This window comes from Devosia sp. Root105 (assembly GCF_001424865.1).
Lineage (GTDB): Bacteria > Pseudomonadota > Alphaproteobacteria > Rhizobiales > Devosiaceae > Devosia_A.
In genome coordinates this window covers 451,650-507,241 of sequence record NZ_LMCR01000015.1, presented here as the reverse complement: position 1 = coordinate 507,241, position 55,592 = coordinate 451,650, and the positions used below count along the sequence as shown (strand labels likewise).

Below are 55,592 nucleotides of genomic sequence, written 5' to 3'. Positions count from 1 at the left end.
CAACACCCCGCTCACCAGCTACGGCACGCAGAAGGCGATCTGCGAACTCCTGCTCAACGACTATTCGCGCAAGGGCTTTGTCGATGGCGTCGGCATTCGGCTGCCCACCATCACCATCCGGCCGGGCAAGCCCAATGCGGCGGCCTCGGGCTTCTTCTCCAATATCCTGCGCGAGCCGCTGGTCGGGCAGGAAGCGGTGCTGCCGGTGTCGAAGGATGTGCGCCACTGGTTCGCCTCCCCACGCGCCGCGATCGGCTTCCTGACCCATGCCGCCGAGCTCGATACGACGAAGCTCGGCTGGCGCCGGACCCTTTCGGTGCCGGGGCTCTCGACCACGGTGGGCGAGGAGATCGAGGCGCTGCGCCGGGTAGCTGGCGACAAGGCGGTGAACCTGATCAAGGATGTGCCGGACCCTAAGATCATCTCGATGGTGGCGGGCTGGCCGCGCAATTTCGACGCCAAGCGCGCCATTTCGCTGGGGTTCAAGGCCGAGCAGAGCTTTGACGAGATCATCCGGATTCACATCGAGGATGAGCTGGGCGGCAAGATCGGGGGGTAGGGCTGCTGGGCCTACCCCCACCCAGCTTCGCTACGGGCCGTTGGCCCTAGCTACGCTACCCTCCCCACAAGGGGGAGGGAGGGGCTCTGTGTCCGCTGAACTCTCAGTCGGCAGCCACTTGCCTCAGCCGGGTACCTTGAGCGGTTTCGGGGTCAGGCCGCGATAGCGGGCGGTGCGCAGCTCATTGATGTAGTACTCGAGGTCGGGCATGCCCGAGATCTCGGCCTGCCGGATGGAAGCCTCGATATCGTAGGGCAGGCGAGCGAGGCTGACCGTCCAAGGCGCCGGCTCGGCGCCGTCGAAGCGACCCTCGAGAATGGCGTAGCAGGCAAGAGGGACGTCGAGCGGGTTGCCGACGCTGCCGGCGTTGAACAGGCATTTATGCGCGAAGGTCTTCACGTAGGCCGTGTGGACGTCGCCATAGCCGACGATATCGGGCAGGGGGCCGTGGCCGGTGAAGTCGGTGTTGTCGAACATCTGGAGGTGGTCGTCGCGGCTGTCATACTGGCGCACCCGATGGTTGATGCCGCGCGCCGAGGCGTGGAACAGCCGCACACTTCGGCCGCTGAGGCGAAAATCGAGCGTTTCCGGCAGGTCGCGGAGGTAAGCGAGCCGCTCGGGGCCCAATTGCCGGCGATGCCAGATGGAGATGGCATCTGCGTCACCATCGGCCAGCCCGGCATCCCAGTTGCCCTTGACGGTCGTGACGCAGACCCGGCGCGAAATGTCGATCACTTCGGCGCCGCTGGGCCCCTTGCCGGCGAGGTCGCCGAGGCCATAGATCCGCGTGATGCCGCGCGCCTCGATGTCGGCCAGCACCGCCTCGAGCGCCGGCAGGTTGCCGTGGATATCGGAGATGATGGCGATGCGGTCGAGCGGGGTGGTCATGATGGTCTATTGGGCCTCGGGCTTCACCTTGCCGGCGGCGAGATAGGCGGCTTCCACCAAAGCGAAGGTCTTGAGGTTGTCCTCGGCGCTGGTAGCGGCTGGGCGGCCGGCGCGCAGGGCTTCGAGCATATGGCGGTTAGTGGCGAGGACGCTTTCCTGCGCCACGTGCCAGGGTCGCTCGGCCCAGGGCAGCACTTCGGGGTCCTCGTCGAACACTTCCATCCGGCCATTGATCGTCACTTCGACCTTGTTGCCGATACGCGAGACGATGGCGCCTTTGTCGCCCTCCACCTCGATCAGCGTTTCGGGGAAGCTGTCAGGCAGGCGGCGCGAGCCATAGGTGCACTCGACCACCGAGACGGCGCCTGAGGTGTGGCGCAGCAGCATGGTGGCGGTGTCCTCGCCCTTGGCGTTGGGGTTGCGCCGCTGCAGCTCGGCGGTCGAATGCTCGACCTCGCCGAGCACCACCCGCGCCACGTCGAGCACGTGGACACCCAGGTCGATCAGTACGAAACGCTGCTGTTCGGCGAGATAGGGCTGGCCGGCATAGATGTCGTAGCCGGTACGAAAGCTGACACGCGCCCAGGTCGGCGTGCCGATGGCGCCGGAGTGGACGATTTCGGCGATGCGGCGCAGCGGCTTCTGGAAGCGGAAGTTCTCGTGCACGGCGAGGAAGATGTTGGCGGCCTTCGCAGCCGCCACCATCTCACGCACCTCGGCAATATCCTGGCCGAAAGGCTTCTGGATGATGGTCGGGACCTTGTTGCTCAGCGCTAGTTTGACCAGCGGCAGGTGGCTCTGCATCTGCGTTGCGATATCGACCAGCCCGAGCTGCTCGGCGCGGAACATCACCGCAGCATCGGTGTACCAGCGGGGCACCCCGAACTTTTCAGCGGCGGCACGGGCGCGCTCCGGGTCCACGTCGCAGACGGCGACGATGTCGACGCCCTCCGGCTTCAGGTCCTGCCAGGCATGGAGATGGTTCTGCGCGAAGAAGCCGCAGCCGATCATGCCCAGTGCGATGCGCTCAGCCATTGCCGCCTCCAGCGGTTACTTGGTCGGCAGCCACTGCTTGGGGATCTTGCACACCATGGTGTAGGCGGGGTCGTAGACGTTGCCGACCTCGTAGCGCACCACCTGGCCCATCAGGTGGCTGGCGGCGGTCTTACTCAGCCCGTACTCGGTGCAGAGCCAGTTGAACATGTCGTTGGTGGCGTGCTGCAGCGCCTGGTCGAGCGGCCGGGCATTGCCGACCGAGAAGATCTCGGTGGCGCTCTCGCCGCGCGGCCACACCAGCTTCCGGCCTTTTTCGACGGTCAGCCGCACCTCGACTTCGTAGCTGGTCTCGATGCCGGTGCCGACGATCTCGCCATCGCCCTGCACGGCGTGGCAATCGCCGAGAAAGAACAGCGCGCCGTCGACCGCCACCGGGAACCACACCGTCGCGCCCGGGCCGAAGCCGCGATAATCCATGTTGCCGCCATTCTCGGCGCTGGTGGCGGTGGAAAAGGCCTGGCCGAGGCTCGGCGCCACGCCGAAGCAGCCGATCATCGGCTCGAGCGGCAACACGAAATGTTCGAGCCCCTTGACCGGCGGCTGCAGCTGGGCGGTGCCGGCCTGCCGGTCGATCGACCAGCTGGCGGTTTCGCGCGAGGGCAGGTCGCGCACCGATTCCGGATCGACGACGTTCCCCGCCAGCGACGAGCGGGTCCAACCGGTGGCGCGGTTCGGCGTCATTCGGAGGATTTCGACCTTCAGCGCGTCACCCGGCGCAGCGCCCTCGATGAAGATCGGCCCATTCATCGGGTTCGGCCCGGGCTGGCGCTGCACCCCATCCTTATCAAAGCCCCAGGCATCGAGCGTCTCGGTGATCACCGTATCGCCCGAGGCGACGGTGAAGGCAGGGGGGCGCGTGCCCAGCACATTGTGCCACTCGGTGGCAACAAAGCGATGCGTGTTCATTGGGGTGGTTCCTCCTCGGCGCATAGGGGTAGCGGGAGCGGGGAGGGTTGTCACTTACCCATCAGCAGGATCGGGCCTGACCCACCGGCTGTCATCCCGGCGAACGCCGGGACCCACCGCTCGGAGGGTGGGGGCGAGCACAGACCGCTCCGGTCTTTCACGGCAAGGTCGGAGGGATCGCGCGCCTTGAGAAGCCGGAGCACTGGGTCCCGGCATTCGCCGGGATGACGGCCGGGGGAGGAGGAGCGTCTGAGCATCACCCTTTGAATTTCTCGCCCCGCAAGGGGCGCGATGTGGAGGCCTGTGGCTGTGGCGCTCAAAGCGAGGCCAGCCACTCCGCATATTCCGCCTCGTGCGACCCATCAAAATTCGCCATCCCCGGCTTGGTCAGCACGCCGCGACGGGGTGGGATGAAGGAGTGGATGCGGCGCTTGGGGTGTTCGCGCCAGTTGACGTTGACCGCGGCGTATTTGGGGAAGAACTCGAGCTCGTCATAGGGCAGGTGGTCGTGGATCCACCAGCCGAGCGCCTCCCAGCGGCCGGTGGCCTCGTAGTATGGGATCAGCGCGTGGACGATGATGCAGGCGGTGGCGCCGATGCCGCCCAGGGCGTCGCGGCGGTCCCAGATATGGCCACCGAAATTGCTCTCGTTGCGCCCGCAATTGAGGTCATGCTCGTTGCCGAACTGGTTGACCGCGGGCGAGCGGTAGGCCGAGCGGATCGAGATGCGGCCGAAGCGCGCCAGCAGCGGTTCGAGGCATTCCTCGCAGAGGCGTTTGCCGGCTGCGATGGCGAGGTCGGGATCATCGGGAATATTGGGGATGCCATAGAAGCTGGCGATCTCCGAATAGAGGAAGTCGCGCATGAAGAAGTTCTGGCTGAGCCGCACCCGGCCCAGTTCCTCGAGGCCCTTCATGCTCTGGGGTTTTCGCATCCTCAATATCCTGCGGTCTGTTCGACTGATGATACTGTGCGCTATCAATGGTTTGGCGGACCACCCGTTTCCAACAGGAGTTACGAGAATGCTGAAGCTAGTCGCCGCTGCCCTGTTCGCCGGCTTGCTCGGGGCGCTGCCCGCCATGGCCCAGACCGGGGCCGAAGTCGATGACGCCATCACCACCGACCTCGGCGACGCGGCGCCCTATCACACCGCGTTCGACGCCATTCACCAGGCGGTCGCCGATGACAATGCCGCCGGGGTGGCCGAGTGGGTGTCCTACCCGATTACCGTCAGCGTCGGCGGCAAGGCGCTGACCATCAACGATGCCGCCCAGTTCGAGACCGAGTACGAGACGATCATCACCGGCGACATCAAGGACGCGATCCTCACGCAGCAGTGGGAAGCGCTGTTCGTCAATGCTGACGGCGTCATGTACGGCAATGGGCAAGTCTGGCTGAACGGCATCTGCAGGGATGACGCCTGCGCCGAATTCGACGTGAAGATCATCACCATCCAGTCAACCGCCGACATCACTCCGAAGGCCAACTAGCCCGCGGGGCGATTCGTCTGCTCTAGTGTCCTCCGTGGGAAGCCCTTCAGGGCAACCGCGGGGGACGTCATGCTGCTGCAGATCATCTTTTATGTCGCGATCACCGCTGAAGCGATGACCGCCGCGCTGGCGGCGGGGCGCCGCAAGATGGATTGGTTCGGCGTCTGCGTGCTGGCCTGCGTCACGGCGCTGGGCGGCGGCACGGCGCGCGACCTGGTGCTGGGACATTACCCGCTGATCTGGGTCGAGAACCCGTATCTGCTCATCATCTGCTGCGCCGCGGCGTTCATCACCATTGCGCTGGCCCGTTACATGGCGGCGCTGCGCTGGCCGTTCCTGCTGCTCGATGCGCTGGGGCTCGCCGCCTTCACCATCATCGGCTGCAATGTGGCGCTGGAAATGGGGCAGCAGCCGATCATCGTGGTGGTGGCGGGGATGATCACCGGCATTGCCGGCGGCATCATGCGCGATATCCTCTGCAACGAGGTGCCGCTGGTGTTCTCGTCCGAGCTCTACGCCACCGTCGCCATCATTTCGGGTACGCTCTACTATCTGGGCCGCGCCATGGAGGTGCCGCACGATATGCTGGTGCTGGGCACCATCGCGATCGGCTTTGCGGTGCGCGTCGCGGCGATCGTGTGGAAGCTCGAAATGCCGAAATTCGTCTACGACAAGGAGCTTCGCTGATGGCTCGCCCACAACGCCTGCAGCTGTCGCGCCACGCCGGCTTTAACCTGCAGGCGACTTCGCAGGCGCTCAACGGCTTGCCGGCGAAGCTCATCACCCGGCCGGGGCGCTGGGGCAACCCTTTCACCATCGACGACACGGCCAGGCGCTATGGGCTCGACCGTGCCGCGGCGCAGATCAAGGCCGTGGAGCTTTGCGGGCAGTGGCTCACCGGTACGCTCGATCCGGCTTTGTCGCCGCGGGCGCCGCCGGAGCGGGCTGTCATCCGGGCTGAACTCAGGGGATATAACCTTGCCTGCTGGTGCAAGGCCGGGACGCCCTGTCACGCAGACACATTGATCGAACTGGCGAACGGATAGGCTGATGGCACGGATAAACTACCTCACGAGCATCGAGTTCGGCGCGGGCGCCCTCTCAACCCTTGCCGAAACGGTGGAGGAGTTCCGGCTCAACCGGCCGCTGCTGGTCGCCGATCGCGGCATCCTCGCGGCGGGGCTGGTGGCCGAGGCGCTGGCGCATCTGCCGGCCGAGACACCGGTGTTCCTCGATACCCCACCCAACCCCACCGAGGGGGCGGTGATCGCGGCGCTCGAACAATATCGCGGCGAAGGCTGCGACGGGATCGTCGCCATCGGCGGCGGCTCGCCGATCGACCTGGCCAAGGGGGTGGCACTGCTCGCCACCCACCCCGGGCCGCTCGAACAATATGCGATGATCTATGGCGGGCTCGAACGGATCGGCGCCAAGGTGGCGCCGCTGATCGCGGTGCCGACCACGGCGGGCACTGGTGCCGAAGTCGGGCGGGCGGCGCTGCTGACGCTCGACGATGGGCGAAAGCTCGGTTTCATCTCGCCGTACTTGATCCCGAAGCGGGCGATCTGCGACCCGGCGCTGACCTATGGCCTGCCGGCGGGCCTGACCGCCGCCACCGGGCTCGATGCGCTCAGCCATTGCATCGAGACGCTCTGCTCGCCGCGGGTCAACCCGCCGGCCGAGGCGATCGCGCTGGATGGGGCAGGGCGGATCTGGCGGCATCTCGAAACCGCCTGTCGCGATGGCCGCAACGCCACGGCGCGTTCGGAAATGATGATGGGCGCGCTGATGGGCGGGCTCGCCTTCCAGAAGGGGCTGGGCGCGGTGCATGCGCTGAGCCACGCGCTGGGCGGCCTCAAGGATGTTTCCCTGCACCACGGCACGCTCAACGCCATCCTGATGCCGCCGGTGCTGCGCTTCAACGGCCCGGAGATCGGCGAGAAGCTGGGGCGGCTGAAGGCCGCGATGGGCTTCCCGCCGGCCGCCGACCTGGCGCGCGAACTCGATACGCTCAACCGCCGTCTCGGCATCCCCGAGGGGCTGCGCGGGCTCGGGGTGCGCGAGGATCACTTCGACTGGGTGATCGAGCGGGCGCTGGCCGACCACAGCCACGCGACCAACCCGCGCCTGGCGACGGCCGAGGATTATCGGCAGTTGCTGGAAGCGGCGATGGATTGAGGGGGAGGGGAGCGAGAGCAGCGGTCTGGGTGATCAGCGAACGCTCCACCAACTCGGTGTCATCCCAGCGAAAGCTGGGAACCATCTATCAGCTGGTGCGGGCGGTGAGTTGGGTCCCAGCTTTCGCTGGGATGACACCGGATGAGGGGGCACGTTAGTGCCCTCCACGGTCCTCTAACACACCGTCCAAGCCCTCACTCGTCCGCAAACAGATCCGCGTGTTCTTCCGCCAGCTTGGGCAGCGATGGCGCCAGTTCGTTGAGATGCAGGCGCATCATGCTCACGGCGCCGTCTACGTCGTTGCGCTCGAGCGCGTCGACCACGGCGGTGTGCTGGGCGATCACCTGCGGGCGCGGGGTGGCCTGGGGGAAGCCGAGGAAGCGGACGCGGTCGAGCTGCGCTTTGAGGCTGACGATGTGGCGCCAGGCGTGCTCGACCCCGCCATGCGCGGCGATGGCGCAGTGGAAATCGTCGTCGAGCCGCATGAAATCGATCAGCTTGCCGGCGAGCGCCACCCGCTGCTCGGCCACCAGCTCGCGCAGTTCGGCGATGCCCGACGGCTTGATCCGTTCGGCGGCCTTGCGGATTACCGCCAGCTCGATAGCTTCGCGGATGAAGCGGGAGTTCTGCACCTCGCGGATCGAGATCAGCTTAACGAAAGTGCCGCGCTGCGGCCGCACCTCGACGAGGCCGGCTTCCGCCAGCTTGATGAAGGCCTCACGCACCGGTTGGCGCGACACGCCCATATAGCGGGCGAGCTCGGCCTCCGAGAGCAGGTGCCCGGGCCTGAGCTGCAGCTGCACGATGGCATTTCGGACCGTATCGTAGACCCGCTGGCTCATCGAAAGCTGCCGCGTTCCGGCGATGACGGGCTGGTTTACCAGCTCCAGTTCAATGGTCATGTTGACTCCCCCAACGCTGCCATACTAGCACCGGTTGGCGCGGTTGGAAGCGCTAGAGCATTTCGCCGTTTCATTGAACGGCGAAATGTTCGAAGCCGGTAAGTAATCGCGCTTTCGAGGCGGAAAAGTCGCAGAACTTTCCCCCTCCTGGCGCTGTTGGAGAAGCCAAATGAGGCAGACGTGGCGCTGGTTCGGTCCGGCGGACCTGGCAAGCATCGACGACATCGTGCAGGCCGGCGCTGAGGGGGTGGTGACGGCGCTGCACCACGTGCCCAACGGGGTGGTGTGGAGCGCCGAGGAAATCGGCAAGCGCCAGCAGCAGATCAGGCAGCGCAAGGACGGCACGCCCTCCGGCATCGCCTGGGACGTGATCGAAAGCCTGCCGGTGTCCGAGGACATCAAGAAGCAGAAGGGCGCCTGGCGCGAGCATATCGCCAACTACCAGCAGAGCCTCCGCCACGTCGCGGCGGCGGGCCTCAGGACCGTCTGCTACAATTTCATGCCGGTGCTCGACTGGACCCGCACGGACCTGCGCTACCAGGTGGCGCATGGCGGCACCTGCATGCGCTTCGACATCAACGATTTCGCGGTGTTCGAAATCCACATCCTCAAGCGAGCCGGGGCGACCGAGAGCTTTCTGCCCGAGGTGGTCGCCGAGGCAGCGCGCCGGTTTGCCGGGATGGATGACGCGGCGCAGCAGCAGCTGTCGCGCAACGTGACGATGGGCCTGCCCGGTTCGACCGAAAGCATGACGCTCGATGATGTCAGGGCGCACCTGGCCGAATATCAGGGGATCTCGCCCGATCAGCTCCGCCGGCACTTCGTCGATTTCCTTTCGGAAGTCGTGCCGGTGGCCGAGGAGGTCGGGGTGCGGCTCTGCTGCCACCCGGACGATCCGCCGTTCCCGCTGCTCGGCCTGCCGCGCATCATGTCGACGGCCGCCGACTACCGGCACATTCTCGATGCGGTCGACAGCCCGGCCAATGGCATGACCTTCTGCTCGGGGTCGCTCGGGGCGCGCCCCGACAACGACCTGCCGGCGATGATGCAGGAGTTCGGGCCGAAGGTGCATTTCCTGCATCTCAGGAACGTGCGCCGCGAGAGCGACGCCATTTCGGGGTCGTTCTACGAGGACGAGCACCTGGCCGGGAGTACCGACATGGTGCCGCTGATCGCCGCGATCCTCACCGAGGAAGCACGGCGCAAGCGCGAGGGCCGCGAGGACGCGCAGATTCCGATGCGCCCCGACCACGGGCAGGACATTCTCGATGATCTCGGCCGCCGGGCCCAGCCGGGCTACCCGACCATCGGCCGGCTGAAGGGCCTCGCGGAGCTGCGCGGCGTGATGACGGCGCTGGCACATCGCGAGTTCGGGCTCGGCCTCTGATGGCGCCGATCCGCTTCGGTCTCGTCGGCGGCGGCTGGCGCGCCGAATTCTTCACGCGCATCGCCCGCGAACTGCCGGAGCGGTTCCAACTGGTCGGCGTGGTGCAGCGCGACCCCGCCAAGGCGGCGGCATTCGGGGCGCAATGGGGCGCGCCGGCCTTCGCGAGCTATGCGGAGCTGGCGGCGGCGGGCCCGGACTTCGTGGTGCTGTCAGTCAAGGCGGAGGCGCATCTCGCCATCCTCACCGAGCTGCACCGGCTTGGCCTCGCGGTGCTGTGCGAAACGCCGGCGGCGCTCGACCTCGAGACCATGATCGCGATCTGGCGGCTGGTGGAGCAGGGCTTTCGGCTGCATATCGCCGAGCAATACCTGTTCCAGCCGCTGCACGCGGCGCGGCTGCAGGTGATCGCCAATGGCGGGCTCGGCCGGGTCAGCCTCGCCCGCGTTTCGGCGGCGCATGGCTATCATGGCGTCAGCCTGATGCGGCAGTTCCTCGGCATCGGTTTCGAGGAGGCGGTTATCCGGGGCAAGCTGTTCGAGGCGCGGGCGCTCGAAGGGCCGAACCGCTTCAGCTGGCCCGACAGCGAACGCTTCGTCACCACGAAGCAGACGTTGGGCGAGTTCGATTTTGGCGACAGGCTGGGGCTGTTCGATTTCACCGACGTGCAGTACCGCTCGCCCGTGCATTCGCATCGCGTCGTCATCCGCGGCGACCGTGGCGAGATCGCCGACCTCGAGGCGCGGGTGATGCCGGTCTATGGCCAGCCGCTGACCAAAATCTTCACCCGCAGTGAATCCGGCCGCTACGGGAACCTGTTCGGTTACGCGCTCGAAGCGATGCTGTGCGGCGACGAGGTGGTGTGGACCATGCCGTACCCCAATGCCCGGCTGATGGACGACGAGATCGCCATCGCCGTGGCGATGGAACGGATGGGGGCGTTGGCGCGCGGACGGGGTGAGGGGCCGTACCCCTATGCCGAGGGCGCGCAGGACCAGTATCTGTCGCTGCTGATGCATGAGGCAGCGAGGAGCGGCGAAACGGTGCGGAGCAGCCGGCAGCCCTGGGCGGGGTAGGGTACGGCCCGTGCAGAGTGCGTCCCCTCTCCCCCCTGGGGAGAGGGTCAGGGTGAGGGGCGCCAAGCACACCGAAAGAGCCACCGCTGGGTGACGGACCATGCTTGGTCTTGTGCGCTTGGCGCCCCTCACCCCAGCCCTCTCCCCAGAGGGGCGAGGGGGCGCAGACTGCGGGCCGCGGGGCTTACCCCTCAGGCAATCCCGTCTCGTCGCGAATGAACGCCGCCACCTTGCGGAGGTCCTGGCCTTCGCCACCCTCGGAGTATTGCCGCGATTTCAGCGCCAGCTGAATCTTCCGCCCATCTGTCAGCGTCAACGACAGCACGTCGTGACGCGGCCGCTCGGCGTGGTCTTCGGCCACCTTGAGCGCCGCGACCTCCTCGAAGCCCAGCTCGAGCACGACATCCTTGCCGCGGTCGTGTTTCTGCTCGGAGCGGATGCGGCGGGTCTTGGGGTCGAAGGCGGTGACGATGCTGGTGGTGTGGGGCCTGAGGTACAGCACCGCTGCGGCAATGACGGGGGCGGCGATGCAGATGGCGGCCGAGACCAGGCGAAAGGTCGGATCGGGGATCTGCTGCTCGAGCATGAAATAGAGCAGCGCTGACACCACAACGGACCCCGCGAGCCACATGGCCCGCGGCGGTTGCTGGTGGGTGGCATAAAGGGTCAGCGCGCCGTTATTACGCCTCAGGTCGATCATTTAGTCCTCGAGCAGGTAGGCGCCCTTGCGGCCGCTGAGCGGTGTCTTGCCGACGATCTTCATGATGCCGGCGCCGCGCGGCGCATATTTGGCCATGGCGCGTGACAGCACCAGGCCATCGGTCGTGGCGAGGATCGGGGTGCGGGCCATGAAGGCTTCCGGCCCGTCGAGCGCGATCAGGTCGGCTACCGGCTGGCCCTTCGTGACCCGTTCGCCGAGCTCGACGCGATAGGCTACGAGGCCGGGGCGGTCGGCCCTGACGATCTCGGTAGCATCGAAGGGCGTCGCTTCCGAAAGCGGGGCAGGGCGCGCGCCCGGATCGGCGTCGATCAGGTTGCGCTCGCACAGAAAACCCCACAGCCGACGCGCGTCGTCGGCGCCGAAGTGATCTGATACGTCGGCCTGGCCGCGATATTCGAGCGTCGCGGTGGCGCTCGCCATCGGCACGGGCTTGCCCGGATTGGCCAAAGCCACCTTGCGGTAGAGCTGCGGCAGCACCTCGTCGAACGAGCCGCCGCCGCTGTCGGCGGCGGTCAGCGTCGCCGCGGCGCCAATCCAGTCGGCAAGATCCTGCAGTTCGGGCATCAGCTCGGGCGAGGTGAAGATGTGGACCAGCGAGTCGTCGTCGCAGTGGAGATCGAAGACGAACTCGGCATCGTGGGCCTCCTTCAACACCAGCAGGCGCAACTGCTCGTTGGCGCTGCGCGGCTGCTGCGCGTCGATCCAGTTGGCGACGGCCTTGCGGATCAGGTTGACGTTGAAGCGCTCGTCGTCGGACAGCCGGCCGTTCAGCTGCGAACGGATCGCGGCGAACAGGTCGGGCCAGCGGCGGTTGAAGTTGATGCCGGTATTGGCGTCGTAGCGGCCGATATGGCGGCGCAGCGAGAAACTCGCCATGCCGAGCGGGTTGACCAGCGGCATCACGGTGAAGCGGGCGCGCAGCAGCCCCTGGTCGTCGGCCTGGCGCAGCATCGGCAACAGGTGATGCAGCACCATGGTGCCGGGGTGTTCGTCGGCGTGCAAAGCCGCCTGCAGGTGGACCTTCTCGGGCGCATCCCTGGGGCCGATGACGTAATAGGTGAACTCGGTCACCGCGCCGGGCGTATCGCCCCTGAGCGGTACGACCTTTCTCTCGAATGCCATGACTACCCCCGGATCCAGCGCGGCGAGAATCGGATCGCCGGCGCTTGCGGCAGGTGTCGCATGAGATGGCGATAGACGCGCCCGAAAACGAAGAAAATGATCATCGAGACGCCGAGGAAATAGAGCCCCGCCACCGGGAAGTGGAGGAAGGCGTTGTAGTCCTTTTCGAACAGCTCGCCGGCCTTGTTCATCAGGTCCTTCTGGTCGTTGATCACCGGCAGGGTGAAGTAGACCAGGGCGGTGGTGTGGAATAGCACCACCACTTCGTTGGTGTAGGCCGGCCAGGCGATGCGGATGACATTGGGCCAGGTGACGGCGCGGAACAGCTGCAGGCGGTTCATGCCGAAGGCGCGGGCCGCTTCGATCTCGCCCTTGGGCACGTTCTGCATGGCGCCGTGGAGGATGTTGGCGGTGTAGGCGGTGGTGTTGAGCACCAGCACGGCCGGCCCGAGGATCAGCGGGTTGAGCACGATCCAGTCGATGCCGAGCGGCTTCCACAGGCTGAGGTTGAAGGCCAGCGCCAGCGAGTAGAACATGAACAGCTGGATGAAGAAGGGCGAGCCGCGGAAGGCGTAGATGAAACCGCGGCTGAGGCTCGAGACCAGCCCGCTGGACGAGCCCTTGCCGAGCGCTACGAAGATCGCCAGCACGAAGCCGATGGGGATCGAGGCCGCGGCGAAATAGATGTTGAACAGCGCCGGCTTGGCGAGGATCACCAGATCGTTGGCGATAGCGGTGATGAGCTCCATCAGCTTGCCCCCGCCGTGGCCATGCCGCGTCCGGCCCAGCGCTGCAGCGCGGTGAACAGCTTTTCCGAGAGAAAGGTCAGGAGGATGTAGAAGATCAGCAGCACGAGGTAATAGCCCCAGCGCCAGTCGGGGTGGACGAGCCCGGCCGAGCGGGTGAAGTTCGGCGATCCCAACCGATCGGCCCACAGCACGATGTCGGAGATCTGCAGCAGCGACAGCAGCGAGGTCGCCTTGATCAGCAGCATCCAGATGTTGGAGAGGCCGGGCAGGGCATAGGCCCACATCTGCCGGATATGGACCCGCAGCAGCACCTGCAGCGGGCTCATGCCATAGGCGCGAGCCGCCTCGAGCTGGCCACGTGGCACCGAGTTCATGGCGCCCGAGATGACGTTGCCGGCAAAGGCGCCATAAACGATGCCGAGCGAGACGCCGGCGAGGATCAGGTACTCGAAGCTGCCGAAGATCAGGTTGGCGTCCGGGCAGAGCGGCCAGCGGCCCAGCGCCAGCTCAGCCGGCGTGCACACCGCCTGGGCGCGGATCCATTCCACCGCCTGCTCGAAAGCCAGCGGGAAGAACAGGAAGAACAGCACGTCCGGGATGCCGGGCAGCGAGTTGGTATAGGCCTTGCCGAGCAGGCGGAAGCCGGCGAAGCGCGAGTTGCGGCCGGCGGCCGAGAGCACGCCGAGCCCCAGCGCCACGGCCGCGCCGATGGCGCCGGCGGCCAGCGTATACTGCACGCTCGCATACCAGCTCAGATGCTTGCCGTTGGTGAAGTAGCCCAGCCAGAACAGCACGTCCTGGCCGAGGACGTCCCGGAGCCATTGCGGCAGAAGATCGACCATAGGGGTCCTGTAAAGCAACAGGGGCGGGAAAACCCGCCCCCGCCGTTATGTGAGGGTTCAGCCGCCGGCGAAGATCGGGCCCGGCGCCTTGTCCGGGAACCACTTGATGATCAGCGCGTCGAGCGAGCCGTCCTGCTTCATTGCATCGATGACGCCGGTGACCTTGTCGCGCAGCTCGGTATCGGCTTTGCGCACGCCGGCGCCGACGCCGCCACCCAGCATCACTTCGGGACCCACCACCTCGATGGCGCCACCCGAACCGGCGACGATCTCGGAGATATAGGAGCTGTCGGCGAGCACCACGTCGACATTGCCGGCATTGAGGTCGGCCAGCGCCTGGTCGGCGGTCTCGAACGACTTGATGGTGTTGGTGCTGCCAAAGGTGGTCTCGGCGTAGCCGGCCTGGATGGTGCCGCCCTGCACGCCGATATTCTTGCCGCTGAGCGCGTCGAAATCGAGCTTGGTGCCGGTGCGCACCATGTAGTGCGACGGATCGGGCGGGAAGTAGTTGGCGGTGAAGTCGATAGACTGCTTGCGCTCATCGGTGATCGACATGCCGGCCATGATCAGGTCGTAGTTGCCGGCGACGAGGTTGGGGATGATCGAATCCCACTCGTTGACCTGGAAGGCGCATTCGAGCGCGGCGCGCTTGCAGATCTCGTTACCGAGATCGATTTCGAAGCCGGCGGGCTTGCCGGCTTCGTCGAGGAAGTTCCACGGCGCATAGGCGCCTTCGGTGGCAATGCGGATGGCCTGTGCATTGGCGCCGGTCGCGAACATGGCGAGGGCTGCCGCCGCTGCCGCCAGAACGAGCTTGTTCATAGTCTCTCCTGTCACACCGCCGGTCTTGGCCGGCGTTCTGGCCGGTCCCACCACCGGCTGATTGGGTTGTGCCGCCCGACGGGCGGCACATGAAGCGCAACGCTAGCGCTTTTTACCGTTCGGTCAATCGTTTGCGAATTGTTGCAATCGGGGGTGCGCGCCGCACTCTCAGTGATCCTCCCCCGCCGCGCGGAGGAGGATCATGGAGAGGCCGGCGAAAAGTCTCAGTCACCCGTGGCCGGCGGCGCTGAGGAACTGCTTGAGGCGGGGCGAGCGGGTGTTGCCGAACACCTCGGCCGCGGTGCCTTCTTCCTCGATCTTGCCTTGGTGCAGGAAGACGACGCGGTCGGCGATGGTCTTGGCGAACTGCATGTCGTGGGTGACGAGGATCATGGTGCGGCCTTCGTCGGCCAGCACCTTGATCACCCGCAGCACTTCCACTTCGAGCTCGGGGTCGAGCGCCGAGGTCGGCTCGTCGAACAGCATGACCTTGGGGTTGATGCACAGCGCCCGGGCGATGGCGGCGCGCTGCTGCTGGCCGCCGGAGAGCTGGCTGGGGTAGCTGCCGGCTTTCTCGCGGATACCGACCTTGGCCAGCATTTCCAGCGCCTCGGCCTGGACTTCGGCCCTGTCGCGCTTCTGCACCTTGAGCGGCGCCTCCATGACATTGCCCAGAATGGTCATGTGGCTCCACAGGTTGAACGACTGGAACACCATGCCGAGCTCGGAGCGGATGCGGCGGATCTGCTGCTCGTCGGCGGGTTTCCGATGCGGCGGCGTGCCGGTGAGCGCGATCTCCTCACCGCCGACCTTCACCGTACCGCTCTCGGGCACTTCGAGCATGTTGATGCAGCGGAGCAGGGTGGATTTGCCCGAGCCGGACGAGCCGATCAGCGCCACCACCTCGCCCTGGCGGGCGGTGAGCGAAACACCCTTCAGCACCTCGAGCGGACCGTAGGACTTATGGAGATCGGAGATTTCGACGACGGGCGGAGAGAGGGGGTTCTGCATCCGCCGCAACAAACCCAATGCCGCGCCTCGTGGCAAGAGTTTTGCGGAACCCCTCGTCGAGGTTCCCCGAACCTCGGTGAAACTTGACCGGCTGGCGGAACCCACGCGGGTAGGAGGCGTTAGTCCTGTAGCAGCCACCGGTTACGGCGGCTCGTTTTCCTCAGCAGACGAGAAGGAGATTGCAAATGAATTGGAACCAGATGGAAGGCAACTGGGAGCAGTTCAAGGGCAAGGTCCAGACCCAGTGGGGCAAGCTGACCGACAATGACCTCGACATCATCAAGGGCAACCGCAAACAGCTCAGCGGCAAGATCCAGGAACGCTATGGCAAGGCCCAGGAAGAGGCCGAGCGCGAAGTCGACGACTGGTTCGACCGCCTGCACTAAGCGGTTCGGACAGCTATGAAAACTGAGCCCCGCTTCGGCGGGGCTTTTTGATTGAGGGGAGGGAAGGAGGGAGGGGGTGGTGCGGTCAGCACCGAGCGTCCCTCACCACCCCCACCCCCAACCCCTCTCCTCCTAGCGGACGCGTAGCGCCGCGGGGGGAGGGGAGCTAGCGCCCCTTATCCCTCTCCTCAAGCGTGCCGAATGCCCGCACCTCGACCGGCGCCCGGCACGCAACCGCTGCCCGCTTGCCCCAATCCAGCGCGGCGTCCATGTCGGGCAGCTCCAGCACCCAGAAGCCGCCGATGTGTTCCTTGGTCTCGACATAGGGACCGTCGGTGACCAGCAGGCCGCCATCCGGCTTGCGGCGCACGGCCTTGGCATCCCTGGTGCGACCGAGACCGCCGACGAACCTCACGATGCCGGCCGCCTGCATGTCGACGTTGAGGTCGGCGATGTCGCGACGCGTTTCGTCGCTCTCGGAGTTCGGTTCGAAATCATCGGAATGGTGGATGGCGACGAGGTACTGGGTCATGGCTCTCTCCTCAGGCGGCGCGGACGTTCACCTCTAATCGAACCAGGCGGGCGGGATTCGACAGAGCATGGGAAAATTGTCTGGGAAATTGTCTGACGGTGCGCGCAAAAGCTAGCGGCCCCGCCCACTCGGACGGAGCCGCTGCCACCTCAGACCGCGGACCCGGCTAGGGACGGTCCGAGTTGCTCGCGCGGAGCGTAGGGCCGCTACGACGCGCGCCGGAACAGGCCGATGATCAGGGAGATCACCAGGAAGGCGAGGAACAGGAAGAACAGGATCTGCGCGATGCCCGATGCGGCGCCGGCAATACCGCCGAAGCCAAGGACGCCGGCGACCAGCGCGATGACCAGGAAGAGCAGTGCGTATTGCAACATTCTTGTTACTCCATTGATCTCTCGGAGGAGTAACGACCGGGCGTGGGATGGGTTCCCGGGTGTCCGGGAACAACGCATACTTTGCTGCAAGCCCACGGAAGGCACCACATACTGGGTGTCATCCCAGCGAAAGCTGGGACCCAAGCATCCATTTGTGTAGAGGCGAGTTGGGTCCCAGCTTTCGCTGGGATGACACCGGGGTGGTGGGACCACCCTGCGCAACGCCTGCTCTTGGCGGACAAAAGGAGCTTTTTGCGAACAAAAAAGAGCCGGGCAGAGCCCGGCCCAAATCCGGAGGGGCGTCCGGAGTTCCGTCAGGCCGCGGCGCGCGACCCTTCGTCGAAGAACAGCGCCTGGCTGATCAGCGCCCGCACCATATCGGGATTGAACGGCTTGGTGACGAGGAAGGTCGGTTCCGGCCGCTCGCCGGTCAGCAGCCGCTCCGGGAACGCAGTGATGAAGATCACCGGGATCGGATGGGCGTGCAGGATATCGTTGACCGCATCGATACCCGAGGAGCCGTCGGCGAGCTGAATATCGGCGAGGATCATGCGCGGCTGGGTCTTGTGATAGAGCGCCACTGCTTCCTTGTGGGTGCGGGCGATGCCGACCACGCGGTGGCCGAGGCCTTCGACCATCTGCTCGATGTCCATGGCGATCAGGGGTTCATCTTCGATGATCATGATATCAGTCGCCACCTGGCGCGAGATATCGGCCGAGGCCTGCGCGAGGAGATCTGCGAACTCGGCTGAGGAGACATCGAGGATTTCGGCGGCCTCATCGTGGCTGAAGCCCTCGACGGCTACCAGAAGGAAGGCCTGCCGCGGACGGGGAGCAAGGTTCGCGAGGTTGGCCGCGGCCCGCGTTTCCCAGGGGAAACTCGAGCTCGGCTCCGGCACGCGAATGGCCGAGCTGGAGAACAGCGCCGAATAGAGCCGGTAGAGCGCAATCCGGTCGTTGGTGGATTCGGGGAAGATGCTGAGATCGGCGATCAAAGCCTCGAGGGTTGCGGCGACATAGGCATCGCCAGAAGTCTGCGAGCCGGTGACGGCGCGCGAGAACCGGCGCAAATACGGTAGATGCGGTGCGATCCGCGTGGAAAGGGACATCGATAATCTACTCCCGTGACGCTATTAGAGCTTACCATGCTGAAGAACGGGGATGCGGAAAACTTGGTTCCAGCATGTTCGGAACTTTTTTTGCCACCGCGCATTTAGTTTGCCGCGGCTGGAGTATGGGGCGTCAGATCCTGCTGTGGGGCGAAGGGTTTATGCGAGACAAAACAACAATGAATGATTTGAGCATGCTACGGCGGCGCCGCGACGATGGACTGGGGCCAAATTCCGACATCGGTAACAAGCTTCGAGCGCTCTATGGAGCGGTACAGGGCGAAGAAATCCCATCCAAGCTGATCGACCTGCTCGAGCAGCTCGACGCGGTGGAAAAGCAGTCCAAGCCCGCGAAGGGTAAATAGCGCCATGGAAGCCGAGAAGCCGAGCTTCAAGCGAGAGCTGCTGTCTACACTCCCCAGTTTGCGCGCCTTTGCGGTGTCGCTCTCCGGGCGGCACGACAAGGCCGATGACCTGGTGCAGGACACGGTGATGAAGGCCTGGGCGAAGCAGGACAGCTTCGAAATGGGCACCAATATGAAGGCGTGGCTGTTCACCATCCTTCGCAACGAGTTCTACAGCCAGATGCGCAAGCGTGGCCGCGAGGTGCAGGACAGCGACGGCGCCTTCACCGAGCGCATGGCGGTGCATCCCTCGCAATATGGCATCATGGACCTGGGCGATTTCCGCCGGGCGCTCGACCAGCTGCCCGACGACCAGCGTGAGGCGATCATCCTGATCGGTGCGTCCGGCTTCTCTTACGAAGAGGCGGCCGAGATCTGCAAATGCGCCATCGGCACGATGAAGAGCCGGGTCAGCCGGGCCCGCACCAAGCTGCAGGAACTGCTCCAGGTGACTGGCGAAGGCGATTACGGGCCGGACGCGGTGTCGGCGCAGGTCACCACCATTCCCCGGTTCACCTAGAGCGCGTGGCGCTGCCTGGCGGCCGCGCAGGCCGCCAGCAAGGCGGCGGTGTCGAACGGTTTGGCGAGCGGGGTCGCGCCGGTGAACATTGCCTGGACAGCCTGGTCAGCTGAGGTCACCACCACCGGAACGCGCGCGGCGCGCAGTGCGGCGCAGAGCGCCACGGCGTCGGCGTGGCCGAACCGCGCCTCGATTACCGCCAGGGTAAAGCCGGAGAGGTCGAGAGCGCGCGCGGCGTCTGCGTCGCTCGTGATGGTGACGTGGGCGGCGCCGGCGGCGTGCAGCGTCTGTTCGATATCGGCGGCGACGAGATACTCCTCCTCAACGACGAGGGCATGCAATCCGTGCATTGGTGGTTCCATGACGCAGTGGTGGCCGACATCGATCATGGCCGGCTCGCCGCGGTCATTTAACAAAGACATGCGCCGGGGAAGTTTGGCCGGTTTCGGCAGTTGCGTTCCCACGGCGTTGCGGCATGCTGCCGGAACCATTCAGCCGTGAGCACCGCCCTGGCCACAGTTGCCCATGCCCGCCGTATCCCCTGTGAAGCATGCCCCCTTCGGGAGAACGAGCACTTTCGCGACTTCACGCCGGAGGAGCTGAAGTTCGTTTCGAGCTTCAAGCGCGGCGAACTGGTGAGCGAACCCGCTTCCGCCATCCTGTCCGAGGGCGCGCATAGCGCGCAGCTGTTCACGCTGCTGTCGGGCTGGGCCTTCCGTTTCAAGACGCTGGAGGACGGGCGCCGGCAGATCCTCAACTACCTGTTGCCCGGCGACCTTGTCGGGCTGCAGGGCTCGGTGATTGGCGAGATGGAGCACTCGGTCGAGTCACTATCGCCGGTGGTGCTGTGCGTGTTCCAGCGCGATACCCTGCCGACGCTGTTCGAGAACCATCCCGGCCTCGCCTTCGACATCACCTGGCTCGCCTCGCGCGAGGAGCGGATGCTCGATGAGAACCTGTTGAGCGTCGGGCGTCGCAGCGCCATGGAGCGGGCCGCCTACCTGATCGCCTTCCTCTACCAGCGTTCTGAGCAGGTAGGGCAGGGCAAGGCCTCGAAACACTTGATCCCGATCACCCAGCAGCACGTGGCCGACACGTTGGGGCTGTCGATCGTCCACACCAACAAGACGCTGCGCAAACTCGCCGAGCGCCAGCTGATCCGCTGGCATGACCGGGCTTGCGAGGTGCTCGACCCCGAGGCCTTGGCCGATATCGCCGGCTGGGGCGGCCTCACCGACCGGAAGCGGCCGCTGATATGACGGGGCCCAATTGTTGCCACCGCCCGGGGCTAGGCGTGCGACATCTCATCTGGTCCGGGGGGCAAAGCCGGACTGTCCAGCACCATCCCCGGATGAGGGCGGCGTCTTGATGCTTGATGTCAGCAGCCAGTCCGTCGACACCGCCCCGCCGCGGCGCGGCCTCGTGCGGCGGGTCGCCATCATGGCGTCGCTGACGCTGGTGCTGGTGGCGGTGGCAGCGTCGCTCTACATGGTGCGCACGGTCGATAGCCAGCTTGCCGATATCGCCAAGACCTACGAGATCCGGCGGCAGGCGCGCGAACTGATGCTGTCGGTGGTCGATGCCGAAACCGGGCAGCGCGGCTACCTGATCACCCGGGACGAGGCCTATCTCAACCCCTACAATACCGCCGTCGGCAACCTGAGCCAGACCTACCAGAACTTGTTGGCGCTGATCGGCGACAACCCGACACAGCTCCAGCGCATCGAAGCCCTGGTGCCCGATCTCGATGCCAAGCGCGCCGAGATGGCCCGCACCATCGAACTGATGTCGTCGGGCCAGAGTGCCGAGGCGCTGGCATTGCTCCGCTCCGATACCGGGCTCGAGCTGATGGAGCGGATCCGCAGCGTGGTGCGGCAGGTGATCGGCGAGGAAGACGACAAGCTGATCGAGCGCAACGGCCGGATGGAACTTTACCGGCAGTTGCTGATTGCCACCATTCTCGCCGCCCTCGCGGCCGCGGCCATCCTCACCTATTCACTGCTGTCGCGCACGCAGCGCAAGGTCGCGGCGCTGGCGCAGCAGCAGAACCGGCTGAGGACCGCGAACGAGGAGCTCGAGGCGCATGTGCGGGAGCGGACGGCCGAGGTCGAGGAGGCGCGCGGCCATGCTGAGCGCGAACGGGCCCGGCTCGAGACGCTGCTGCAGGATACCAACCACCGGATCGGCAACTCGTTGGCGACGGTATCGTCGCTGCTCGGCCTGCAACTGGCACGGACCTCGTCGGACGAGGTGCGCAATGCGCTGGAGGCGGCGCAGCTCAGGGTACAGGCGATCGCCTCGGGACACCGGCGACTGCGGCTCGGGCCCGACCTCGAGACCACCGATGCGGCTGAGTTCCTCGCCGATGTGATCGACGACCTCGCAGCTGCCATGCCGCCGGACAAGGCCGTAACGTTCGAAAAGCACCTTGAAGCAATGATCATCCCGGCGCGCGATGCGACGACGCTGGGCATCGTGGTCAGCGAGCTGGTCACCAATGCGCTGAAGCATGCCTTCGCCGAGGGCCAGGCGGGCACGGTGCATATTCGCTTCGAACGCGGCCAGGATGGGGTCACCGCGCTCACCGTCGAAGATGACGGGCGCGGCATCGGCGCCAATAGCGGGCAGGACGGGCTGGGCGCGCTGATCGTCAAGCAGCTGGCGCGGCAGTTCGGCGGGACAGAGCCAGAATACCGGGCGCGCGAGGGTGGCGGCACGGCGATCACGGTGAAGCTGCCGCGGCTGGACAGGTCGGCGGGGTAGGGTACTGGCGGTGCGAGGATCCTCCCCCGCCACGCTGGGGAGATCACGGAGAGTACGGTGCACCAGCGGCGGAACCCGCTGCCCCGTCGCGCCGTTCCGCTCGTCACGGGTTAATCCCAGGGGGGCTGCATGCATTTCGTCGGGGTGTTCAACAAAGACGGCGGCACCTTCCGCACCATGGACATGGTGGCGTTCGCCGCCACTGCGGAGCGGATCTTTGCCGAGCACAGCCAATCGATCGAATGCCGGGTGGTCGATGGCGACCAGCTGAGCGCGGAACTCGAGCGCGCCGCGGCCGACCCCACCTCCGAGGTGGTGCTGGCGGGCGGCGGCGACGGCACCATTTCGGCGGCCGCGGGCATCTGTTTTGCCCACGAGATGGCGCTGGCGGTGCTGCCGGCAGGCACGATGAACCTGTTTGCCCGCTCGCTCGGCGTGCCGCTGCAGCTCGAAGCGGCGCTCGGGGCCATCGCTCGGGGGCAGGTTGCGGCGGTCGATATCGCCACCGCCAATGGCCGGCCGTTCGTCCACCAGTTCTCGGTCGGGCTCCACTCGCGGCTGGTCCGGATCCGCAACGAGCTCACCTATCACAGCCGCTGGGGCAAGATGCTGGCGAGCCTTCGCGCGATCGGGCTGGCGCTGTCGCGCCCACTGGTGTTCGAGGCCGAGATCAGCACCCGGCAGGGCACGGACCGGCGTAAGGCGACGGCGATCGCCGTCTCCAACAATGTGCTGGGGGAGGGCCATGTGCCCTATGCCGAGGCGGTCGATCGCGGCGTGCTCGGGGTCTATGTGGTCAAGCCCATGCCGCCGGCCGAGCTGGCGCGGCTGGCTTTGTCGCTGGCCTTCGGCAACTGGAAGGCGCATCCGCTGGTCTCGGAGCGCGAGGTGGCGCAGGTGAGCCTCCGCTTCCCCCACCGCAAGGCCTCGGCGCTGGCGGTGATCGATGGCGAGCTGATCCCGCTCGAACGGCAGGTGGATTTGCGGATCCATGCCGGCGGGCTGAAGGTGGTGCTGCCGGTGGTGGAGGTAGCGGGGGAGCGGGAGGATCCGCAGATCGAGGCGGTTTAGCTCACCGGCGGTGCCACATCGCCCCCTCGCCCCTCCTGGGGGCGCGAGAGGCGCCCCCGGGGGGAGAGGGCGGCAGTGAGGCCGACGGCCTCGTTGCGGGGTGAGGGGTGCCAGGCGCCCTGAAACAAGCCTCCACATCGCAGCCGCTCACCCGGTGTGCTTGGCTACCCCTCACCCTGACCCTCTCCCCAGAGGGGAGAGGGGACGCGCGCTGCACCCACAGTGTCAAAACGCAATCACCCCGCCGCGGAAACCCGGGCGGGGTGAGCAATCTACTCAAACTGTTGCAGTCAGAGGCTAGCCGCCCCTGCTTCCACCGGTTCCTGGCCGAGCTTGCGCAGGGCGTTCTCGATGGTTTTCAGGTCTTCGCCGTCGTCGCCGTCGACCGGGGTCATGCCCTCTGTGGCGCTGCGCTCCTTGGAGAGCGAGTCCGCTTCGAGCTGACGCAGGATGGTGATCTTCTCAGCATCCGCGATGTGGTCGTCGGTCAGAATGGTCACGATCTTCCGTTTGATGTGGGTCATAGCTCACACTCCTGGAAATCTTCTTTGGCCCACCTGCAGAAACTACAGGTGCATCAGATAACGCGGCCCGTCAGACGGGGTTCCCGACAAATGTGGCGATGTGATCAGTCCGGATCATGGCCATTACTATGGCCGTGCGAACTGCCGGACTTGCTCAGCAGATAGGCCGCGGCGAGTGCGCCGCCGATGGGGATGCCGACCTTCTTCATCAGGTCGGATTTCAGCACCAGCGGCAGGGCGGTGAGCGCCGCGGTGGTGACCAGAGCGGTCTTTTCGGCAGCATTGCGCCGTTGCGCGGCGTGCTTTTTGGCGACGCTGTCGGTGATGACGATGGCCGCATAGAGCCCGAGCGCGATAACCGATGCGCCGGCGGCGATCAGCAGCGGCGCGACGATGGGGCCCCACATCAGGGTGAACCAGGCATTGAGCGCCACCAGCCCGAAGACCAGCGCGATCAAGGCAAAGAGCGCCACGGCCGACCAGGCCATGGCGTTGTTCTTGAAATGCTCGAGCAACTCGTCGACCTCGATCCCGAGGACCGACGCCGCCAAAGCGAGGAGGTGCATAGGGGCTACCTCGAAACGACGGCGAGAACGAAGCCCAGCGCAATTGCGCCGGCGACAGCGGTCAGCGGCTTTTCGCGGATGGTGTCCTTGATCTGCTTTTCGAGCTGGCCGAACTCGTCCTGCACGTCCTCGATAGCGCTCTGGCCAGAGTTGGCCAGGTTTTTCACCTCGCGCTTGGCAAGTTTCTGCGCGTCGTGAACCTTGTCCTCGGCGAGGCTGGCCAGCGTTGCGGCAATCGACTTGAGGTCGGATTGCAACTGCTGCACCTGGGCCGAGAGATCGTCCTCGCGGCTCTGGCTCTGGCGCGCCGCAGCGCGGCGCGGGCCATTGGCGGCGCGGCGCGCCGGTGCCTTGGCGGCTGCGGCGGTACGATTGGGGGCCATGTCGGTGGTGGATGCCATGATGGTCGCTCCTCATGTGATGGGGGTTCAACGCGCGGTTGGCGCTTGAGTTCCGAACCCCTTGATTTCTGGGGCTATCGGGCGATTGGTGCCCACAAAAGAGTGCACCCCAGTCCGGGGGCGAACTGGGGTGCGATGGCGAGCCGCAAGGGGGGCGACCTTGGCTCGCGAAGCTCGTCAGAATACGCGCATCAACACGAGGATGATGACGATGACGAGCACGACGCCAAGAATACCGGAGGGGTAAGCTCCCCAGGAGCGGGAGTAGGGCCAGGCCGGTATGGCGCCGATCAACAGCAGGATCAGCAGAATGATGATGATCGTGCTCAAGGTCATAGGCTGGGTCTCCTAGAGGACTGACAGGAGGAGGGTGGCGGCTACGGCGAGAATACCTGCAGCAGGGACGATCGCTGCGAGGACTGCTCCGTAGTGCGTACGCCCATCATATCCTTCGGGGATCCAAACGACGGCCGTGCGGGCGGCATGTTCGAGGTTGGCGATCTCAAGTCGGGTCATCGCTCTCGTTCCTTTTTCATGGTGCTACCGGAGGGAGGGCCGGTAGACACGCCGCCTCGTTGGCGCGTCAGCCAAATAACGAGGGCCCCCAGAATTGGTTCCGGGGCGGGGTGAAAAGTGTGATTGGGGGCTAGTCGTGCGCTTGATCCTGGACCCAGCCACCGGATGTCATCCCAGCGAAAGCTGGGACCCATTCCGCCGCTTATGCGGACTGTGAGTTGGGTCCCAGCTTTCGCTGGGATGACATCGCGTTTGTGAAACGCTCTGGCGCAAGGCTTTGAATTTCAGCGCTTTCGAGGCTGCCTAAAGCGCTACTCCACCCGCACCACGTCCACGGATTGCTTGGCCGTATGGCCGCCGCTGGTGCGCAGCACGCCGACGATCGGGGAGATGTCGGAATAGTCGCGGCCGTGGCCGATGGTGATGTGGTCGGGGCCGGCCAGCATGGCGTTGGTGGGGTCGAACTCGAGCCAGCCCGAATGCTGGCCGCACCAGACGCGTACCCAGGCATGCATGGCGTCGGCGCCCTCGAGACGCGGCTTGCCCTTGGGCGGAATGGTGCGCAGGAACCCCGAGACATAGCCGGCGGGGATGCCGAGGCCACGCAGCCCCGCGATCATCACATGGGCGAAATCCTGGCAGACGCCGCGCTTCAGCGCAAACGCCTCGACCGGGCCGGTATCGACCTTGGTGGCGTCCTTGTCGTAGCTGAAGTCACGATGGATGCGCAGGCAAAGATCCATGGCCGTGGCGTAGACCGATTGGTCGCCGGCAGCCGAACTTCGGGCATAATCGGTGATCTCAAGGGCGAGCGGGATACGCGGCGAGGCGGAAAGAAAATGCTGCGGCGAATCCGGCGCCACCGACCAGAGCGTCGCCAGTTCCTGCTTCAATCCGCCGAGGGTAGGGGAGAGATCGACCGGGCGCGCCAGATCCTCGACCTGCACCCTGGCGCTCAGCCGCACATCGAGATGATCGTGCCGGCCGGCATAGGCGATGGTGGTGACGAGGTTGCCGAAATAGTCGGCGAAGGTGGTTTCCTGCTCGGGCCTGGGTTCGAACGACAGCGATGAGGCGATGACCCGCTGCGCATTGGGTATGGAGATCGGGGCGACGCGGACCAGGTGGCGGTCGCCATGCACCGAGGCCTTGTAGTCGTAGTGCAGTTCGAGCCGGACGTCGTAGAGCACGGCCCGCCTCCTCAGACGAAATAGGCGTCGGCAATGAGCCCGGCGAGATTGCCGATCTCGATGCCCAGCCGGTTGATTTTCGACGTCGTCATGTCCTCGGGCTCGGTGACGCGGAGCTCGGTATCGAGCGTCAATGCTGCCTTCGCCGCCATCGACAAATGCCCATCCTCGAGGCCGCCGGGCAGTTGCTCGAGCTGCTGGTAGAGTTCGGCGATCTGGAAGCGCACCGAGCGCGGGTTGAGCGGATCGAGCACCAGGAGATCGACATAGGAGTTGACCCCGGCGCTCACCGCATAGCGGCGGCGATGCGTCATGACACTGTCGCCGACTTCGAGCAGCAAGTCGAGCGCCCCCTCGGGCGCGCCCTTGCGCGTACACCAGGCGACGCTGTGGGCGATCTGGATGCCGCGCTCGAGCCGGCGGCCGATCTCGAGGAAGCGCCAGCCGGCAAAGCGGTACATGTTTTCATGCACGAGGCCGGAAAAGCCGGCGAGCTTGCGCAGCAGCACCGTCATGGCGCGGGTCGCATCGTCGCCGGGCAGCACGCGCTGCGAGAAGCTTCTGGCGGTCTTGCGTAAATCGGTCAGAGCCAGCCAACCATCGGGCGAGAAGCGGTCGCGGATCTGGCTGGCGCTGTGCACGGCGCTGTCGATGGCGGCGAGCAGGCCCGGTGGCAGCGGCACCTCGGCATCGACGCCGATGCCATCGAGATAGGCCCGGGTATCTTTGAGGATCGCCTGGTCGGTGTTGGAGATCTCGGCCAGCCGTGCGTTGTAGGCGCGAAGTATCCGCACCATGGCCTCGCAGCGTTCGGCATAGCGGCCGAGCCAGATCAGGTTGTCGGCAGCCCGGCTCGGCAGGCTCCCCGAGGACATGCGGACCAGCTTTTCGCCTTCGGTCGGCAGCAGCGTGACGCGCTCGACGGGTTGCTTGCTGACCACCCAGACGTCGGCCGCCTGGCCGCCGCGCTGCATGGCGATGGCGGTTGAATCCTGGGTCGAGCCGACCCGGGCGAAGCCGCCGGGCATCACCGTCCAGCCATCGCGGGTGCGGGCAGCATAGACGCGCAGCGTCATCGGCCGCGGCTCAAGCTTGCCGCCGACATAGACCGGGGCAGTGGAGAGCTGCACCTGCTCCTGGCCGACAAAGCGGCCGCCTTCGGCCTCGAGCCGGGCGCGCAGCGCCTGCCGCTCGGCCTCGGGCAACGCGCCGCCGACCACGGTGCCGCGCTGATCCTCGATGGCGAGGCCGGTGGCAAAGGCCGAGCCGACCATCATGGTGTCGAAATTGTCGATGACGTGCTGCCGTTCGGCCGCACCGCCGCACCACCAGGTGGCGATCGAGGGCAGCTCGAGCTCGCGCCCGGTCAGCGCCCGGCAGAGGTTGGGCATGAAGGCCGAAAAGGCGCGGGTCTCGAGGATGCCGGTGCCCAGCGCGTTGACCATCGAGATGGTGCCCTGGCGCAGCGCTTCAGTGAGGCCGGGCGTGCCGATATGGCTGTCGTAGCGCAACTCCAGCGGATCGACGAAGCTCGCATCCATGCGCCGCCACAGGACGCTGATCGGCTGCAGGCCGGAGACGGTGCGCACCATCACCTGGCCGTTGTCGACCACCAGGTCCTCGCCCTCGAGCAGGGTGAAGCCGAGATAGCGGGCGATATAGGCGTGCTCGAAATAGGTCTCGTTGTGCTGGCCCGGCGTCAGGATGCCGACCCTGCCATCGGTGGCGATGCCGGTCAGCGCATCGCGGAAGCCGCGAAAGAACCCGGCGAGCCGATGCACATGCATCTCGCCATAGATATCGGAGAGGGCGCGGGTGGTGGCGACGCGGTTCTCGACGGCAAAGCCGGCGCCTGACGGCGCCTGGGTGCGATCGCCCAGCACCCACCAGCCGCCATCCGGGCCGCGGCCGAGCTCAAAGGCGCAGAAATGCAGGAAATGGCCGCTGGCCGGCCGCACCCCGACCATCGGCCGCAAGAACTCGTCGTTGCGAGCGATCAGTTCGGGCGGCAGCAGGCCACGTTGCACCAACGTGTTGGTGCCGTAGATGTCGGCAACGATGGTTTCGAGCAGCTCGGCGCGCTGCGTCAGGCCGTGCGTGATGGTGAGCCACTCGCTCTCATCGAGGATCAGCGGCACATGCGCCAGCGGCCAGGCGCGCTCCTTGCCCTCGGCGCCATCATATTTGCGATAGTAGACGCCGGCATCGCGCAGATACTGGTCGGCGCGCTCGAAGCGCCCGCCGAGTTCCTCATGCCCGAGCTCTTCGAGCGCCGAAATCAGCGGCGCCCAGCTCGGGCGGATCTGCCCCGCGGCGTCGATCATTTCGTCCGGAACACCCGGCAACAGCTTGTAGTCGGCAACAAGGCTCGGCGCCCCGCGCTTCCTGACCTGCCGTTGATTCCGCTTATCCATGGGGAAATAGCGCTAGCGGATGCGGGTGGAATGGCAAGGGGGAATTGGCGGGAATGGGTAAGATTGGGGGAGAGTGTGCTGACTGAAGCAGACGGCCCCCTCCCGGCCTCCCCCATGAAGGGGGAGGTGAAGAGTCGAGGCTGTCGCTCGATCGTGCCATGTGAACCGGCGAGGCACCTCCCCCTTCATGGGGGAGGATGGGAGGGGGCCGTCTCTCTCAGTCAGCGCCTACACCGGCACCCGCAAATCCAGCGTCAGCGGGAATTCCGCCGAGCGTTCCTCGGTCGGCGGCACGAACGCCCCCGGTGTATGGCCGCTCGGTACGAACCGAGCGAGGCGCCGTGCCTCCGCTTCGTTGCCGTTGACCGGGAACGTCTCGTAATTGCGGCCGCCCGGGTGGGCCGTATGGTAGGTGCAGCCGCCGATCGAGCGGGCTGACCAGGTGTCGTAGATATCGAAATGCAGCGGCGCGTTGACCGGCAGCACCGGGTGCATGCCCGAGGCGGGGTGCCAGGCCTTGTAGCGGACGCCGGCCACGGCGACGCCGGCATCGCCGGTTGGGGTCAGCGGCACGGCGCGGCCATTAGCCGTGACCTGATAGCGGCCGGGGTTGAGGCCTTCGAGCTTTACTTGAAGGCGTTCAACCGATGAATCAACGAAGCGTACGGTGCCGCCGATGGCGCCTTGCTCGCCCATCACATGCCAGGGCTCGAGCGCCTGGTTGAGGGTGAGCTTCATGCCCTCAACCTCCACCTCGCCGCAGAACGGGAAGCGGAATTCGAGCTGCGCCGCGAACCATTCGGGGTCGAGGTCGAAGCCGTTGTCCCTGAGGTCGCCGAGCACATCGAGGAAATCGGCCCAGACGAAGTGCGGCAGCATGAAGCGATCATGCAGCGTCGTGCCCCAGCGGGTGAACTTACCCTGCTTGGGCGCCTTCCAGAAGCGGGCGATCAGGGCGCGGACCAGCAATTGCTGCGCGAGGTTCATCCTGGCATTGGGCGGCATCTCGAAGCCGCGGAACTCGACCAGCCCGAGCCGGCCGGTCGGGCCATCGGGCGAATAGAGCTTGTCGATGCAGATTTCCGAGCGGTGCGTGTTGCCGGTGACATCGACGAGCAGGTTGCGGAACAGCCGGTCGACCAGCCAGGGGCGCGGCGCCGGGCCGTCGTCCGGCGCCGGTACCTGCTTCATGGCGATTTCGAGCTCATAGAGGCTGTCGTGCCGGGCCTCGTCGAGGCGCGGCGCCTGCGAGGTGGGGCCGATGAACAGCCCGGAGAACAGGTAGCTCAGCGCCGGATGCTGCTGCCAGTGGAGGATCAGGCTCTTGAGGAGATCGGGGCGGCGGAGGAACGGCGAATCCCCCGGGGTCGAACCGCCGACCACCACGTGGTTGCCGCCGCCGGTGCCGGTATGCTTGCCGTCGATCATGAACTTGTCGGCGCCGAGCCGGGCCTGCCGCGCTTCTTCGTAGACGGCGGTGGTGGTGGCGACGCACTCCTCCCAGCTCGAAGCCGGGTGGATGTTCACTTCGATGACGCCGGGGTCGGGCGCGACGCGGATGACGTTGAGGCGGGGGTCGTAAGGCGGCGCATAACCCTCGACATGGATGGGGAGGCCGAGGGTTTTCGCCGCTTCCTCGGAGGCGGCGATCAGCTCGAGATAATCCTCGACTGTCGAAACCGGCGGCAGGAAGACGCAGAGCCGGCCTTCGCGCAGCTCCACGGTGATGGCGGTGCGCACGGTCGAGTCGATCTCGTCCAGCACCTGCTCGGTGATCTCCTGGGAGATCGTCGGGTCGGCAGTGAAGGTCGAAGGCTGGGCGTGGTGGCCGATGCGGACCTCTACAGGCTGCTGTAGCAGCTCCTCGACGTCGGGCAGCTCGAGCACCGCGATCAGCGGATCACGCGGCACCACATGCGGATAGGCGGTGGGCGCCACATGCTTCAGCGAACTCAGCGGCAGGCGGTAGCCGACCGGCGAGTCGCCGGCGGCGAGGAACAGTTTTCCACGACGCGTCCGCCATTTCTCGGTAATCCAGCGGTTGTTGCGATCGGGCAGGGCGTTCCAGCGCTGCACTGGCAGCACATAGCCGGTGGGGTTGTTCAATCCATTGTCGAACACCCGCGCCATGCGGGCCCGCGCCTCGGGGTCGGCCAGTTCGGAATTGGCCGGGTCGACATTGGGCGGCAGGCGAGCTTCCTTCACCAGCCAATCGCCCGGATCCTCATAGGCGGCGTCGATGGTTTCGGTGCCGACACCGAGATTGGCGGCGATTTCGGCGAGCAGGCGCTGGTCGTCGCCGGGCTTGGCTTCGGTGGGCACACCCTCATGGGCGAACAGTGTCTCGTCGCGCCACACCGGCTGGTTGTCGCGGCGCCAGTAGAGCGAGAAGGTCCAGCGCGGCAGTGTTTCGCCCGGGTACCACTTGCCCTGGCCGTAATGCAGCAGACCGCCGGGCGCGAAGCGTTCACGCAGCCGCCGGATCAGCGCATCGGCCTTGGCCCGCTTGGTCGGGCCGACCGCGTCGGCATTCCACTCGCCGGCCTCGAAATCGTCGATCGACACGAACGTCGGCTCGCCCCCCATGGTGAGGCGGACATCGTGTTTGATGAGCTCGGCGTCGACCGTTCGGCCCAGCGCATTGAGCCGGTCCCAGCTCTGGTCGGAGAACGGCATGGTGATGCGCGGGTGCTCGGCGACGCGGCTCACCTTCATATCGAAGGCGAATTCGACATTGGCGAAGCTGGTGAAGCCGGAGATCGGCGCGGCATTGCGATAATGCGGGGTGGCGGCGAGCGGCACGTGGCTCTCGCCGGCCAGGAGCCCGGAGGTGGGGTCGAGCCCGACCCAGCCGGCGCCGGGGAGGTAGACTTCGCACCAGGCATGGAGGTCGGTGAAATCGTGGTCGGTGCCGGCCGGCCCGTCGAGCGAGACGAGATCAGGCTTCAGCTGGATCAGGTAGCCGGAGACGAAGCGGGCGGCGAGGCCGAGATGGCGCAGCGCCTGCACCAGCAGCCAGCTCGAATCGCGGCACGAACCCTGGGCGCGGGTCAGCGTTTCCTCGGGCTCGAGCACGCCGGTTTCGAGCCGGACGATGTAGCCGATCTCGCGCTGCACCCGGGCATTGAGCGCGGTGATGAAATTGACCGTGTTCATCGGCGTGCGGTCGACACCGCGCAGGAACTCGGTGAGCAGCGGCCCCGCCGGCTGCGGCTTCATGTAGATGGAGAGATCGTCGCGCAGCTCTTCAGGATATTCGAACGGCCAGGTCTCGGCCCGCTCCTCGACGAAGAAATCGAACGGGTTGTAGACCGTCATGTCGGCGACGAGGTCGACCTCGATCTTCAGCTCGGTGACCGGCTCGGGGAAGACGTGGCGGGAAAGGTAGTTGCCGTAGGGGTCCTGCTGCAGGTTGACGAAGTGGTTCGCCGGCGACACCCGCAACGAATGGCTCAGCACCTTGGTTTTTGATTGCGGGGCGGGCTGGAGCCGGATGATCTGGGGCTGGAGGACGACCGGACGGTCGTATTTGTAGTGCGTCAGGTGATAGATCGCGGCTTTGATCGACATACGGTCGGACGCTCGCTACTGAGGCACAGAAACTTCCCGACGCGACGATAGCATAGAAGCGCGGCGCGGCTAGCCTTCCTGAGAGGCGGACGAAAACATGACGGAGCAACGCGCGTGATCCGGGCGATCGGACGGGCGGTGGTGACGGTCGCGGTGGTGATCTACACGCTGCTCGACGAGCTGCTGTTCCCGCTGTTCCGGCCGCTGATCGCGTGGCTTAGCGCGCTTCGTCTGTTCCAGCGGCTTGGCGACTGGCTCGGCCGGCTGCCGCCCTATGCGGCGCTGGTGGCGCTGGGCGTGCCGTTCGTGGTGATCGAACCGATGAAGGTGGTCGCCATCTGGTGGGCCGGTACCGGCCACGTCATCACCGGCACTATCGGGCTATTGCTGGCTCATGCGCTGTCGCTGCTGGTGGTCGAGCGGATCTTTCATGCGGTGTATCAGCAGCTGATGCGGATCGAGTGGTTCGCACGGCTGCTGGGCTGGATGTTTGCGCTGCGCGACCGAGCGATCGATTGGGCGAAATCGACCGCGGCCTGGCAGGCGGCGGCGGGTTGGGTGCGCGGGGTGCGGGAGTGGGTGCGGGGGGTGTTGCGGGGTTAGGCAGTCGCTCGTCGCTTGGAGCGCAGCGACGAGCGACCGTGAGGCAGAAGTCAGCGCTTCTTCTTGCTCTTGATCTCCTCGCGCATGGCGGTGCGCGATTCCAAGAGGAACTCCTCGATTTCCTCGAGGCTGGCGGAGAAATCGTAGCCGGCATTGCCGAAGACGATCTCGAAGGTGTCGTCGTCGCGCAGCATGTAGCCGCCATGCGCCTCGATCTTGGGGTTGCGCTTTTCTGCCACCAGCAGGCTCACGCCGAACGGCCGGCCGATGCGGCGGACGCGGCGTTCGATGGCGGCGAGGGTGTTGGCGCGGCTGCCCATGATTTGCCTCCGAAGCTCGAGTTTTGCCCACCCATAGCGATTGAGCGCCAGCGGACGCAATGCTTTAGTGCGGCATGGCTTTCACCCTGAGGCAGCTGCAGTATTTCATCTCGGTCGCCGAGGAGGGGACAGTGTCGGGGGCGGCGCAATCGCTGTCGATCAGCCAGTCGGCGGTGACCGATGCGATCAAGGAGCTGGAATCCGATCTCGGGGTGACGCTGTTCGAGCGGCATCGGCGCGGGCTGACCATTACCCATAAGGGGCACCAGTTCTACCGCCACGCGGCCCGTATCCTCGCCAGCGTCTCGGATGCGCGGCGCAGTTTTGGCGAAGCAGAGGCGCCGGCCGGCGGCAACCTGCAGCTGGGGGTGACGTCACTGGTGGCCGGCTATGTGCTGTCGGATCTCCTCGCGCGCTACCGGCGCGCCTATCCCAACGTCAATGTCACGGCGATCGAGGATAATGGCGACTATCTCGAACACCTGCTGATCGGCGGCGAGCTCGACGTGGCGGTGATGGTGATCTCCAATTTGAGGGATCGCGTGGCGCTGCAGGCCGAGATCTTCGAGACCTCGCCCTATCGGCTGTGGCTGCCCCTTGGGCACCGGCTGGCCGGGGCCGACATCATTTCGGTTTCCGATATCGTGCCGGAGCCCCTGATCATGCTGACGGTGGACGAGACGGAGGAGAATACCGGAAAGCTCCTCGCCGCCTTCAGCGCCCGGCCCAATGTGGCCTTCCGCACCCGCTCGGTCGAGGCAGTGCGCAGCCTCGTCGCCACCGGCGCCGGCATCGCGCTGTTGCCGGACCTGGTCTATCGACCGTGGTCGCTGGAAGGCGACCGGATCGAGAGTCGCGATATCTCGGGGGCGCTGCCGGTGGTACAGGTGGGGATGGTCTGGCGGCGCGGCAGCCAGCTGACCCAGGCGGCCCGCGATTTCATCGGGTTAGCGCAGCAGCAGCACCCGTCGCGGGGCAGGGCGGCGCAGGAGCGCTGAGGGGGGCACTGAGCCCCTCAGTCGGTGCTTCCCTCCCCCTTGAGGCCCCTTGAGGGGAGGGGAGCAGAAGAGCTATCGGAAATTCCGAAAGCTCCCCCCGGACGAATACATTTGCGAATAGCAAAGCGCTCGATAAGCTCCCAATCAAGGGCATGATGCGCATTTGGGAGCGCTGCCCGAGCAGGGAGAAATCGATGAAATCCATCCTCAAGACGTGTACGGCCTTGACCATGGTTGCGACCTTCACCGGTCAGGTGGCTGCGCAGGAGATGCTGCAGTCGCTCGGCGCGGGGGAGGGCGAAGTTTCGATCGTCGCCTGGGCCGGTTACATCGAGCGCGGTGAGACCGACCCGAATTATGACTGGGTCACCAAGTTCGAAGCCGATAGCGGCTGCAAGGTGACCGTGAAAACCGCCAACACCTCGGACGAAATGGTCGCGCTGATGAACGAAGGCGGCTTCGACCTCGTCACTGCCTCGGGCGATGCCTCGCTGCGCCTGATTGCCGGCAAGCGCGTACAGCCGATCAACACCGCGCTGATCCCGTCATGGTCGACGATCGATCCGCGCATCGAAAGCGCCGCCTGGCATACCGTCGATGGCGTGCACTACGGCACACCCTATGTCTGGGGCGCCAACGTGCTGATGTATAATACCGAAGTGTTTGGCGATAAGCCGCCGACCAGCTGGAACGTGGTGTTCGAAGAGACGACGCTGCCCGACGGCAAGTCGAACAAGGGGCGCGTTCAGGCCTATGACGGCCCGATCTACGTGGCCGACGCGGCGCTTTACCTGATGAAGCACAAGCCGGAACTGGGGATCACCGACCCCTATGCGCTGAACGAGGATCAGTACAAGGCGGCGCTCGACCTGCTGCGGGTGCAGCGCACCTTGGTCGGCCGCTACTGGCACGATGCGTTCATCCAGATGGACGACTTCAAGAACGAAGGCGTCGTTGCCTCCTCGTCCTGGCCGTTCATGGTCAACGTGCTGAAGGCCGAAGGCGCCAAGGTAGCGTCGACCTTCCCGGAAGAAGGCATCACCGGCTGGGCCGATACGACGATGCTGCACGCCGAGAGCGCGCATCCCAACTGCGCCTATATGTGGATGGAGCATTCGCTCTCGCCCAAGGTGCAGGGCGATGTGTCGGCCTGGTTCGGCACGGTGCCGTCGGTGCCGGCCGCCTGCAAGGGCAATGAGCTCCTCACCGATGAGGGCTGCGCCACCAACGGCTACGAGAACTTCGACAAGATCCGCTTCTGGCGGACCCCGACCGCTAAGTGCGAGGCGGGTGAGTGCGTGCCGTATTACCGCTGGGTCAGCGACTACGTCGGGGTTATCGGCGGCCGCTAGGGGGCTCTAGTCGGCCCGGGGGAAAAGCGCGCTGCGCTGTTCCCTCATCCCGCGACGGTCACTCCCGCGACGGCGGAGCCCAGCGCAACCTCGCGTCCACAGCGAGTGGGTTTCCGCCGTTGCGGGGGTGACACCAAGGGGATTTGCCGTGAGGCAAATCCTCCGATCCCGGCGATTTGCCGACGGCAAATCGCCGGCCCTAGGGGAATTTTGCCGCTCGCGGCAAAATTCTCCCGACATCCCGGGGATTTGCCTTTGCAAATCCTCCGGTTGATCCCCGCGGATCTTTCGCCGTTATCTGAGACGGTGAAGCTCCCCGGTTGACGCAAAGGCTCCCTGACGCATGACCTCGGCCGTGTCCCTGCAAACCGTTTCCCGCCATTTCGGCGCGGTAAGAGCTCTCGACGAGGTCGATCTCGAGGTCGGGGAAGGGGAGTTCTTCGCCATGCTCGGCCCCTCGGGCTCGGGCAAGACCACCTGCTTGCGGTTGATCGCCGGCTTCGAGCAGCCGACGCTGGGGCAGATCCGGATTTTCGGCGACGCGGTGGAGGGCGTGCCGCCCTATCGGCGCAACGTCAACACGGTGTTCCAGGATTACGCGCTGTTCCCGCACATGAACGTGCGCGAGAATGTTGAATTCTCGCTGATGCTGAAGAGGGTCGACAAGGCGACGCGGGCTCGCGAGGCCGAGGCGGCGCTGGAGCTGGTGAAACTCGGCGGCTATGGCGACCGGCGGCCCGGCCAGCTCTCGGGCGGTCAACGACAACGAGTGGCGCTGGCCCGCGCCATCGTCAACCGGCCCAAGGTGCTGCTGCTCGACGAGCCGCTCGGGGCGCTTGATCTCAAACTGCGCGAGCAGATGCAGGAAGAGCTGAAGGCGCTGCAGAAGACGCTCGGCATCACCTTCATCTTCGTCACCCACGACCAGGGCGAAGCGCTGTCGATGGCCGACCGGGTGGCGGTGTTCGATTTTGGCAAGCTGGTGCAGGTGGGGACGCCCGAAGAGATCTACACCAAGCCCAATTCGCGCTTCGTCGCCGATTTCGTCGGTTCGTCCAACGTGCTGGCGCCGGAGTTCGTCGAGACCATTGCCGGCGAGCGGCGCTGGGCCTCGCTGCGGCCCGAGGCGATCCACCTGCTCCGCAGCGAGGGTGGCCATTCGGCGCTCACCGGAACGGTGGTGTCGCGCTCCTATCTCGGCGCCACGACCCGGCTCGGCATCGAATTGGGGGGCACGCTCCTCCATGCGGTGGTTCCCTCCGGCACTGACGTGCCCGCCGAGGGCGACCGGGTGACCATCGGCTTTGCCCGCGAGGCGCTGCACATGATGGAGGATGCCGGTTGAGCGCGATCGCCGCGAGCAGTTCCAGCGCCATCCTCCCGAACCAGCGCGGTTGGCTCGGGGCGCTCAGCGACCGCTTCTGGCGGCAGCCGAAGCTGTTCGTCTTCCTGCTGCTGCTGCCGGCGCTGCTCTGGCTCGGCATCGTCTATGTCGGCTCGCTGTTCGCGCTCCTGCTGCAGAGCTTTTTCTCGATCGATGAGTTCTCCGGGCTGATCAACTACGAGTTCACGCTCAAGACCTACGCTGAGCTGCTGAGGCCGCAGAACCTCGACGTGATCCTTCGCACGGTGAGCATGGCGGCAGCGGTGACGCTGGCCTCGGCGCTGATCGCCTTTCCCATCGCCTATATGGCGGCGCGCTATGCGCGGGGGAAATGGAAGGCGCTGTTCTATCTGGGCATCATGCTGCCGCTGTGGGCCAGCTATCTGGTCAAGGTCTATGCCTGGAAGCTGATCCTCGCCAAGGAGGGCATCCTCAACTGGGTGTTCGAGCAGCTGCAGCTGACCTGGCTGCTCGACGCCTGGCTTTCGCTGCCGGTGATCGGCGGCAACTCGCTGTCGATCAGCTACACCGGCACGTTCCTCGTCTTCCTCTATGTCTGGATGCCCTACATGATCCTGCCGATCCAGGCGGCGATCGAGCGGGTGCCGACCAATCTTCTCGATGCGTCGTCCGATCTGGGTGCGACGCCGATGCAGACGTTCTGGAAGGTGATCTTCCCCTTGGCGTTGCCGGGGATCGTCGCCGGCTCGATCTTCACCTTCTCGCTGACGCTGGGCGATTACATCATCCCGCAGATCATCGGCACCTCGGCCTTCTTCATCGGCCAGGCGGTCTACGCGCACCAGGGCACGGCCGGGAACATCCCGCTGGCCGCCGCCTTCACCGTGGTGCCGATCGTCATCATGGGGCTCTACCTGTGGATGGCCAAGCGCATGGGGGCGTTCGATGCGCTTTGAGCCTCAGGCATCCGGGCTCCCCGCCCCCCTCCCCAACCCTCCCGGGGGACGCGGTAGCGCCCCGAAGGGGGAGGGTGCCCATCGAGGCTTGCCTTCCTATTTTGCCACACGCACCGGCCGGCACCTCCCCCTAGACGGGGGAGGTTGGGAGGGGGTGAGCCCCACGCTCGATGTCGGAGGCCATGATGCGCTCTGACACCCCCCGCGCCCCCTGGGGGCTGAAGCTCGCTGCCGGCGCCGGGCTGTTCTTCATGCTGGCGCCGATCGCGCTGATCTTTCTTTATGCCTTCTCCTCGGAGGAGCGGACCTATCAGTGGCCGCCGCCGGGGCTGACGCTGAAGTGGTTTGCCGTGACCTGGAACCGGCCCGACGTGTGGCAGGCGCTGACCCTGTCGGTGCAGGTGGCGGCCATTTCGACCGCCATCGCGCTGGTGTTGGGAACGCTCTGCGCCGCGGCCGTTTCAGGCACCCGGTTCTTCGGGCGCGAGACGATTTCGCTGCTGGTGATCCTGCCGATTGCGTTGCCCGGCATCATCACCGGCATATCGCTCCGTTCAGCGTTCAGCCTGATGGAGATCCCGTTCTCGTTCTGGACGATTGTGCTGGGGCACGCGACCTTCTGCATCGTCGTCGTCTACAATAATGCGGTGGCGCGCTTCCGGCGCACCTCGGGCTCGATGATCGAGGCGGCGATGGACCTCGGCGCCGACAAGTTCCAGACTTTCCGCCACGTCATCCTGCCCAATATCGGCACGGCACTGCTCGCCGGCGGCATGCTGGCCTTTGCGCTCAGCTTCGACGAAGTGATCGTCACCACCTTTACCGCCGGCCAGCAGCAGACGCTGCCGATCTGGATGCTCGAGGAACTGGTGCGGCCGCGGCAGCGCCCGGTGACCAATGTGGTCGCCATGGTGGTGGTGATCGTGACGCTGCTGCCGATCCTGCTGGCGTTCTATTTCAGCCGCGGCGGGGATCAGACGGTGGCGGGGATGGGGAAGTGATGCTGGCTGCAGTTCACCTGGCCACCCCCCTCCCAACCTCCCCCACAAGGGGGGAGGTGCCGATCGGGGCTTTGGCAGGTCTCTTGCCACCCTCACCGACCCACACCTCCCCCCTTGTGGGGGAGGCTGGGAGGGGGGTGGCCACGTGCACTGAAAGTCGAGTTATGGGAGAGAGAAAATGCACACCGAAATGCTGATCGGCTCGCGCTTCGAGGCGGGGACGGAAACCGAGGAGCAGGTGCTCAATCCCAGAACCGGGGAGCTGATCCGGGGTATCCCCGAGGCGTCGCTGAGCCAGATCGATGCGGCCGTGCTCGCCGCGGAGAAGGCCTTCGCCAGCTGGTCGCGGACCACGCCGGGGCAGCGCTCGAACTATCTGCTCAAGATCGCGCAGGCGATCGAGGACGATGCCGATGGCTTTGCGGCGCTCGAGGCGCTGAACTGCGGCAAGCCGATCAATGCGGTCAAGAACGACGAGATCCCGGCGATCGTCGATTGCTGGCGCTTCTTTGCCGGGGCGGTGCGCAATATGCAGGGCTCGATCGCGGGGGAATACCTGCCGGGCCACACCTCGATGGTGCGGCGCGACCCGATCGGCATCGTCGGCTCGATCGCGCCGTGGAATTACCCGCTGATGATGATGGCGTGGAAGCTGGCGCCGGCCATCGCCGGCGGCAATACGGTGGTCTACAAGCCATCAGAGCAGACGCCGCTGACGGCGCTGAAGCTCGCGAAAGTCTTCGCTGAGGTGCTGCCCGAGGGCGTGGTCAACGTTATCCTGGGGCGCGGCGACAGCGTCGGCAACGCGCTGATCAACCACCCCAAGATCAACATGATCTCGATCACCGGCGACGTCGCCACCGGCAAGAAGGTGCTGCAGGCGGCGGCCAAATCGGTGAAGCGCACGCATCTCGAACTCGGCGGCAAGGCGCCGGTGATCGTCTATGACGATGCCGACCTCGAGGCGGTGGTGAGCGGGCTCAAGGCCTTCGGCTACTATAATGCCGGGCAGGATTGCACGGCGGCCTGCCGGATCTATGCCGGCCCGAAAATCCACGACAGGCTGGTGGCCGACTTGAGCTCGGCGGTCAACTCGATCAAGTACAACCAGGCCGACGATACGCTCAACGAGATCGGGCCGCTGATCTCGAAGCGCCAGCGCGACCGGGTGGCGAGCTTCGTCGAGCGGGCGTCGGAACTGCCGCATATCAAGATCACTGCAGGTGGCCATGTGTCGGGCGACCGGGGCTTCTTCTACGAGCCGACGGTGATCGCCGGGGCGCTGCAGGCTGATGAGATCGTGCGGCGCGAAGTGTTCGGGCCGGTGGTGTCGGTCACCCGCTTCACCGACCCCGAGGATGCCATCGCCTGGGCCAATGACAGCGACTATGGCCTCGCCTCATCGGTGTGGACCAAGGATGTGTCGAAGGCGATGCAGACGGCGGCGCGGCTGCAATATGGGTGCACCTGGATCAACACGCACTTCATGCTGGTCAACGAGATGCCGCATGGCGGGCTGAAGCAGTCGGGCTATGGCAAGGACATGTCCGTCTATGCGCTCGAGGACTATACGGCGGTCCGGCATGTGATGATCAATCACGGGTAGGCTTGGCGTATCGTCAGCCGGTGTGCTTGGCGCCCCTCACCCCGGCCCTCTCCCCAAAGGGGCGAGGGGGCGATAGGGGCGCCGGCGTGCAAAGTGCGTCCCCTCGCCTCTCCAAGGGGGCGCAATAGCGCCCTCCCGGGGGGAGAGGGCGGCGGATGAGGCCGGAGGCCTCACCGCGGGGTGAGGGGCGCCAAGCGCGCTGCACTAAGCCGCCGCCACCCCGCTGGCGAGGTGCGAGCGGATATCCAGTTCCGTGCTTTTGAGGTGCGCGCGCATGGCGTCGACGGCGGCGCGTTGGTCGCCGGCGCGGATGGCGTCGAGGATGGCCTGGTGGGCTTCGACGGTTTCGACGCGGCCGGCGCCGCGCAGGGTCTGGCCGCGCCGGCTCATCACGAAGCTTTCGCGCAGGGGCTTGGCCATGGCTTCGAAGATGAAGGCGATGACCCGGTTGCCGCTCGCCATGGCAATGGCCTCGTGGAACTGCAGGTCGCTTTCGTGGAAGCGTGCTTCGGCCTCGGGGTTCTCGCCGTCGGCTGCCTCGGCCGCCGAGGCGCGCATGTCGCGCATGGCGCTGTCGATAGCCTGGATGCCGGCGCGGCTGGCGCGCTTCGCAGCGAGGCCCGATGACAGCGATTCCATCGCCATGCGCAGTTCGATCAGGTCGAACAGCCCCTTGGGATCGTTGCGGACGATCGAAACCAGCAGTGCCGCGAACACCGAACTGTCGGGCTCGCGCACCACGGCGCGGCGGCCGCGGCCGATATGCAGGAGGCCGCGCCCGACCAGCATTTTCACCGCTTCGCGCACCGTCAGGCGGCTGACCTCGAAGCGGCTGGCAATATCGGCTTCGCTCGGAATGCTGGCGCCCGGGGAGAGCTCGCCGAGAATGATCTCGGTCAGCTCGTTAGCCACCCTCTCGGCCGCCGTCAGTGGGTAATCCTCCGGGCCGGCGTTCACGTCGCTACGGGCCATTCCCCTCACACCTATCTGATATGTTATACGGCACCGACGCGAACTTTGTCGTCTGTCCGGTGCTCTCCTCAACGCCGAATTGTAATGCAGACATAGCAATTTGAGCAAGGATGAAAGCTCGGCGAACACGCCTTCGGCAGCCGTTCGGCGGACATCTTTACAGCGATATCTGATTACTCTAGGTTCCGCCGGCGCGTTGGAGGACGCGCGAAATGCCCCGGCTACGGGGCGTTTGGGAGGCGTCGCCACCGGGTGCCCGGCACGGCAACGAAGACCCGCGCAGCAATGAGCTGCGATGGTTGGTTCCCTTCACCTGTCCTCCCCGCGGGCGGCACGTCCCGATCGCGGTTCCGTCACCAAGGTTTACCCGGGAGGAAACCAGTGAAAGCCTTGAAGCTTCTTATGACCGCCGTCACCGTTGGCGCCATCGCGCTCTCCGGCCAGGCGTTTGCCCAGGACAAGGGCGCCATCGGCATTGCGATGCCGACCAAGTCGTCGCTCCGTTGGATTTCGGACGGTGACTCGCTGAAGGCCGCCCTCGAGGCCAAGGGCTACAGCGTCGACCTGCAATATGCCGAGGACGATATCCCGAACCAGCTCGCTCAGATCGAGAACATGGTGACCAAGGGCGTGAAGGCCCTGGTGATCGCGTCGATCGACGGCACGACGCTCAGTGCCGTGCTGCAGCAGGCTGCCGACTCGGGCATCAAGGTCATCGCCTATGACCGCCTGATCCGCGAAAGCGCCAATGTCGACTACTACACCACCTTCGACAACTTCCAGGTTGGCGTGCTGCAGGCCAACTCGCTGGTCAAGGGCCTGAAGGAACGTTTCCCGAGCACCAAGCCGTGGAACGTCGAACTGTTCGGCGGCTCGCCCGACGACAACAACGCCTTCTTCTTCTACGACGGCGCGATGAGCGTCATCCAGCCGCTGATCGACTCGGGCGACGTGGTGATCAAGTCCGGCCAGACCGGCATGGACAAGGTCGGCACGCTCCGCTGGGACGGCGCCGTGGCGCAGGCCCGCATGGACAACATCCTTTCGGCCAACTACTCGGACGGCAGCCGCGTCGATGGCGTCCTGGCTCCCTATGACGGGCTGAGCCGCGGCATTATCTCGTCGCTGCGCGGCGTTGGTTACGGTTCGGCCGACCAGCCGTGGCCGATCATCACCGGGCAGGACGCCGAAGTCCCGTCGGTGAAGGCGATCATTGCCGGCGAGCAGTACTCGACCGTGTTCAAGGATACCCGCGAACTGGCCGCGACCACTGCCGCGCTCGTCGACACTGTCGTCGGCGGCGGTACGCCTGAAGGACTCGACACCAAGACCTATGACAATGGCGTCAAGGTCGTGCCGTCGATCCTGCTCGTCCCGCATGACGTCGATGCCACCAACTACAAGGCTCTGGTCGTCGACTCGGGCTACATCAAGGAATCCGACCTCCAGTAAGGTCGAAGCCTTCGGAAGGGCCTCGCTGAGCAGCGGGGCCCTTTCGGCATTCTATCCCCTCAAGTAAACTTCGCCCCACAAGTAAATCCGGCCCCGCGGCGCCATCTGGCGACCGGGACCAACCAGAAGGCCGCCCATGACCGACACGATCCCGGAGATGCGCGACACGATCTTGCCGATGCGTGACACGATCCTGCAGATGCGTGACATCACCAAGACCTTTCCTGGTGTGAAGGCGCTGCAGAACGTCAACCTGGACGTCAAGGCCGGCGAAATTCACGCCATCGTCGGCGAGAACGGTGCCGGCAAATCGACACTGATGAAGGTGCTTTCCGGCGTCTACCCGCATGGCTCCTATGAGGGCCAGATCATCTATAATGGCGAGGAATGCGCCTTCCGCTCGATCCGCGACAGCGAGCACAAGGGCATCGTCATCATCCACCAGGAGCTGGCGCTGGTGCCGCTCTTGTCGATTGCCGAGAACATCTATCTCGGCAACGAGCGCGCCAAAGCCGGCATCGTCGATTGGGACGAGACGCGCGAGGGCGCCCGCGCCGTGCTGCGCAAGGTCGGGCTCAACGAAGACCCCGATACGCTGGTCACCAATATCGGCACCGGCAAGCAGCAGCTGGTCGAGATCGCCAAGGCGCTTTCGAAAGAAGTGAAGCTGCTCATCCTCGACGAGCCGACCGCCAGCCTTTCGGAAAAGGACAGCGCGGCGCTGCTCGACCTGCTGCTCGGCTTCAAGGCGCAGGGCATTTCCTGCATCCTGATCTCGCACAAGCTCAACGAGGTTTCGAAGATTGCCGACCGGATCACGGTGATCCGCGATGGCCGCACCATCGAGACGCTCGACAAGGCCGATATCACCGAGGACCGGATCATCACCTCGATGGTCGGCCGCCCGCTCGAGGATCGCTACCCGGCCCGCGCGCCTCAAATCGGCGAGGTGGTGTTCGAGGTGAAGAACTGGTCGGTCTACCACCCGCAGCACCGCGACCGGCAGGTGATCAAGGGCATCGACCTCAACGTCCGGAAGGGCGAAGTGGTGGGGATCGCCGGGTTGATGGGCTCGGGCCGCACCGAATTCGCCATGAGCCTGTTCGGCAAATCCTACGGCGTGAAGGTCAGCGGCGAGGTGCTGCTGCACGGCAAGAAGGTCGATACCTCGACGGTCGAAAAGGCCGTGTCGCACGGCATCGCCTACGCCACCGAGGATCGGAAGACCTTCGGGCTCAACCTCATCGACCACATCAAGCACAACACCACGCTCGCCAACCTGTGGGGCGTGTCGCGCTGGGGCGTCATCGACGACCTCGCCGAGCTCGACGTGGCGAACGACTATCGCAAGAAGACCAATATCCGGTCCTCGAGCGTCTACCAGACGGTGGGGAACCTGTCGGGCGGCAACCAGCAGAAAGTGGTGCTGTCCAAGTGGCTGTTCGCCAACCCCGAAGTGCTGATCCTCGATGAGCCGACCCGCGGCATCGATGTCGGCGCCAAGTACGAAATCTACAGCATCATCAACCAGCTCGCCGCGCAGGGCAAAGCCATCCTCGTCATCTCCTCGGAGATGCCGGAACTGCTCGGCATCACCGACCGCGTCTACGTGATGAACGAGGGCCGGCTGGTCGGCGAAATGCCGACCGTCGAGGCGAGCCAGGAAAAGATCATGCGCGCCATCGTGCGCGCCGAAGGGAAAGTTGCATCATGACGACCGAAACCGCACCGCAGGCTGCAACCCCGGCAGAAGCCGCTGCGCCGCTTTCGATCTGGGGCGCGCTGCAGGCGAACCTCCGCGAATACGGCCTGCTGCTGGTGCTGATCCTGATCATGCTGTTTTTCCAGTGGACGACCGGCGGCGTGCTGTTCAAGCCGCTGAACCTCACCAATATCGTCCTGCAGAACAGCTACATCATCGTGATGGCGCTGGGCATGCTGCTGGTGATCGTCGCCGGCCATATCGACCTCAGCGTCGGCTCGGTGTCGGGCTTTATCGGCGCGCTGGCGGCCATGCTGATGGTCGGCTGGAAGTTCCCGCCGGAGCTGGCTTTCCTCGCCAACCCGATCGTTGCAGGCCTCATCTGCCTCGTGGTCGGGGCGGCGATCGGCGCGGCGCAAGGCTACCTGATCGCCTATTACCGCATCCCGAGCTTCATCGTGACGCTCGCCGGCATGCTGATCTTCAAGGGCCTGTCGCTGTCCATTCTCGCCGGCCAGTCGGTCGGCCCGTTCCCGGCCGAGTTCCAGCTGCTGTCGGCGGGGTTCATCCCCGACTTCATCGGGGCGATCACCCTCGTGCCGGCCAGCCAGGGCGTGCAGCCCTTGGTGCTGCACGGGGCAACGCTCGCCATCGGCATCGTCGCCGTGGTCGGCATGATCCTGCTGTCGATCCGCACCCGCGCCCGCCGTACGGCGCGCGGCTATGAGAGCGAGCCGTTCGCGCTGTTTGCCGCAAAGAACATCGTGATCGCGGCGCTGGTGCTGTTCTTCACCTATATGCTGGCGTCCTACAAAGGCCTGCCGAACGTCCTGGTGGTGATGGGCATCCTGATTGCCGGCTTCGTCTTCCTCACCAAGCGTCTGACCTTCGGCCGGCGTATCTATGCCATCGGCGGCAACCCCAAGGCGGCGGCGCTGTCGGGCATCAAGACCGAGCGGCTGACCTTCTACATCTTCGCCATCATGGGGGCGCTCGCGGCGCTCGCCGGCATGATCTACGCCGCCCGCCTCAACTCGGCGACGCCGAAGGCGGGGCAGGGGCTCGAGCTCGACGTGATCGCCGCGGTGTTCATCGGCGGCGCCTCGGCGCTGGGCGGCGTCGGCCAGGTCGCCGGCGCGGTGATCGGCGCCTTCATCATGGGTGTCCTGAACAACGGCATGTCGATCATGGGCATCAACATCGACCTGCAGCAGATGATCAAGGGCGTGGTGCTGCTGGCCGCGGTGTTCTTCGACTTGTACAACAAGAACAAGGCGTAAGCGGTCGCAGCCGACGGACGAATGAGCCCGGGTTTCACGATGGTGGGACCCGGGCTTTTTGCTGCGCTGTCGTATGCTCCCCTCCCCCTTGAGGGGAGGGGCTGGGGGTGGGGGTGGTGAGGCGGGCACGGTGGTGACTGCACCACCCCCTCCCTCAATCCCTCCCCTCAAGGGGGAGGGAGGCGACAACCCAGACATCTCGCCACAACCGGCAACTTTTCCTCCGTCCCGCCCTAGCGAGCCGCGGCCAGTTATGGTTTTGTCCGCCGCGCATTGTAACGTTGCAACGAGGATATTTCGCATGGCTCTTTCCATCGAGCAGCGGCTGGACCGGATCAGGGTGCGGCTGGATGAGCTCACCTGGTGGCGGGAGCGCGAGACACTGCCGGTGGGCGGCTGGACGCTGAACGGCAAGCCGATCGAGGTCGGGGCGCCATGGCCGAGCCGTGACGGCGTGCAGAGCTTTGCCGCCGGCGTTTCGGTGCCCTCGAGCTGGCCGATTGCCGAGACGCGGCTGTTCCTCGACCTGGGTGGCGAGGCGCTGGCGACGCTGATCTATGGCGACGACAATGTCGGTTTCGGCAACGACCCGTATCACAAGGAATTCCCGGTACGGGCGCATGATTTCCGCATCGAGGCGGAAGCGGTGGCGCGGCTGCCGTTCGGCGAACCGGTGCGCAAGCCGCATCTGAACGACGCCAGACTCTACTGGCTCGACGGCGCGGTCGACGCGTTCCGCCTGCGCTTGAGCCAAGTGCACGAAGCGGCGACGGAGCTCGGCGAGCACGAGGTGGTGCCGCACCTCGTCGCTGCGGCGGAGGAGGCCTTTTACGCGCTCGAATGGCCGTCGGGGACGGAGGATTATGTCGCGCGCTTTGCGCCGCAGCGCGGCCAGCAGAAGATCTGGCAATTGCCGCCGCTCAAGGACAACCCGGCGCCGCTCAGCGAAGCGCAGCGCCAGAGCGTCATCAAGGCGGACCTGAAGCTGATCGAGCGGCTGCGCGAACTCAAGCAGCGCTTCCCGCAACAGGGCGAGATCGCGCTCACCGGGCACGCCCATATCGATCTCGCCTGGCTCTGGCCCTATGCCGAGACCCGCCGCAAGATGCGCCGCACCTTCTCGACGGCGGTGACGCTGATGGAGGGGAGCAACGAGTACCTGGCGCAGTCGGGTTTCCGCTTCAACCAGTCGACGGCGCATTACTACGCGCAGATCGAGGAAGACGATCCGGCGCTGTTCCAGAAGATCAAGGCGAAGGTGGCGGCCGGCGGCTGGGAGACGGTCGGCGGCATGTGGGTCGAGCCCGACACCAATATGCCCACCGGCGAGAGCCTGACGCGGCAGATCCTCTACGGGCAGCGCTATTTCCAGCAGAAGTTCGGGGTCAAGCACCGGGTGTGCTGGCTGCCCGATTGCTTCGGCTTTTCGGGTGGGCTGCCGCAGCTGTTGAAACAAGGCGGTATCGACTCGTTCTTCACCATCAAGGTGAACTGGAACGACACCAACACCATCCCGGCCGACCTGTTCTGGTGGGAGGGGATCGATGGCTCGCGGGTGTTGACCCACACCTTCAACAACCCCTGGCACGGCTATAATGGCGCGGTGAACCCGCTCAGCATCCTGAAGACCTGGCGTAACTTCATGCAGAAGCCGCAGCATTCGACCTCGCTGCTCGCCGTGGGCTATGGCGATGGCGGTGGCGGGGTGACGCCGGAATATGTCGAGCGCGAAATGCAGCTGCGGGATTTCCCGGTGCTGCCCAAGGCGCGCTGGAGCCGGGTCGAGGATTTCTTCGCTGCGGCGCACGAGACCGGCAAGCAGACCGAGCTGCCAGTGTGGCAGGGCGACATCTATCTGGAACTGCACCGCGCGACGCTCACCACGCAGAGCGCCACCAAGAAGGCGCACCGGCAGGCTGAGCGGGCGCTGATCACCGCCGAAACGCTGGCCTCGCTGGCGGCGCTGCTCGGTGGCGAGCAGCCGGAGAGCCTCGAGCATATCTGGCGCGTGGTGCTGAAGAACGAGTTCCACGACATCCTGCCCGGCTCGTCGATCGCCGAGGTCTACGAGGATGCCGAGCGCGAGCTGAACGACGCGGTCGGCCGCGCACTGGCGCGCCAGCAGATGGCGATGTCGGTGATCGTCAACCGCATCCCGAACGGCGATGTGCATGACGCGGTGATCGTGGTGAACCCCTCGCTCAGCCGCCGGCCAGTGCGGGTGACGCTGTCGGACGGCACGCATTTCTCGAGTTCCGACGTGATGGCGCCGCTCGGCATCAAGGTGTTCACCCGCGCGACGCTCGAGCCGCTGGCGGGCCTGTCGGTGAGCGAGAGCCACCTCGAGAACACGCATCTTCGCGCCACGATCGGGCTCGACGGCACCGTCACCAGCCTCATCCACAAAGCGACCGGGCGCGAGGCGCTCGCGGGCCGCGGCAACCAGCTCTGGGTCTATCCGGCCGATAAGCCGCGCGACTGGGATGCCTGGGATATCGAGGAGGACTACGCCAAGAAGGGCATCGAGCTGAACCGCCCTGAAAGCATCAAAGTGGTCGAGGATACCCCGGCGCGCGCCGCGATCCGCATCGTCCGTCGCTTCCGCGCCTCGACGGTGACGCAGACCTACAGCCTCGACGCCAACGGGGTGCGTCTCGATATCGCGACCGAGATCGACTGGCACGATCGGCATTGCCTGCTCAGGACGCAGACGCCGGTGGCGGTGCGCGCCGCGCACGCGACGTTCGAGCACGCCAACGGGGTGGTGCAGCGCACCACGCACAACAATACCAGCTGGGACCAGGCGCAGTTCGAAGTGCCGGGCCATCGCTTCCTCGATATGAGCGAGCCGGGTTTCGGCGTGGCGCTGCTCAACGACGCCAAGTATGGGCACAGCGCCAAGGGCAATGTGCTGGGCCTCAGCCTCGTGCGCTCGCCGGTCTATCCGGACCCACTGGCCGATGAAGGCGGGCAGCGCTTCACCTATGCGCTCTATCCGCATGCCGGCGAATGGCACGAGGGCCGGGTGCGCGAGGAAGCCGAGGACCTCAACCAGCCGATGCTGGCGGCCGTCGCCAGCGGCGTCGCCGCGGTGCATTATGAGCCGATCGGGATCGACGGCATTCCGGCAGCGCTGTCGGGGCTGAAGCCGGCCGAGGACGGCAACGGGCTGGTGCTGCGGGTGTACGAGCCGTCAGGTAGGCGCGGCGATTTCGCCGTGCAGGTGCCGGAGGGCTGGAAGCTGGGGGAGAGCCTCAACATTCTCGAGGAGCCGATGGCGCGCGGCGAGGGTGCGGGGCTGCGGCCGTTCGAGGTCAGGAGCTGGCGGGTTTCGCGGGGGTAGGGGCTGGAGCGTGGGGCCCACCCCCACCCAGCTTCGCTACGGCTCCGCCTAGCTGCGCTACCCTCCCCACAAGGGGGAGGGAGACGAAAGAACCGAAGCCTTGCAGTCGGGTCTCCCTCCCCTTGATGGGGAGGGATCAAGGGTGGGGTGGGGCCGCTTGCGTTGGCTGACCCGACTGATAGAGACGGCCCCCTCCCGGCCTCCCCAAAGGGGGAGGTGCCCTTTCGGTGTGTTTGGCACGATCGCAGACAGAGCCTCGACTCTTCACCTCCCCCTTTATGGGGGAGGCCGGGAGGGGGCCGTCCGCCTGCAGTCAGCCCGCCTCAGCCCCGCTCCACCGGCGCATCGGCCTTGCCGCCCCACTCAGTCCACGACCCATCATAGACCGCCACATCCCTGGCCCCGGCAATGGCCAGTGCCAGCGCCACCGTCGACGCCGTCACCCCCGAGCCGCAACTGGTGACGATGGGTTTGGTCACATCGACACCGGCTTTCGCAAACAGCGCCTGCAACTCCGCCGCTGACTTCAGCTGCCCGTTCGCGGTCACCTCGCTCGCCGGCACGCTCAAGCTGCCTGGGATGTGCCCCGACGCCAGCCCCGGGCGGGGTTCGGGAGCTTCGCCGCGGAAGCGGTCGCCGGGGCGGGCGTCGACGATGGTCCTGGCCTTCGAGCTGGTCAGCCCGAGCACGGCGTCGAAATTCTGCACCAGCGCCGGCTGGTAGTGCGGCACGAAAGTTCGGGGTGCCGGCTGCTCCTCGCCCGAGGCGGTCGGTCGGCCCTCGGCGCGCCATTTCGGGCCGCCGCCATCGAGTACGCGCACGTCCCTGGCGCCCATGGCGCGGAAGCTCCACCAGACGCGCGGCGCGGCGAAGACGCCGGCTTCGTCGTAGACGACGATGGTGTCGGTGTCGGCGATGCCGAGTTTGCCCACCGCCTCGGCAAAGGCCGCCGGGGTCGGCAGCATGTGGGGCAGGGTGGTGGTCTTGTCGGCGATATCGTCGATGCCGAAGAACACCGCGCCGGGCAGGTGGCTCTTGAGGTATTCGGCGCGCCCGCTGCGGTTGGCGGCCGGCATGTACCAGCTGGCATCGACGAGGACGACATTGGCGTCATCGATGTGGTCGGCAAGCCAGTCGGTGGTGACGAGTGGGGTGGTCATGGGTGCTCCGCGATTTGCGGGGCACCTTAGTGCAGGATGGCGCGCGGGTGAATCGGCTTGCGGGTCAAAGTGTTGCTGGTTGGGGGGAGGGGGGAGAAGGATTTTGCGCATGCCGCTGACGCGGCCGCATTTGTGGCAGGTTCTCTCCCACCCACCGGCTGTCATCCCAGCGAAAGCTGGGACCCATTTCTCCGCTGGTGCAGACCTGCGGGTTGGGTCCCAGCTTTCGCTGGGATGACATCGAGTTTGGGGGAGGTGCGGTGGTTGGCTGGCAGCAGGGGCGGTGCCCCCTACCGCTCCAGCACGAGCACGTCGCTCGAGGCGATGCCGATGCGCACTGGCGCTCCGTGCGCCGGGGGTGGGGTGCGTTGGTCGTTGAAGGTGTCGAGGTTCACCGCGTTGTCGCCGAGGTCGACCTTCAGGCGGATCACCGAGCCGAGGAAGCTGACTTCAGCGACCTTGCCATCGAGCACGATATCGCGCGTCGCGCCGTTGGCGAGCGACACCGCTTCGGGCCGCATAGTCAGGGCTACGGCTTCACCGTTGCGTGCAGAAGCGGGCAAAGCCGGGATGGTGACGGTGGTGCCGCCCAGTGTCACGGTCTTGGCGCCGGCGTCGGCGACGGTGGCATTAAGGGTATTGAGCGTGCCGACGAAGGTCGCGACGAACCTGGTCTGCGGCCGGTTGTAGATCTCGAACGGCTGGCCGAACTGCTCGACATTACCGGTGTTGAGCACGACGATCCGGTCGGAGATCGACAGCGCCTCTTCCTGGTCGTGCGTCACGAACACCGTGGTGATCCCCAGTTCGCGCTGGATCTGGCGGATCTGCTCGCGCAGCGAGACGCGGATCTTGGCATCGAGCGCGGAGAGCGGCTCGTCGAGCAGCAGCATGCGGGGGCTGGGGGCGAGCGCGCGCGCCAGCGCCACGCGCTGCTGCTGGCCGCCCGACAGTTCGAACGGATAGCGCTTGCCGTAGCCGGAAAGGCCGATCAGCTGCAGCATCTCCTCGGTCCGGGCTTCGCGCTGCGGCTTTGGCATGCCGGCGATTTTCAGCCCGAAGCCGATATTGTCGGCGACGTTCATGTTGGGGAACAGCGCATAGGCCTGGAACACCATGCCGATCTTGCGCTGGTTGGGCGCGAGGCCGGAAATGTCCTTGCCCTCGACCAGAATGCGGCCCGAATCCGGACGCTCGAAGCCGGCAATCATCCGCAAGATGGTGGTCTTGCCGCAGCCCGACGGGCCGAGCAGGCTGACGAACTCGCCCTTGTTGAACGAGAGGTCGACGCCCTTGACGACCTGGTTGCCGCCGAAGGCCTTGACCAGCTTGTCGATGCGCAGAAATTCTTCGGCCATGGTCTAGTCCCTACGGGCGGTTTTGGGGGCGAAACGCGCCAGCAGCTGGATCATGCCCATGGCGCCCCAGGTGATGACGAATGAAATGACGGCGAGCGCGGCAGGCTCGAACGCCCGGTTGGCGCCGACATTCTGCATGTAGACACCGAACACCTGCCGGTTGAGGAGGCTCGCGATGGTGAACTCGCCGATGACAATGGCGAGGGTCAGGAAAGCGCCCGACAGCACCGCGACGATGATGTTGGGAAAGATCACCTTGGCGATGATGGTCGCCTGGTTGGCGCCGAGGATATTGGCGGCTTCGGTGAGGGTCTGCACATCGATGGTGCGGAGCCCCGTATCGACCGCCCGATACATGTAGGGCAGGGCCAGCGCCACATAGGCCAGCGTCAACAGGATATCGGTGCCGAGATTGGTGCCGAGCAGCGGCAGCGGCGACGAGGTGTTGTACATGCGGATATAGCCGAACACCAAAATGATGGCCGGGATCACCAGCGGCAACAGGGTGATGAACTCGATGATCGGCCTGAGATGCGGGGCGCGCAGCCGCACGTAATAGGCGGCGGGCACGACGATCAGCAGGCCGGCGAGAATGGCGCAGACGCCGACGATCAGCGAGTAGCTGAACGAGGCCTGGAAGCGCCCATCGGAGAACACCGAGGTATAGGCATCGAAGGTGTAGCCCTCGCGGCGGATGCGCAGGGAGAACTCGAAGGTGGCGAGCAGCGGCACGATGAAATAGGCCGCGCCGAAGGCGAAGATGAGCCAGCTCCAGAGCTTGGCGGGCTTCATTTGAGCCACCTCTCGGCGCGGGTGCGGATCACCAGGTAGACGATGTTGGCGAGCGCGGTGATGACGATCATGCCGAGCGCCAGCGCGGCGCCGAGGCCGGGGTTGTGCAGCACGTCGCCGCGGATCTGCGCATAGAGCAGGATCGGCACGATGTTGAGCGACGAACCGGTGAGCGCGTAGGCGGTGGCAATGGCGCCGAACGCGTTGGCGAACAGCAGCGACAAGGTGCCGAGCAGGTTTGGCCACAGCACCGGCAGCCCGATATAGCGCCAGAACTGGCCATTGGTGGCGCCCAGCGTCGCGGCGGCCTCGCCCCATTCCTTCTTCAGCCCATCGATCGCCGGCGCGATGATCAGGATCATCAGCGGGATCTGGAAGTAGAGATAGGTGATGGTGAGGCCCCAGAAACTCAAAAGGTTGAAGCCGGATTTGTAGAGGTCGAGCCCGGTGAACTTCAGCAGCACGGTGACCAGCCCGAGCCGGCCGAGCGTCGCGAGGAAGGCGAAGGACAGCGGGATGCCGGCGAACTGCGAGGCGACGCCGGAAAAGGTCATCACCGCCGAGCGGATGCCGGAGGGGAGCTTGCCCCGGATGATGGCCAGCGCAATGGCGAGCCCGATGGCGGCGCCGAGCACGGCCGAAGTCACCGAAACCCGGATCGAAATCCAGAACGAGGCAGCGATCTGCGGCGTCGCCAGATCCATGACGTTCTGCAGGGTGAAATTGCCTTGCGGGTCCTGGAAGGCGCCGACCACGAGGCCGAGCGTCGGGATCAACAGGAACAGCAGAGCGAAGACGATGAACGGCGCGATGGCGATGATGTCGCCGAGGCGGAGCCTCAAAAAGAACCGGAACGGGTTACCACCGACGCGCACGGCCGGCCCGGTGGAAACCGGGCCGGCCGAGGTGTCAGCCGCAGAGCTGACATTGGTCATATTACTGGACGTTGGCGCCGACGACGGCGTCCCACTGGCCGGTGATCACTTCCTTGGCGGCAGCCTGTTCGTCGAGGGTCGGGAACACGGCCTTGGCATAGGCTTCGGCCGGCGGCAGCTTGTCGAGCAGCTCCTGCGGGATCGAGCCCTTGGCGGCGAGGTCGTTGAAGCGGATCGGGTGGCAATAGCCAGCCAGCCAGCCGAGCTGACCTTCGTCGGAGTAGAGGTATTCCATCCAGAGCTTGGCCGCGTTCGGATGCGGTGCGAAAGCCGAGATCGCCTGGATGTAGACGCCGGCGACGACGCTGTCGGACGGCACGACGACTTCGGCCTTGGGGTTGCCGGCAAAGCCATCGCGCCAGGCCAGAGCATTGTAGTCCCACGCCACGACGATCGGGGTGGTGCCCTGGGCGGTGGAAGCGGCCTTGCCGATCACCGGCACGAAGTTGCCGGATTTGTTGAGCTCGGCGAAGTAGGCGAGACCAGCGTCGGCCGCAGCCTTGGCATCGGCAGCACCGGTCGAGAGGCCAGCGCCATAGACGCCCTGGATGGCCTGGTTGGCAGCGCGCGGATCACCGGCCAGCGCCACGGCGTTGGCATAGTCGGCGCCCTTGAGGTCGGCCCACGAGGTCGGGACCTTCGAGACGAGGTCGGTGTTCACGAGGAACGACAGCACGCCGTAGTAATCGCCGTACCAGTAGCCTTCAGCGTCCTTGGCCGAATCCGGGATCGAATCCCAGGTCGAGACCTTGTACGGCTGGATCAGGCCTTCGGCCTTGGCCGAGGGGCCAAAGCTGAGACCGACGTCGATCACATCAGGGGCCTGCGGGCCGGTATTTCCCTTGTTGGCCTTGATAGCTTCGATTTCATCGGCCGAGCCGGCATCGGGGTTCAGCTCGTTGATGGTGATGCCCGGATACTTGGCCTTGAAGGCCTCGATCACGGCGCCATAGCCGCACCAGTCGTGCGGCAGGGCGATAGTGGTCAGTTGTCCCTCAGTTTTCGCGGCTTCGTACAGCGCGGCGAGGTCGGTCTGCGCCGAAACGGTGAAGGTCGAAGCGGCGAGTGCCGCGACCGATACCGAAGCGACGAGCGCATTCTTGACGATCATTCTCAAGTCTCCCTGGAATTTTGGCTTCTTGTCCTGACTCGGGAGGAGCCCCTAAAGCCGCGCTTCACCTATTTTGGCCGTGTGACAGCCACGTGACACCCCCAAGGTGCGCGGTGGCAGGCGAGGCGATCCATTGCCCCGACAAAGTCCGGCGGCGCAGGCGAGACAGCGTTCGGACCCCCTCCGAAGTCAATTGTGACAATTGTGACAGTGCCCGTTTTGCTTGGGCGAGTCGAGATGGGGGCAGGAAAGCCAGATTAGAGCCGTTCCAAGCTGGGTCGATATTTCTTGAAGCCGACTATCCACTTTGATAGTCGGCGCTACCAACGGGCCCGCGCAGGCCTGCTCCAGGAGATTTCAGTAATGAAGATCAGCACGCTTGCCCTCTCGATCGGCGTGGCGGCAATGGGCGCCGGCCTTGCCAATGCCGCTGAACCCAGCGCCGATGCCATCCTCAAGACCTACGCCGATATCGCGCTTGCCGGTTACGAGGATGCGCTCGCGACCGCCAAGGCGCTCGACGCCGCCACCGACACGCTGATCGCCAACCCGAGCGAAGAGACGCTGACCGCGGCGCGCGAAGCCTGGCGGGCGTCGCGTCCGTCGTACCAGCAGACCGAGGCGTTCCGCTTCGGCAACCCGGTTGTCGATGAGTGGGAAGGCAAGGTGAATGCCTGGCCGCTGGATGAAGGCCTGATCGACTATGTCGATGCCTCCTATGGCACCGAGAGCGACGAGAACGGGCTCTACACCGCCAACATCATTGCCAACTCGAAGATCACCATCGACGGCACCGAAGTCGATGCGGCGGAGATCACCCCGGCGTTTTTGCAGGATACGCTGCAGGAAGCCGGCGGTATCGAAGCCAACGTCGCGACCGGCTACCACGCCATCGAGTTCCTGCTCTGGGGCCAGGATCTCCACGGCACGAAAGCCGGCGCCGGTGAGCGGCCGTTCACCGACTATTCGACCGAGACTAATGCCAAGCGGCGCGGCCAGTATCTCGATGCGGCGACCGACCTCCTCGTCACCGATCTCGAGGAAATGGTCGCCAACTGGCAGGAAGGCGGCGCGGCGCGCACCGCGCTCAGCGGGCAGGGGCTCGCCACCATTCTCACCGGCATGGGGTCGCTGTCGTTCGGCGAGCTGGCAGGCGAGCGCATGAAGCTCGGCCTCCTGCTGCACGATCCGGAAGAGGAGCACGACTGCTTCTCGGACAACACCTACATCTCGCACCTCTATGACGCGGTCGGCATCCAG

At 65.6% G+C, this 55,592-nt stretch carries 54 protein-coding genes (2 of these 54 cut by a window edge); 25 read left to right on the top strand and 29 right to left on the bottom strand.

Translation table 11 applies throughout. From position 1 onward, the window contains the following. A protein-coding gene (gene denD, locus ASC68_RS15850; protein WP_055881149.1) for a D-erythronate dehydrogenase crosses the window boundary here: on the top strand, nt 1-559 show its 3' portion. 428 nt of this gene lie to the left of the window's left edge; 559 of the gene's 987 nt are visible here — the last part of the coding sequence; its start codon lies off the left edge, out of view; its stop codon occupies nt 557-559. 123 nt (nt 560-682) lie between these two features. On the opposite strand, the gene ASC68_RS15845 is transcribed toward denD, so the two are convergent. The 4 genes from ASC68_RS15845 to ASC68_RS15830 form a co-directional block, all read right to left on the bottom strand. After that, a complete protein-coding gene (locus ASC68_RS15845; protein WP_055881147.1) occupies nt 683-1,447 on the bottom strand; it encodes a metallophosphoesterase family protein in 765 nt (254 codons plus the stop codon). Between the two features lie 6 nt (nt 1,448-1,453). Beyond that, nucleotides 1,454-2,482, bottom strand: coding sequence for a Gfo/Idh/MocA family oxidoreductase (locus ASC68_RS15840; RefSeq protein WP_055881144.1), 1,029 nt, complete (start codon nt 2,480-2,482; stop codon nt 1,454-1,456). 15 nt (nt 2,483-2,497) lie between these two features. Beyond that, nucleotides 2,498-3,409, bottom strand: a complete 912-nt coding sequence (locus ASC68_RS15835) for an acetamidase/formamidase family protein (RefSeq protein ID WP_055881141.1) — start codon at nt 3,407-3,409, stop codon at nt 2,498-2,500. 316 nt (nt 3,410-3,725) lie between these two features. Next, nucleotides 3,726-4,343: a hypothetical protein gene (locus ASC68_RS15830; protein WP_055881138.1), complete on the bottom strand. Its 618-nt coding sequence runs from the start codon at nt 4,341-4,343 to the stop codon at nt 3,726-3,728. 88 nt (nt 4,344-4,431) lie between these two features. On the opposite strand from ASC68_RS15830, the gene ASC68_RS15825 reads away from it, so the two are divergent. The 4 genes from ASC68_RS15825 (at nt 4,432) to ASC68_RS15810 (ending at nt 7,077) form a co-directional block, all read left to right on the top strand. Continuing rightward, nucleotides 4,432-4,899 (top strand): hypothetical protein, encoded by a 468-nt coding sequence (locus ASC68_RS15825; protein WP_055881135.1) that lies wholly within the window; start codon nt 4,432-4,434, stop codon nt 4,897-4,899. Between the two features lie 69 nt (nt 4,900-4,968). Continuing rightward, the gene (locus tag ASC68_RS15820) at nt 4,969-5,586 is read left to right on the top strand and encodes a trimeric intracellular cation channel family protein (protein ID WP_055881132.1); all 618 of its coding nucleotides are present in this window, start codon (nt 4,969-4,971) and stop codon (nt 5,584-5,586) included. Then, on the top strand, nt 5,586-5,945 hold the full coding sequence (locus ASC68_RS15815) for a DUF4326 domain-containing protein (protein ID WP_055881128.1): 360 nt from the start codon (nt 5,586-5,588) through the stop codon (nt 5,943-5,945). Before ASC68_RS15820 ends, ASC68_RS15815 begins: the two co-directional genes overlap by 1 nt. Before the next feature lie 4 nt (nt 5,946-5,949). Continuing rightward, nucleotides 5,950-7,077 carry an iron-containing alcohol dehydrogenase gene (locus tag ASC68_RS15810; protein ID WP_055881125.1) on the top strand — a complete coding sequence of 376 codons (1,128 nt, stop codon included), beginning with the start codon at nt 5,950-5,952 and terminating at the stop codon, nt 7,075-7,077. 194 nt (nt 7,078-7,271) lie between these two features. Here ASC68_RS15810 and ASC68_RS15805 read toward each other — a convergent pair whose 3' ends face one another. Then, entirely contained in the window at nt 7,272-7,979 is a 708-nt protein-coding gene (locus ASC68_RS15805) for a GntR family transcriptional regulator (protein ID WP_055881123.1), read from the bottom strand. A 169-nt stretch (nt 7,980-8,148) separates the two neighbouring features. On the opposite strand from ASC68_RS15805, the gene uxuA reads away from it, so the two are divergent. Together uxuA and ASC68_RS15795 are read left to right on the top strand one after the other, a co-directional pair. Next, a complete protein-coding gene (gene uxuA, locus ASC68_RS15800) occupies nt 8,149-9,366 on the top strand; it encodes a mannonate dehydratase (RefSeq protein WP_055881120.1) in 1,218 nt (405 codons plus the stop codon). Beyond that, complete coding sequence (locus ASC68_RS15795) at nt 9,366-10,439, top strand: Gfo/Idh/MocA family oxidoreductase (protein ID WP_055881118.1); 1,074 nt, start codon at nt 9,366-9,368, stop codon at nt 10,437-10,439. The genes uxuA and ASC68_RS15795 overlap by 1 nt, the downstream gene beginning before the upstream one ends. 184 nt (nt 10,440-10,623) lie before the next feature. On the opposite strand, the gene ASC68_RS15790 is transcribed toward ASC68_RS15795, so the two are convergent. The 6 genes from ASC68_RS15790 to ASC68_RS15765 form a co-directional block, all read right to left on the bottom strand. Continuing rightward, on the bottom strand, nt 10,624-11,139 hold the full coding sequence (locus ASC68_RS15790; protein ID WP_055881115.1) for a hypothetical protein: 516 nt from the start codon (nt 11,137-11,139) through the stop codon (nt 10,624-10,626). After that, entirely contained in the window at nt 11,140-12,282 is a 1,143-nt protein-coding gene (locus tag ASC68_RS15785) for a succinylglutamate desuccinylase/aspartoacylase family protein (protein WP_055881112.1), read from the bottom strand. It lies immediately after the preceding gene. Nucleotides 12,283-12,284: 2 nt separating this feature from the next. Further along, entirely contained in the window at nt 12,285-13,031 is a 747-nt protein-coding gene (locus ASC68_RS15780; protein WP_055881110.1) for an ABC transporter permease subunit, read from the bottom strand. Continuing rightward, nucleotides 13,031-13,873 (bottom strand): ABC transporter permease subunit, encoded by an 843-nt coding sequence (locus ASC68_RS15775; protein ID WP_055881107.1) that lies wholly within the window; start codon nt 13,871-13,873, stop codon nt 13,031-13,033. Before ASC68_RS15775 ends, ASC68_RS15780 begins: the two co-directional genes overlap by 1 nt. A 57-nt stretch (nt 13,874-13,930) precedes the next feature. After that, a complete protein-coding gene (locus ASC68_RS15770; protein ID WP_055881105.1) occupies nt 13,931-14,695 on the bottom strand; it encodes a transporter substrate-binding domain-containing protein in 765 nt (254 codons plus the stop codon). 228 nt (nt 14,696-14,923) lie between these two features. Next, nucleotides 14,924-15,706 (bottom strand): amino acid ABC transporter ATP-binding protein, encoded by a 783-nt coding sequence (locus tag ASC68_RS15765; RefSeq protein ID WP_055881102.1) that lies wholly within the window; start codon nt 15,704-15,706, stop codon nt 14,924-14,926. A gap of 185 nt (nt 15,707-15,891) precedes the next feature. Between ASC68_RS15765 and ASC68_RS15760 the strand changes: the two genes are divergently transcribed. After that, nucleotides 15,892-16,092, top strand: coding sequence for a CsbD family protein (locus ASC68_RS15760; protein ID WP_055881100.1), 201 nt, complete (start codon nt 15,892-15,894; stop codon nt 16,090-16,092). A gap of 166 nt (nt 16,093-16,258) precedes the next feature. Here ASC68_RS15760 and ASC68_RS15755 read toward each other — a convergent pair whose 3' ends face one another. The 3 genes from ASC68_RS15755 to ASC68_RS15750 form a co-directional block, all read right to left on the bottom strand. After that, nucleotides 16,259-16,624: a YciI family protein gene (locus tag ASC68_RS15755; RefSeq protein WP_055881097.1), complete on the bottom strand. Its 366-nt coding sequence runs from the start codon at nt 16,622-16,624 to the stop codon at nt 16,259-16,261. Nucleotides 16,625-16,830: 206 nt separating this feature from the next. Continuing rightward, nucleotides 16,831-16,998 carry a DUF1328 domain-containing protein gene (locus ASC68_RS28365; RefSeq protein ID WP_082528208.1) on the bottom strand — a complete coding sequence of 56 codons (168 nt, stop codon included), beginning with the start codon at nt 16,996-16,998 and terminating at the stop codon, nt 16,831-16,833. Between the two features lie 314 nt (nt 16,999-17,312). Next, nucleotides 17,313-18,107, bottom strand: a complete 795-nt coding sequence (locus tag ASC68_RS15750) for a response regulator (protein WP_055881095.1) — start codon at nt 18,105-18,107, stop codon at nt 17,313-17,315. Between the two features lie 161 nt (nt 18,108-18,268). Between ASC68_RS15750 and ASC68_RS15745 the strand changes: the two genes are divergently transcribed. Both ASC68_RS15745 and ASC68_RS15740 read left to right on the top strand, forming a co-directional pair. Next, nucleotides 18,269-18,472 carry a NepR family anti-sigma factor gene (locus ASC68_RS15745; RefSeq protein ID WP_055881315.1) on the top strand — a complete coding sequence of 68 codons (204 nt, stop codon included), beginning with the start codon at nt 18,269-18,271 and terminating at the stop codon, nt 18,470-18,472. A gap of 4 nt (nt 18,473-18,476) precedes the next feature. Then, nucleotides 18,477-19,031 (top strand): RNA polymerase sigma factor, encoded by a 555-nt coding sequence (locus tag ASC68_RS15740; RefSeq protein ID WP_055881092.1) that lies wholly within the window; start codon nt 18,477-18,479, stop codon nt 19,029-19,031. On the opposite strand, the gene ASC68_RS15735 is transcribed toward ASC68_RS15740, so the two are convergent. Further along, nucleotides 19,028-19,381 carry a hypothetical protein gene (locus ASC68_RS15735; protein WP_156387348.1) on the bottom strand — a complete coding sequence of 118 codons (354 nt, stop codon included), beginning with the start codon at nt 19,379-19,381 and terminating at the stop codon, nt 19,028-19,030. The two genes, ASC68_RS15740 and ASC68_RS15735, sit on opposite strands and share 4 nt — an antisense overlap. A 147-nt stretch (nt 19,382-19,528) precedes the next feature. Here ASC68_RS15735 and ASC68_RS15730 point away from each other — a divergent pair, with 147 nt between their 5' ends. The 3 genes from ASC68_RS15730 to ASC68_RS29375 all read left to right on the top strand — a co-directional run bounded on the left by ASC68_RS15730 (nt 19,529) and on the right by ASC68_RS29375 (nt 22,865). Then, the gene (locus tag ASC68_RS15730; RefSeq protein WP_055881088.1) at nt 19,529-20,290 is read left to right on the top strand and encodes a Crp/Fnr family transcriptional regulator; all 762 of its coding nucleotides are present in this window, start codon (nt 19,529-19,531) and stop codon (nt 20,288-20,290) included. 109 nt (nt 20,291-20,399) lie between these two features. Beyond that, nucleotides 20,400-21,794: a CHASE3 domain-containing protein gene (locus tag ASC68_RS15725; protein WP_055881085.1), complete on the top strand. Its 1,395-nt coding sequence runs from the start codon at nt 20,400-20,402 to the stop codon at nt 21,792-21,794. Nucleotides 21,795-21,923: 129 nt separating this feature from the next. Further along, nucleotides 21,924-22,865, top strand: coding sequence for a diacylglycerol kinase family protein (locus ASC68_RS29375; protein ID WP_055881082.1), 942 nt, complete (start codon nt 21,924-21,926; stop codon nt 22,863-22,865). 290 nt (nt 22,866-23,155) lie between these two features. Here the strand turns inward: ASC68_RS29375 and ASC68_RS15715 are convergent, their stop codons facing one another. From ASC68_RS15715 to ASC68_RS15690, 7 genes are all read right to left on the bottom strand, one after another. Further along, nucleotides 23,156-23,389 carry a hypothetical protein gene (locus ASC68_RS15715; protein ID WP_055881079.1) on the bottom strand — a complete coding sequence of 78 codons (234 nt, stop codon included), beginning with the start codon at nt 23,387-23,389 and terminating at the stop codon, nt 23,156-23,158. A gap of 104 nt (nt 23,390-23,493) precedes the next feature. Continuing rightward, nucleotides 23,494-23,955 carry a hypothetical protein gene (locus tag ASC68_RS15710; protein WP_055881076.1) on the bottom strand — a complete coding sequence of 154 codons (462 nt, stop codon included), beginning with the start codon at nt 23,953-23,955 and terminating at the stop codon, nt 23,494-23,496. 5 nt (nt 23,956-23,960) lie between these two features. Further along, nucleotides 23,961-24,356 carry a DUF883 family protein gene (locus ASC68_RS15705; RefSeq protein WP_055881073.1) on the bottom strand — a complete coding sequence of 132 codons (396 nt, stop codon included), beginning with the start codon at nt 24,354-24,356 and terminating at the stop codon, nt 23,961-23,963. A 177-nt stretch (nt 24,357-24,533) separates the two neighbouring features. Beyond that, nucleotides 24,534-24,692 (bottom strand): DUF3309 family protein, encoded by a 159-nt coding sequence (locus tag ASC68_RS28360; protein ID WP_082434138.1) that lies wholly within the window; start codon nt 24,690-24,692, stop codon nt 24,534-24,536. 491 nt (nt 24,693-25,183) lie between these two features. Beyond that, nucleotides 25,184-26,062, bottom strand: a complete 879-nt coding sequence (locus ASC68_RS15700) for a transglutaminase family protein (RefSeq protein WP_055881071.1) — start codon at nt 26,060-26,062, stop codon at nt 25,184-25,186. Between the two features lie 11 nt (nt 26,063-26,073). Then, nucleotides 26,074-28,476, bottom strand: coding sequence for a circularly permuted type 2 ATP-grasp protein (locus ASC68_RS15695; RefSeq protein WP_055881068.1), 2,403 nt, complete (start codon nt 28,474-28,476; stop codon nt 26,074-26,076). A gap of 228 nt (nt 28,477-28,704) precedes the next feature. Continuing rightward, nucleotides 28,705-32,046, bottom strand: coding sequence for a transglutaminase family protein (locus ASC68_RS15690; RefSeq protein WP_055881067.1), 3,342 nt, complete (start codon nt 32,044-32,046; stop codon nt 28,705-28,707). A gap of 114 nt (nt 32,047-32,160) precedes the next feature. Between ASC68_RS15690 and ASC68_RS15685 the strand changes: the two genes are divergently transcribed. Beyond that, the gene (locus ASC68_RS15685) at nt 32,161-32,649 is read left to right on the top strand and encodes a hypothetical protein (RefSeq protein ID WP_055881065.1); all 489 of its coding nucleotides are present in this window, start codon (nt 32,161-32,163) and stop codon (nt 32,647-32,649) included. Between the two features lie 50 nt (nt 32,650-32,699). Here the strand turns inward: ASC68_RS15685 and ASC68_RS15680 are convergent, their stop codons facing one another. Beyond that, on the bottom strand, nt 32,700-32,969 hold the full coding sequence (locus ASC68_RS15680; protein ID WP_055881062.1) for a hypothetical protein: 270 nt from the start codon (nt 32,967-32,969) through the stop codon (nt 32,700-32,702). Between the two features lie 74 nt (nt 32,970-33,043). Between ASC68_RS15680 and ASC68_RS15675 the strand changes: the two genes are divergently transcribed. The 6 genes from ASC68_RS15675 to ASC68_RS15650 all read left to right on the top strand — a co-directional run bounded on the left by ASC68_RS15675 (nt 33,044) and on the right by ASC68_RS15650 (nt 40,227). Further along, nucleotides 33,044-33,967, top strand: a complete 924-nt coding sequence (locus ASC68_RS15675) for a LysR substrate-binding domain-containing protein (protein WP_055881060.1) — start codon at nt 33,044-33,046, stop codon at nt 33,965-33,967. Between the two features lie 194 nt (nt 33,968-34,161). Next, entirely contained in the window at nt 34,162-35,319 is a 1,158-nt protein-coding gene (locus ASC68_RS15670; protein WP_055881057.1) for an ABC transporter substrate-binding protein, read from the top strand. 343 nt (nt 35,320-35,662) lie between these two features. Further along, nucleotides 35,663-36,664, top strand: a complete 1,002-nt coding sequence (locus ASC68_RS15665; protein WP_055881055.1) for an ABC transporter ATP-binding protein — start codon at nt 35,663-35,665, stop codon at nt 36,662-36,664. 5 nt (nt 36,665-36,669) lie between these two features. Further along, nucleotides 36,670-37,620, top strand: coding sequence for an ABC transporter permease (locus ASC68_RS15660; RefSeq protein ID WP_156387352.1), 951 nt, complete (start codon nt 36,670-36,672; stop codon nt 37,618-37,620). A 185-nt stretch (nt 37,621-37,805) separates the two neighbouring features. Further along, a complete protein-coding gene (locus ASC68_RS15655) occupies nt 37,806-38,621 on the top strand; it encodes an ABC transporter permease (protein ID WP_055881313.1) in 816 nt (271 codons plus the stop codon). A 178-nt stretch (nt 38,622-38,799) separates the two neighbouring features. Beyond that, nucleotides 38,800-40,227: a gamma-aminobutyraldehyde dehydrogenase gene (locus ASC68_RS15650; RefSeq protein ID WP_055881049.1), complete on the top strand. Its 1,428-nt coding sequence runs from the start codon at nt 38,800-38,802 to the stop codon at nt 40,225-40,227. A 204-nt stretch (nt 40,228-40,431) separates the two neighbouring features. Here ASC68_RS15650 and ASC68_RS15645 read toward each other — a convergent pair whose 3' ends face one another. Then, nucleotides 40,432-41,199, bottom strand: coding sequence for a FadR/GntR family transcriptional regulator (locus ASC68_RS15645; RefSeq protein ID WP_055881048.1), 768 nt, complete (start codon nt 41,197-41,199; stop codon nt 40,432-40,434). 402 nt (nt 41,200-41,601) lie between these two features. On the opposite strand from ASC68_RS15645, the gene chvE reads away from it, so the two are divergent. The 4 genes from chvE (at nt 41,602) to ASC68_RS15625 (ending at nt 48,976) form a co-directional block, all read left to right on the top strand. Continuing rightward, a complete protein-coding gene (gene chvE, locus ASC68_RS15640; protein ID WP_156384702.1) occupies nt 41,602-42,651 on the top strand; it encodes a multiple monosaccharide ABC transporter substrate-binding protein in 1,050 nt (349 codons plus the stop codon). Between the two features lie 178 nt (nt 42,652-42,829). Continuing rightward, entirely contained in the window at nt 42,830-44,365 is a 1,536-nt protein-coding gene (gene mmsA, locus ASC68_RS15635; protein ID WP_055881310.1) for a multiple monosaccharide ABC transporter ATP-binding protein, read from the top strand. Further along, a complete protein-coding gene (mmsB, locus tag ASC68_RS15630) occupies nt 44,362-45,633 on the top strand; it encodes a multiple monosaccharide ABC transporter permease (RefSeq protein WP_055881041.1) in 1,272 nt (423 codons plus the stop codon). The genes mmsA and mmsB overlap by 4 nt, the downstream gene beginning before the upstream one ends. Before the next feature lie 301 nt (nt 45,634-45,934). After that, nucleotides 45,935-48,976: a glycoside hydrolase family 38 C-terminal domain-containing protein gene (locus ASC68_RS15625; RefSeq protein ID WP_055881038.1), complete on the top strand. Its 3,042-nt coding sequence runs from the start codon at nt 45,935-45,937 to the stop codon at nt 48,974-48,976. Between the two features lie 323 nt (nt 48,977-49,299). Here ASC68_RS15625 and sseA read toward each other — a convergent pair whose 3' ends face one another. From sseA to ASC68_RS15600, 5 genes are all read right to left on the bottom strand, one after another. Further along, on the bottom strand, nt 49,300-50,136 hold the full coding sequence (sseA, locus tag ASC68_RS15620) for a 3-mercaptopyruvate sulfurtransferase (protein ID WP_055881035.1): 837 nt from the start codon (nt 50,134-50,136) through the stop codon (nt 49,300-49,302). Nucleotides 50,137-50,426: 290 nt separating this feature from the next. After that, the gene (locus ASC68_RS15615; RefSeq protein WP_055881034.1) at nt 50,427-51,494 is read right to left on the bottom strand and encodes an ABC transporter ATP-binding protein; all 1,068 of its coding nucleotides are present in this window, start codon (nt 51,492-51,494) and stop codon (nt 50,427-50,429) included. Between the two features lie 3 nt (nt 51,495-51,497). After that, the gene (locus tag ASC68_RS15610) at nt 51,498-52,286 is read right to left on the bottom strand and encodes an ABC transporter permease subunit (RefSeq protein ID WP_055881032.1); all 789 of its coding nucleotides are present in this window, start codon (nt 52,284-52,286) and stop codon (nt 51,498-51,500) included. Continuing rightward, complete coding sequence (locus ASC68_RS15605; protein WP_082528207.1) at nt 52,283-53,221, bottom strand: ABC transporter permease subunit; 939 nt, start codon at nt 53,219-53,221, stop codon at nt 52,283-52,285. Before ASC68_RS15605 ends, ASC68_RS15610 begins: the two co-directional genes overlap by 4 nt. A gap of 1 nt (nt 53,222) precedes the next feature. Further along, a complete protein-coding gene (locus ASC68_RS15600) occupies nt 53,223-54,332 on the bottom strand; it encodes an ABC transporter substrate-binding protein (RefSeq protein ID WP_055881030.1) in 1,110 nt (369 codons plus the stop codon). 363 nt (nt 54,333-54,695) lie between these two features. Between ASC68_RS15600 and ASC68_RS15595 the strand changes: the two genes are divergently transcribed. Continuing rightward, on the top strand, nt 54,696-55,592 hold the 5' portion of the coding sequence (locus ASC68_RS15595) for an imelysin family protein (protein WP_055881028.1). The gene runs 354 nt beyond the window's last position; only the first 897 of its 1,251 coding nucleotides appear in the window; the start codon lies at nt 54,696-54,698; its stop codon lies off the right edge, out of view.

Excerpts from the sequence above, each read along its gene's own strand:
- ASC68_RS15845 (WP_055881147.1), bottom strand. The coding sequence starts at position 1,447 with ATGACCACCCCGCTCGACCGCATCGCCATCATCTCCGATATCCACGGC.
- ASC68_RS15840 (WP_055881144.1), bottom strand. The coding sequence starts at position 2,482 with ATGGCTGAGCGCATCGCACTGGGCATGATCGGCTGCGGCTTCTTCGCG.
- ASC68_RS15835 (WP_055881141.1), bottom strand. The coding sequence starts at position 3,409 with ATGAACACGCATCGCTTTGTTGCCACCGAGTGGCACAATGTGCTGGGC.
- ASC68_RS15830 (WP_055881138.1), bottom strand. The coding sequence starts at position 4,343 with ATGCGAAAACCCCAGAGCATGAAGGGCCTCGAGGAACTGGGCCGGGTG.
- ASC68_RS15825 (WP_055881135.1), top strand. The coding sequence starts at position 4,432 with ATGCTGAAGCTAGTCGCCGCTGCCCTGTTCGCCGGCTTGCTCGGGGCG.
- ASC68_RS15820 (WP_055881132.1), top strand. The coding sequence starts at position 4,969 with ATGCTGCTGCAGATCATCTTTTATGTCGCGATCACCGCTGAAGCGATG.
- ASC68_RS15815 (WP_055881128.1), top strand. The coding sequence starts at position 5,586 with ATGGCTCGCCCACAACGCCTGCAGCTGTCGCGCCACGCCGGCTTTAAC.
- ASC68_RS15810 (WP_055881125.1), top strand. The coding sequence starts at position 5,950 with ATGGCACGGATAAACTACCTCACGAGCATCGAGTTCGGCGCGGGCGCC.
- ASC68_RS15805 (WP_055881123.1), bottom strand. The coding sequence starts at position 7,979 with ATGACCATTGAACTGGAGCTGGTAAACCAGCCCGTCATCGCCGGAACG.
- uxuA (WP_055881120.1), top strand. The coding sequence starts at position 8,149 with ATGAGGCAGACGTGGCGCTGGTTCGGTCCGGCGGACCTGGCAAGCATC.
- ASC68_RS15795 (WP_055881118.1), top strand. The coding sequence starts at position 9,366 with ATGGCGCCGATCCGCTTCGGTCTCGTCGGCGGCGGCTGGCGCGCCGAA.
- ASC68_RS15790 (WP_055881115.1), bottom strand. The coding sequence starts at position 11,139 with ATGATCGACCTGAGGCGTAATAACGGCGCGCTGACCCTTTATGCCACC.
- ASC68_RS15785 (WP_055881112.1), bottom strand. The coding sequence starts at position 12,282 with ATGGCATTCGAGAGAAAGGTCGTACCGCTCAGGGGCGATACGCCCGGC.
- ASC68_RS15780 (WP_055881110.1), bottom strand. The coding sequence starts at position 13,031 with ATGGAGCTCATCACCGCTATCGCCAACGATCTGGTGATCCTCGCCAAG.
- ASC68_RS15775 (WP_055881107.1), bottom strand. The coding sequence starts at position 13,873 with ATGGTCGATCTTCTGCCGCAATGGCTCCGGGACGTCCTCGGCCAGGAC.
- ASC68_RS15770 (WP_055881105.1), bottom strand. The coding sequence starts at position 14,695 with ATGAACAAGCTCGTTCTGGCGGCAGCGGCGGCAGCCCTCGCCATGTTC.
- ASC68_RS15765 (WP_055881102.1), bottom strand. The coding sequence starts at position 15,706 with ATGCAGAACCCCCTCTCTCCGCCCGTCGTCGAAATCTCCGATCTCCAT.
- ASC68_RS15760 (WP_055881100.1), top strand. The coding sequence starts at position 15,892 with ATGAATTGGAACCAGATGGAAGGCAACTGGGAGCAGTTCAAGGGCAAG.
- ASC68_RS15755 (WP_055881097.1), bottom strand. The coding sequence starts at position 16,624 with ATGACCCAGTACCTCGTCGCCATCCACCATTCCGATGATTTCGAACCG.
- ASC68_RS28365 (WP_082528208.1), bottom strand. The coding sequence starts at position 16,998 with ATGTTGCAATACGCACTGCTCTTCCTGGTCATCGCGCTGGTCGCCGGC.
- ASC68_RS15750 (WP_055881095.1), bottom strand. The coding sequence starts at position 18,107 with ATGTCCCTTTCCACGCGGATCGCACCGCATCTACCGTATTTGCGCCGG.
- ASC68_RS15745 (WP_055881315.1), top strand. The coding sequence starts at position 18,269 with ATGCGAGACAAAACAACAATGAATGATTTGAGCATGCTACGGCGGCGC.
- ASC68_RS15740 (WP_055881092.1), top strand. The coding sequence starts at position 18,477 with ATGGAAGCCGAGAAGCCGAGCTTCAAGCGAGAGCTGCTGTCTACACTC.
- ASC68_RS15735 (WP_156387348.1), bottom strand. The coding sequence starts at position 19,381 with ATGCACGGATTGCATGCCCTCGTCGTTGAGGAGGAGTATCTCGTCGCC.
- ASC68_RS15725 (WP_055881085.1), top strand. The coding sequence starts at position 20,400 with ATGCTTGATGTCAGCAGCCAGTCCGTCGACACCGCCCCGCCGCGGCGC.
- ASC68_RS29375 (WP_055881082.1), top strand. The coding sequence starts at position 21,924 with ATGCATTTCGTCGGGGTGTTCAACAAAGACGGCGGCACCTTCCGCACC.
- ASC68_RS15715 (WP_055881079.1), bottom strand. The coding sequence starts at position 23,389 with ATGACCCACATCAAACGGAAGATCGTGACCATTCTGACCGACGACCAC.
- ASC68_RS15710 (WP_055881076.1), bottom strand. The coding sequence starts at position 23,955 with ATGCACCTCCTCGCTTTGGCGGCGTCGGTCCTCGGGATCGAGGTCGAC.
- ASC68_RS15705 (WP_055881073.1), bottom strand. The coding sequence starts at position 24,356 with ATGGCATCCACCACCGACATGGCCCCCAATCGTACCGCCGCAGCCGCC.
- ASC68_RS28360 (WP_082434138.1), bottom strand. The coding sequence starts at position 24,692 with ATGACCTTGAGCACGATCATCATCATTCTGCTGATCCTGCTGTTGATC.
- ASC68_RS15695 (WP_055881068.1), bottom strand. The coding sequence starts at position 28,476 with ATGGATAAGCGGAATCAACGGCAGGTCAGGAAGCGCGGGGCGCCGAGC.
- ASC68_RS15690 (WP_055881067.1), bottom strand. The coding sequence starts at position 32,046 with ATGTCGATCAAAGCCGCGATCTATCACCTGACGCACTACAAATACGAC.
- ASC68_RS15680 (WP_055881062.1), bottom strand. The coding sequence starts at position 32,969 with ATGGGCAGCCGCGCCAACACCCTCGCCGCCATCGAACGCCGCGTCCGC.
- ASC68_RS15675 (WP_055881060.1), top strand. The coding sequence starts at position 33,044 with ATGGCTTTCACCCTGAGGCAGCTGCAGTATTTCATCTCGGTCGCCGAG.
- ASC68_RS15670 (WP_055881057.1), top strand. The coding sequence starts at position 34,162 with ATGAAATCCATCCTCAAGACGTGTACGGCCTTGACCATGGTTGCGACC.
- ASC68_RS15665 (WP_055881055.1), top strand. The coding sequence starts at position 35,663 with ATGACCTCGGCCGTGTCCCTGCAAACCGTTTCCCGCCATTTCGGCGCG.
- ASC68_RS15655 (WP_055881313.1), top strand. The coding sequence starts at position 37,806 with ATGCGCTCTGACACCCCCCGCGCCCCCTGGGGGCTGAAGCTCGCTGCC.
- ASC68_RS15650 (WP_055881049.1), top strand. The coding sequence starts at position 38,800 with ATGCACACCGAAATGCTGATCGGCTCGCGCTTCGAGGCGGGGACGGAA.
- ASC68_RS15645 (WP_055881048.1), bottom strand. The coding sequence starts at position 41,199 with ATGGCCCGTAGCGACGTGAACGCCGGCCCGGAGGATTACCCACTGACG.
- chvE (WP_156384702.1), top strand. The coding sequence starts at position 41,602 with ATGACCGCCGTCACCGTTGGCGCCATCGCGCTCTCCGGCCAGGCGTTT.
- mmsA (WP_055881310.1), top strand. The coding sequence starts at position 42,830 with ATGCGTGACACGATCCTGCAGATGCGTGACATCACCAAGACCTTTCCT.
- mmsB (WP_055881041.1), top strand. The coding sequence starts at position 44,362 with ATGACGACCGAAACCGCACCGCAGGCTGCAACCCCGGCAGAAGCCGCT.
- ASC68_RS15625 (WP_055881038.1), top strand. The coding sequence starts at position 45,935 with ATGGCTCTTTCCATCGAGCAGCGGCTGGACCGGATCAGGGTGCGGCTG.
- sseA (WP_055881035.1), bottom strand. The coding sequence starts at position 50,136 with ATGACCACCCCACTCGTCACCACCGACTGGCTTGCCGACCACATCGAT.
- ASC68_RS15615 (WP_055881034.1), bottom strand. The coding sequence starts at position 51,494 with ATGGCCGAAGAATTTCTGCGCATCGACAAGCTGGTCAAGGCCTTCGGC.
- ASC68_RS15610 (WP_055881032.1), bottom strand. The coding sequence starts at position 52,286 with ATGAAGCCCGCCAAGCTCTGGAGCTGGCTCATCTTCGCCTTCGGCGCG.
- ASC68_RS15605 (WP_082528207.1), bottom strand. The coding sequence starts at position 53,221 with ATGACCAATGTCAGCTCTGCGGCTGACACCTCGGCCGGCCCGGTTTCC.
- ASC68_RS15600 (WP_055881030.1), bottom strand. The coding sequence starts at position 54,332 with ATGATCGTCAAGAATGCGCTCGTCGCTTCGGTATCGGTCGCGGCACTC.